Raw genomic sequence first — 57671 nt, 5'->3', positions numbered from 1 at the left:
CGGCGGTGGTGTTCCTGGTCTCGGAAGGCGCCAGCTATGTCAACGGCGCCCTGCTGGTGGTCGACGGCGGCAACAGCCTTCAGGAGCGCAAGGGCTGAAGGCTCAGTTGGCGTTTGTCGTCGGTTCAGTCGGCGGGCACGCCTCGCCCAAACTCCTCGCCCCTCAGGACGCGTTGGCGAGGAAATTCCGATAGTCCGACTTGGCCTGCAGCAGGCGCAAAACATTGTCACGCGATCCCCGCACATGGGCACGCGCCAGCGTGCCGGCACGGCTGGCATCGCCGGCACAGATGGCGTCGACGATTTCGGCATGCTCGTCGCGGGCGATCTTCCATTCGTCCAGCCAGAGCAGCTCGGTCCACACATAATGCTGGCACTTGTCGAGGATGCCGCACTGCATGCCATGCAGCATGACATTGCCGCTGATCTCAGCGATGACGCGGTGCAGGTCGATGCCGACTTCCAGCTCCTGGAATTTTTCCCTGGCGGTACGCTCCGGAATGGCGGCCAGCCGCTCGCATTCGGCCAGCATGGCGCGCAGCCGTGCCTTGTCATGGTCCGTCGCCGCCGCTGCCACCAGTTCCGTCGCATGGCCGTCGAGCAGCTCGCGGATCTCGAAGGCCTCGCGGAACATGTTGATGTCGAACTCGGTGACGACATAGCCCTGGCGCGGCCGGCCGGTGACCAGGCCGTCGCGCTCGAGGCGGTTGAAGGCCTCGCGCACCGGGGTGCTGACAGTCAGCTTCGCGGCGATGTCGTTTTCGGTGACGCGCGAGCCCGGCGGAATCTGGCCGGTCACAATCATCATCGCCTTGAGCGCGGAGTAGACCGAGTCGCGCAGCGCATTTTTGGTTTGCTTGGCCCCAGATTGGTTTCCAGGTTCGCGCTTAGCCAGTTGTCGTCCCATTTGTAGTCGTAGCCCGTCTGATTTGCCACGCCCAGGGCGGCACCATCCCAAAGACTCGCCCGGCCCGAAATAGATCGTGCCGGTGGTGCACTGCACCGGTATCGGCTTCAGAACGTGTCCCCGGGGTATTGACGATGAAATAAAATGCGGATTTGATAATACGTGGATACAAAAATACTTTTAGGTGCCCCATGTCAGCGGCCTTTCCGGCAGAGCCACAGATGTCCGCCACTGCTGAGGAAGAGGCGTACAGGCACGTTCAGAGAGCCCTTCGCCTCGGCCGCTACAAACCCGGCGACAGGCTTATTCCGGAGGAGATTGCCGCCGAGATCGGCATGAGTCGCATGCCGGTGCGGGAAGCCTTTCGGCGCCTGGCCTCCGACGGGCTGGTGGTTCTGCGGCCCAATCGTGGATGCGTGGTCGCAGGCCTGACGGTCGATGAGCTTTACGAGATTTTCGAAATTCGCTCGGTTCTGGAGGGACTGGCCGTAAGGCTCGCGATGCCCCGGACCGATGAGGAGGAGTTCGAGGACCTCGAGCGCCTGCTCGAGCGCATGGAACGCGCGGGCCAGAGCGGCAGCAGCGACTGGGTGGTCCGCCACCAGGAATTCCATGGCCGTATCTGTGCGCTAAGCCGGAGGCCCAAGCTTATTCACCAGATATCGGCGCTGCATGTGGTGATAGAGCCCTACATGCGCATCTGGTTCGACGACTGTGACAAGCCGCATTCTGCGCGCGAGGAGCATGCCGCCGTGATCGCGGCCTTGCGTTCAGGCGACGAACTTCACGCGGAAAAGGTGATGCAGGATCATATTCTCAGCACAGCACCGATGCTGGCCGAGTTCGTGAGTCCGAGCCGGTGACGAACGCCGGCCGGACAAGAATGGCCTCGAACCGGCAATGCGGCCGGACGTAGGAACAGATCGATCAGCCTATCAAAAAAGGGGAACCACATGAAAGTTTGTCGTTTGGCCGCAGTTGCGGCCGCACTCAGCATGTTCGGCTTCATGCACACCGCATTGGCCGAGGACGCGCCCAAGGCCATAACCATCGCCACGGAGGGCGCCTACGCTCCGTGGAACTTCACCAATGCAGACGGCAAGCTCGACGGACTGGAGATCGAACTCGCCAACAATCTTTGCGAGCGGATGAAGGTCAAATGCACCATCATCGCTCAGGACTGGGACGGACTTATTCCTTCGCTGAAGGTAGGCAAGTTCGATGTGATCATGGCCAGCATGTTCATCACGCCGAAACGCCTCGAGACCATCGACTTCACCCAGCCTTATGCGATCGACCCGGGCGGGTTCGCAGCCGCCAAGGATAGCGATCTGGGGAAGCTCGGCGCTTCGACCGAGAAATTCAAACTGGACGATGAGGCTGCTTCCAAGGCCGCGGTCGACAAGTTGAAGCCCTTGCTGAAGGGCAAGGTAGTCGGTGTCCAGGCGGCCACGGCCATGCTCGAATTCCTCAAGAAATACTTCGGCGACACGGTGGAGATTCGCGAATACAAGACGACCGAGCAGCACGATCTCGATCTGGCCGCGGGCCGCATCGATGCAATATTCGCTCAGAAGACAGCGCTCGCCGCGACGCTCGCAAAACCCGAATTCTCGGGCTTCACGGTTGCAGGTCCGGGCTTTGTCGGCGGCTTGTTCGGCGCCGGAACGGGTGCGGGACTCAGGAAGGAAGACGCCAAGCTCAAGGAAATGCTAAACGACGCGATCAGCGCCGCCATTGCCGACGGGACCATTAAACGCATCTCGGAAAAATGGGTGAAAACGGACGTGACACCGGTCAAGTAGCCATGTTGTGTGTTCTGTCGGGCCGGTTGGTATCAACCGATCGGCCGGGTGCCGTGCTGAAAGATCAGGTTTCACATGACGGACACACTCCATATCCTTTCCGTGGGAAAGGGCGGCTGGGGCGGAGCCCTGCTGCTGGCAGCTGGCGTGACATTTGCGCTGTCAGTCCTCGGCTTCCTGCTCGGCGCTCTCTTCGGCGCGGTTGCAGCAGGAGGCCGGCTCTCCACGAGAGCTTTGCCGTCATGGGTCGCCAAGGGCTATGGCACGGTGTTCAGGGGTGTGCCCGATCTATTGACGATCTACCTGCTTTACTATGGCGGCAGCATAGCATTGACTGAGATCGGCAAATTCTTCGGCAGCGCAGGCTTCGTCGGGCTGCCGACATTTGCGACTGGCGTCCTGGCGATCGGCATCATTTCGGGCGCCTATCAAGCCGAGGTCTATCGCGGAGCGTATCTCGCCGTCGATCTCGGCCAGTTTGAGGCTAGCAAGGCGCTCGGCTTGTCCCGGTTCCAATCGCTGCGCCTCGTCATCGTGCCTCAACTGATGCGGCACGCGCTGCCGGGTCTCGGAAATGTCTGGCAGCTTGTGCTCAAGGACTCGGCCTTGATCTCCGTGATCGGCTTGGTGGAATTGATGCGGCAATCACAGATCGGCGCAGGATCGATGCGGGAGCCCTTCGTCTTCTATATAGCAGCCGCGACGCTGTATTTCCTCATCGCTACCGTGACCGGATCGGTCTTCCGCTACGGCGAGGCACGGGCGTGGCGAGGCATGGTCCACGCATGATCGACTTCGCCTTCTTTGTAGAGATCATTCCCACCCTTCTCTCCGGCTTGCCGTTAACCTTGCAACTTGCGGGGTTGTCGATCGGAATAGGCTTTGCCTTGGCCCTGTTGCTCGCACTGGCGCAGCAGGGAAACCATCGGATGCTGGTCTGGCCCATACGCTCCTTCGTTGCCGTCTTTCGCGGCACGCCATTGCTCGTCCAGATATTCCTCATCTATTACGGCCTCGGCCAGTTCCGCCCCACACTTCAGGCAGTTGGGCTCTGGTGGCTGTTTCGCGAGCCCTATTGGTGCGCCATCATCGCGCTCAGTCTCAATACCGCCGCCTATGGCAGCGAAATCCTGCGGGGTGCGATACAGGGTGTGCCGCGCGGCCTTGTCGAGGCGGCCTCTGCCTTCGGCATGACACGGCTCCAGACCCTGCGCCTCGTCGTTCTGCCTTTGGCGCTGCGCCAAGCCATACCGAGCTACAGCAACGAGATCATCCTCATGGTAAAGGGCACGTCGCTTGCATCGATCGTCACCCTGATGGAAGTGACGGGCATCGCCCAGGGGCTCATTTCGCAGACCTATCGCGCCGTAGAGGTTTTCGTGGCCGCGGGCGCGATCTATCTCACAATCAATTTCACGATCATCTCGGCACTGAACACGCTGGAAACCTGGCTAACGCCCTATCGGGTCCGAGCCTGATACGCGTCTGGCATAACGAGTAGAATTGGCAAAATGCGCAGTGTCGAGAAGTCGAAGCGATCCGTTGCAGTATCGTGTTACGCCATGGCGGCAATGTCGCATCCATCAGACCAAGGGATACAAAGACAGAATGCGTGATTTCCAGTTTCCCGGCCGCTCGCCGGTTCGTGCCACGGAAGCGATGGCAGCCACATCGCATCCGCTTGCGACCCTTGCCGCCATCGAGATGCTGCGCTCCGGCGGCAATGCCATGGATGCAGCGGTCTGTGCCGCCGCCGTGCAGGGCGTGGTCGAACCGCAGTCGACCGGCATCGGCGGTGACTGCTTCGTGCTCTATAGCCCGGCAGGGCAAGGCAATGTGCTGGCATTCAACGGCTCGGGGCGGGCGCCGGCCAGGGCGACGGTCGACTGGTATCTGGAAAAAGGCTTCGACCGCATCCCGCTGCAGGGCCCGCATGCGGTCACCGTGCCGGGTACCGTCGACGCCTGGAGCCGACTGCTCGAAGACCATGGCCGCAAGGGCCTTGCCGAGGCGCTGGCGCCGGCCATCCATTATGCCGAAAACGGTTATGTCGTGCATGACCGCGTCGCCTTCGACTGGGCCGAACCGGAAACCGACCTGTCGGCCGACGAGCATGCCGCGCGCATCTTCCTGCCCGGCGGCAAGGCGCCGATGGCCGGTGACCTCCACCGTCAGCCGGAACTCGCCGCCACCTTGCGCATCATCGCCAAACAAGGCAGGGCCGGATTCTACGAAGGCGCTGTCGCCGACGATATCATTAGCCGGCTCAACGAACTGGGTGGGCTTCATTCGGCCGAGGATTTTGCCGCGACCAAAGGCGACTATGTGGCGCCGGTCAGCACCGCCTATGGCGGCCATGAGATCCATCAGATGCCGCCGAACAATCAGGGCCTGACGGCGCTTTTGATGCTGAACGTGCTGTCGGGCTTCAAGCTTGGCGGGCTCGACCCGAATGGCGCCGAGCGCCTGCATCTGGAGATCGAGGCCGGGCGGCTGGCTTACAGCGACCGCGACCGCTATGTCGCCGACCAGGATCATGTTCGGGTGCCGGTCAAGCAGCTCCTGTCCGGCGCCTATGCCGATCGGCTGCGCGCCGAGATCGACCGCGATCACGCCATGACGCATCTGCCGAGCGTGGACCTGCCCGGCAGCGATACGGTCTACATCTCCATCGTCGACCGCGACCGCAACGCGGTCTCCTTCATCAACTCGACCTATTATTCGTTCGGCAGCGGCGTGGTCGGCCCCAAGACCGGCGTCGTGCTCCAGAACCGCGGCTCCAGCTTCCGCCTCGACCCGGCGCACCCGAACGCGATCGCACCCGGCAAGCGGCCGATGCACACGATCATGCCCGGCATGGCGACCAGGAACGGCCGCGTCGTGATGCCGTTCGGCGTCATGGGTGGCGGCTACCAGCCGTTCGGACATGTCCATCTGCTCACCAACATGCTCGACTTCGGCATGGATCCCCAGCAGGCGCTGGATGCACCCAGGGTGTTTTACAATGACGACGCCGTGGAGGCCGAGCGTGGCATTCCCGCCGAGGCGATCGAGGGCTTGCGACGGCGCGGCCATCGCACAGCCGAGCCGCATCATCCGCTGGGCGGCGGGCAGGCAGTGCTGATCGACTGGGAGAAGGGAACGCTGACCGGCGCCTCCGATCCGCGCAAGGATGGTTTGGCCCTTGGGTATTGAGGTGACCGGCCGCAGGGGGCGGCGCCAAGGTCGACAATTGGCCTGAAGCGATTACCTTGGGACCGAAACCCCATGCTAGACTTCTGCACTTGAACATAGCCGGTGACCATGACCCAAACTGAAACCCACGCAGACCTCTCCCGCCGTCTCGCCGCCGGCGCCGACAACGCGCCTGCCATCCTGGCGCCCGACAGGGCGACGCTCACCCATGGCGGATTGCGCAGCCTGATCGCCGCCACGGCTGCCGCTTTGCATGCGCGCGGCATCGGTCGGGGCGACAGGGTGGCGATCGTGCTTCCGAACGGACCCGAGATGGCCACCGCTTTTGTCGCCGTGGCGGCCGCCGCCTCGACGGCGCCGCTCAATCCCGCCTACCGGGCCGACGAGCTCGATTTCTACCTGACCGACATCGGCGCCAAGGCGATCCTTGTCGCGGAGGGCGAGACCGGACCAGCGGTGACGGTGGCCGAGCGCCTCGGCATCGGCGTGCTCAGGCTTGTCGTGCAGCGGGACACACCCGCCGGCAGCTTCACGATCGAAGGCGCGGCGGTCGGTGCGCCGGCAGCCCCCGACATGGCGCGGGACGGTGACATCGCGCTGTTGCTGCACACCTCCGGCACGACATCGCGGCCAAAACTGGTGCCGCTCAGCCATGCCAATCTCGCCGCGTCGGCCGCCCATATCGGCGCGACGCTCGGCCTGACGGCCGATGACCGCTGCCTCAACATCATGCCGCTGTTCCACATTCACGGCCTGATCGCGGCCGTGCTGTCGTCGCTGGCATCAGGCGGCAGCATCTACTGCACGCCCGGCTTCAACGCGCTGCGCTTCTTCCAATGGCTGAGCGAGGCACGGCCAAGCTGGTACACCGCGGTGCCGACCATGCATCAGGCGATCCTGCCCAGGGCGGCGCGCAACACCGAGGCGCTGGCGGCGGCGCGCCTGCGCTTCATCCGCTCGTCTTCGGCGTCGCTGCCGGCGCAAGTGATGGCTGAACTGGAAGCGACCTTCGGCTGCCCGGTGATCGAATCCTACGGGATGACCGAGGCGGCGCACCAGATGGCATCGAACCGGCTGCCGCCGGGTCAGCGCAAGCCGGGCAGCGTCGGTGCCTCCGCCGGGCCGGACTTGGCTGTGATGGCGCCCGACGGGCGGCTGCTCGCAGCCGGCGAGACCGGCGAGATCGTCATTCGCGGACCCAACGTCACGGTGGGCTACGAGAAGAACCCGGATGCCAACGCCACGGCTTTCGCGCATGGCTGGTTCCACACCGGCGATCAGGGCGTGCTGGACGAGGACGGCTATGTCAGGGTCACCGGACGGCTCAAGGAGATCATCAATCGCGGTGGCGAAAAGATCTCGCCGCTCGAGGTCGACGAAGTGCTGATGGATCATCCGGCGGTGGCGCAGGTGGTCACCTTTGCCATGCCGCATGACAAGCTTGGCGAGGAGGTGGCGGCGGCGGTTGTGCTGCGCGAAGGCATCAGTGCCACCGAGGGCGACATCCGCACCTATGCCGCAACGCGGCTTGCCGACTTCAAGGTGCCGCGCAAGATCCTGATCCTGGACGAGATCCCCAAGGGCGCGACCGGCAAGCTGCAACGCATCGGCCTTGCCGCCAAACTCGGACTTTGACGATGAAGATCACCATCTTCGGCGCCGGTGCGATCGGCGGCTATCTTGCAGCCAAGCTCGCCATGATTGGACGGACCGATCTTTCGATCGTCGCGCGCGGCGCGCATCTGGAGGCGATCCAGGCGAACGGCCTGCGCCTGATCGAGGATGGCCAGGAAATTCCGGTCCGCGTCCGGGCTGCCGCCAAAGCCGAGGCACTTGGCGTCCAGGACTATGTCGTGCTGGCGCTGAAGGCCCATTCCCTTACCCCGGCCCTTGACCAGATCGCGCCCCTGCTCGGCGAACACACCGTCGTCGTCACCATGCAGAACGGCGTGCCGTGGTGGTATTTCCACGGCGTCGGCGGGCCGCTCGAAGGCACCAGGCTGAATGCGGTCGATCCCGGCGGCGCGATCTGGCAGCGGATCGGACCGGAGCGCGTCATCGGCTCGGTCGTCTATCCCGCCGTCGAAGTCGATGCCCCCGGCCTCATCCGCCATGTCGAGGGCAAGCGCTTCTCGCTCGGCGAACCCTCCGGCGAGCGCAGCGAACGGGTCACGCTTCTGGCCGAGGAGATGGTCAAGGCCGGCTTGCAGGCGCCGGTGCGCGACGACATCCGCAGCGAAATCTGGGTGAAGCTGTGGGGCAATCTCTCCTTCAACCCGATATCGGCGCTGACTGGCAGCACGCTTGCCGCGATCGTTGCCGACGAGGGCACCCGCACGCTTGCCCGCACCATGATGCTGGAGGCGCAGGCGATCGGCGAAAGCCTCGGCGTGCGCTTTCCCATCGCGGTCGACCGGCGCATCAAGGGCGCCGGCGATGTCGGCGAACACAAGACCTCGATGCTGCAGGACCTGGAGCGCGGCCGGCCGATGGAGATCGACGCGCTGGTGAGCGCGGTGCAGGAACTCGGCCGCCTGACGGACAAGCCGACGCCGACCGTCGATGCCGTGCTGGCGCTGGTGCGCCGGCTGGCGGTGGAGCGCGGGTGCTATGGGTGAAGTTGAGCAACGGGGTAAATCAGAGCCGTGGCATGAGCACCTTGGCCTCAAATCCCAGCTTGGCTGGAATTAGCAGCATGCTGAAAGCCATTCACCACGTCGCGCTCATCTGCACCGACTACGACCGGTCGCGACGGTTCTACGTCGAACTGCTCGGCCTCGATCTGATCCAGGAGGTCTATCGGGAGGAGCGGCAGTCATGGAAGGCGGATCTGCGAATCGGGTCGGTCCAACTGGAATTGTTCTCCTTCCCTGCACCAGCGATGCGGCCGTCCCATCCAGAGGCGACGGGCCTAAGACATCTGTCATTTGCCGTGGCGAATCTTGATCCCGTTATTATACGCCTGGAAGCCGCAGGCGTTGCCGTTGAGCCAATCCGGATCGACCCATATACAGACCAACGATTTACCTTTTTCAGAGACCCAGATGGATTGCCGCTGGGACTCTACGAAGCTCCATAAGGAACGGTTCGCTTTCGCGACGGGCGCTGTGCACTGACGGTATCGGCGGAGCCGCGAATCTGTGCTAAGCGCCGCACAACCAACCAAAGGACGATACCAATGAGCGAACTGACCGTGGCCCAGGCAACTGAAAGCATCTATGCCTCGCTCCGGGCGGACAATGCCGACATCGACGCACATATCGCGACGCTCAAGGCAGCGCTGGCACGAGAGGGGATAGAACAGGCGGTGTTCGATCCGACCAAGTTGGCGCAGAGCAACCGCTCGGGACGCAAGTTGATGCAGGCTTATTTTCGGCAGCGCGGCGTGAGCGTGAGGTTTTCGGACCAGTAGAACCGCGCACGGGCGATCTCAACCGCGCCATTGGGAGTTCTCGGCCGGTCCGTCGCCATCTGAACGTCGGGACTGCGCCGCATGTCGGACGTTCGAGGCGGCGGTAGACATTCTCAGAAGCCGACGTTCGTTCGGCTTTGCCAGGAATATCCGTCATCGTGTCGGTCGCTCGAAATAATGACTTGTCCTGGATCGCGGAGGGGACGTGACATGATGGATTCTGATCGGATCGACAAGCTGATCGCAGCGGTGCCCCCCGCCTTGGCGCTTCGCGCCGGGTTGGACCTTGGCATCTTCACCCGGCTCGGTGGCGATGCTGCGACTGCTGACAGCCTTGGGGCCGCGCTCCAAGTCGAGCCCGATCGTCTGTCGCGGCTCCTCTACGCACTCGCCAGCATCGGTCTCCTCGAAGTCGAGGATGGTCAATTTCGCAACGGAGCCGAAGCGTCGGAGTTCCTCGACGCGTCGAAGCCGAGCTATCGCGGCGGCGATCATGCGCTCCTGCGCGAGCTGTGGGGAGCTGACCTTTTGACCGCGGAGTCGCTGCGACAGAACCGGCCGGCTGCGCTGCATGACTTTTCCGAAGCGGGACCTGAGTCGGCGGCGGCCTTCAGCCGCATGCTCGCACCGGGTGGGGTGATTTTCGGCCGGAATCTGGCCCGGGAGATGGACCTCTCGGCGACCGGTTCGGTGATCGACATCGGCGGGGGCGCCGGGACCATACTCGTGGGACTTCGCGAGCGGTGGCCACGGATGACGGCGACGTTGATGGAACTGCCAACGGTCGCGGCGGTCGCGCCAGCTATCCTGTCGGAATACGGTGCCGACGACGTGGTTGTCGAAGAGGGGGACATAACGGTCGCGCCATCGACCGGCCGGCACGATCTGGCTATCCTGAAGGCCGTCGTCCAGGTGCTTCCGCCGGACCAGGCGCGCAATGCGATCCTGAACTCGGCGCGTTGCCTCACACAAGGAGGCGAGATCGCAATTGCTGGATGGGGTGTCGTCGATGACGACCGCCTCGGCCCGCCTGAAGGTGTCTTTTTGAATCTCACCTTCCTGAACCTCTATCGCCACGGCGAATCGTACACTGAAGGTCAGTATCGCGCGTGGATGACCGAGGCTGGATTCCGGGATATCTCCAGGTCGCGCCTGGCGGACGGCTGCACCTTGTTTCGTGCGCGCCTCACGGGGTGATCACGGCTGAATGGTGGTTTCGGACGCGGGTGCTTCGGCCTTCACATTTGACCGGCTCAATAACAGCTATCTGCCGCCGCAAGTGCTTCGGGACGGTGAGCTTTGTCCAGTGCGCCAATCCGTCGAACCGACGCATAGAACCTGACATAGTCGCCCGAACACAAGTCGAACAGGCGGAGAAACGCGGTCACCCGGTCGCTATAAACCGAAGTCGCGGCGAGCTTTGCGTTGTTGATTGGGGAAGCGAACCAGGCATCGTATCCCCGATATCGGCCCCAGCGCCTGTCGCGCATGTGTCGGTAGCGCATCCGCAGCCGTTCAATCGCAGCCGTCTTTGCGGCCAGCTTCTGCTCCGAGGTGCCGGAGCTGGAGTAGACTTGCGTTAATTCGTCCCGGGTCTGCGACACCAGCGCAAGAAATTCAGCTTTGCGCCTCCGGGCGGCTTCGTAACGGCGCAATGCGGCGGTATCGCCAGCCGCGCGCAGCCATTTTCTCACGCCGGTCGTCTCAACGGCGACAGCGAACGACTCGTTGAATGCGGAATCGTCGTGCACGTAGACGCGCTGGTGGGCCAGTTCATGGAAAACCAGCCCTGCAAGATAGGTTTCATCCTGGCTGAGCATGGTGCTCAGCAGCGGGTCACTTGACCAGCCAAGCGTGGAATATGCAGTGATGCCCGTCACATAGACGTCCATGCCCTGTCTTTGTAATTCGACTGCGGTTTCAGTTGCAGACTTCCTGGAGAAATATCCCCTGTAGGGTACGCAGCCGAAGACGGGAAAACACCATGTTCGTGGCGTCAGCGAGAATTCTGGCGCGGCGAAGACGGCCCATGTCACCGCATCCCGACCGATATCGACATAGCTGCGGTAGCTGTTGTTGTCGGGCAGCGCCAGTTCATCTGTTGCAAACTGCCGTATGGCGCTCGCCGATGCCATTCGGGCGCGCAATACTTTCGGCGTCGCAGGATCCTCGATCAGTTTCTCGACATCCTGACGCGCCGTCATGATCTGCAGATGACCCTTCACGGATTGCGCGTAGTAGGAAATACCGGTGCAACCGGTCACGTCGGACACCGCGATTACAACGGCAACCAATCGAAAGAATGCGCGCATCACGATTTGCCCAAAGCAGTGCTCGCCCGTTCCGATAGGGTGATCGTCGCGATTGCCCCCAGTCTCTAGCAGTCGCATTAATTGATCGAGATCTATAGCTTTCTAAAGAATCCGGACAGAATATTCGGACTCCTTAGCACAAACCGCGTCCGGTCGATCTGGAGCTGCTCAATCCTTCCCCACCCGCTTGAGAAGCCGTGCATAAAATTCGCCGACAATGCCGCGCCGGAAGATCAGCACGCACACCATGAAGATCAGCCCGGTGGCGATGGACACCGGAAAGCCGGAGGTGGCAAGCGTGTTTTCCAGTCCGATGACCAGGCTGGCGCCGATGATCGGCCCGACCATGGTGCCGATGCCGCCGAGAAGCGTCATCAGGATCACCTCGCCCGACATCTGCCAGGTGACGTCGGTGAGCGTGGCGAACTGGAACACGATCGCCTTGAGCGAGCCCGCCAGCCCGGCCAGCGCCGCCGACATGACGAAGGCGCCCAGCTTGTAGTTGGCGACGGAATAGCCGAGCGAAATGGCGCGGTTCTCGTTTTCCCGAATCGAGCGCAGGATCATGCCGAACGGCGAATTGACGATGCGCCAGATGGCGAAGACGCCGATCAGGAACACCGCCAGCACGAAATAATACATGTTCAGCGACAGGTTCAGGTCGAGGACGCCAACCAGCATGCCGCGCGGCACGCCCTGAATGCCATCCTCGCCTTCGGTGAAGGGCGACTGCACGCAGAAGAAGAAGAACATCTGCGACAGCGCCAGTGTGATCATGGCGAAATAGATGCCTTGCCGGCGAATGGCGAAAAAGCCCATGACAAGGCCGAGCAGGGCCGCACCCGCCACGCCGAGCAGGATGCCGGCTTCCGGCGGCCAGCCCCAGACCTTGACGGCATGCGCGGTGAAATAGGCGGCGCCGCCAAAGAAGGTGGCATGGCCGAACGACAATAGCCCAGTATAGCCAAGCAGAAGATTGAACGCGCAGGCAAACAGCGCGAAACACAGCATCTTCATCAGGAAGATCGGATAGACCAGGAAGGGCGCCACCAGCAGCGCCAGGATGCCGAGCCCGACCAGCGTCCATTCAAGCCGTGCCGAGGTCTTGGCTTGCGTCTCGCGAAGCGTCAGTTCGGCCATGTCAGATGTCCCTTCCGACATGTCAGGCGTCCCTCCCGAACAGGCCGGCCGGCCGGACCAAAAGCACGATGGCCATGATGACGAAGACCACCAGGTTGGAAGCCTCGGGGTAGAAGACCTTGGTCAGGCCTTCGGCAAGGCCAAGCGTGTAGCCGGTGACGATCGCGCCAAGGATCGATCCCATGCCCCCGACCACGACGACCGCGAAGACAACGATGATGAGATCCGATCCCATCAGCGGACTCACCTGATAGATCGGGGCGGCCAGAATTCCGGCAAGCCCCGCAAGGGCGGAGCCGAGACCGTAGGTCAGGGTGAGCAGCAACGGCACGTTGACGCCGAAAGCCTGTACGAGATGGGGGTTTTCGGTTGCCGCGCGCAGATAGGACCCCAGCCTGGTCTTCTCGATCAGCGCCCAGGTCCCGAAGCAGACGATCAGCGAGGCGACCACCACCCAGCCGCGATAGTTGGGCAGAAACATGAAGCCGAGATTGGTGCCGCCGGCAAGCAGCGGCGGCACGGCGTAAGGGTTTCCCGAGACGCCGTAATAATAGCGGAAGATGCCTTCGAGCACGAGCGCGAGGCCGAAGGTGAAGAGCAGGCCGTAGAGCGGATCGAGATCGTACAGTCTCGACAGCGCCAGGCGCTCGACAACGATGCCGAAGACACCGACGATCAGCGGCGCAAGGATCAAAGCGGGCCAGTAGCCGATGCCGAGATATGTGAGAAGCAGATAACCGACGAAGGCGCCGAGCATATACTGGGCGCCATGGGCGAAATTGATGACGCGCAGCAGGCCGAATATGACGGCCAGGCCCAGGCTCAGCATGGCGTAGAAAGATCCGTTGATCAGGCCGACCAGCAACTGGCCGAGGAAAGCCTGAACGGGGATTCCGAAGATCATCGTCATGACGCCATCATACACCCAGGACTTCGTGCAGCAGCGTCATGCGGTCCGGCAGTTCGCCGACCGGAAACCCTGCCACCACCTTGCCGTGCTCCATCAGATAGAAACGATCGGCGACACGACTGGCGAAGCGGAAATTCTGCTCGACCAGCAGGATCGTCATGCCGCGCTTCTTCAATGTCGCCAGCAACTCGCCGATGCGCTGCACGATGACGGGAGCGAGACCCTCCGTCGGCTCGTCGAGGAGCAGCATTTTCACGCCGGTTCTCAACATGCGTGCGATCGCCAGCATCTGCTGTTCGCCGCCCGACAGCCTCGTGCCGGGACTGTTGCGCCGCTCCTTCAGATTGGGGAAGAGATCGAATATTTCCTCGACGCTCATGCCGCCTTCCGCCACGACCGGTGGCAGCACCAGATTCTCGTCGACGGTCAGCGTCGCGAAGATGCCGCGTTCCTCCGGCACGAAGCCGATGCCTTGATGGGCGGTGCGGTGTAGCGGCAGCCGCATCAGGTCCTGGCCGTCGAAAGCGATCCGGCCGGTTCGCTTGCGGATAAGCCCCATGATGGAGCGCAGCGTCGTGGTCTTGCCGACGCCGTTGCGGCCCAGCAGCGTGACCGTCTCGCCGGCAAACACCTCCAGATCGACGCCGTGCAGCGCATGGCTCTCGCCATACCAGGCGTTGAGACCACCGACCGCAAGGAGAGGTGCGGCACTACTCATCGGCGGTGCCCATGTAGGCGACCTTCACGCGTTCGTCGCGGCTAACCGTGGCGTAGTCGCCGGCGGCAAGGACCTCGCCGCGCTGCATGACCGTTATCCAGTCGCAAAGATCGGCCACGACCGTCAGATTGTGCTCGACCATCAGCACGGCGCGATCCTTGGCCACCGAGCGGATGAGGTCGGAAACGGTGGCCACATCCTCGTACCCCATGCCGGCCATCGGCTCGTCCAGCAGCAGCACTTTCGGATCGAGCGCCAGGGTCGTGGCGATCTCGAGCACGCGTTTCCTGCCATAGGAAAGATCGCCGGCAAGCCTGTTCCTGGCATCGTCGAGACCGACCGACCGCAGCAGTTCCTCGGCGCGCGGCGTCAGCCGATCGAGCGCCGCCAGGGAACGCCAGAATTGAACGGCAAGACCACTCGGCCGCTGCAGCGCGACGCGCACATTGTCGAGCACGCTGAGGTGCGGAAAAATCGCCGATATCTGGAACGAGCGCACCAGACCCATCCGCGCGACCCTGGCCGGTGACGTTCGGGTGATGTCGTGGCCAAGCAGCTCGATCCTGCCGCTGGTCGGCGCCAGGAACTTGGTGAGCAGATTGAAGACGGTCGTCTTGCCGGCGCCGTTGGGTCCGATCAGGGCGTGGATGTTGCCATGGCGGACATCGAGATCGACACTTTTGACGGCGACGAAGCCGGCAAAGTCGCGCCGCAACCCGCGAGCGGAAAGCACCACCCGCGGCTCGTTCTTGTCCAGGTCAGTCGGCGCCATCGGCCGCGCCGATCACTGGCCGGCCGTCGGACAGCCGCTTTCCTTCTCGCTGAGGAATGCCTCGTTGCCGGGAATGGTGGCGAGGTATTTGTAGTAGTCCCACTCCTTGGTGCTCTCGGCTGGCGATTTGACCTGATAAAGATACATGTCGTGGACCATGTTGCCGTCCGCCTGCACCTTGCCGTTGGCCGTAAAGACGTCGTTCACCGGCATCGAATGCAATTGCTTGGCGACGGCTTCGGTCTCGTCGGTGCCAGCCTTGTCGATCGCTTTCAGGTATTGCGTGACCGCCGAGTAGGTGGCGACCTGGATCATGTTCGGCATGCGGTTGGTGCGCTTGAAGAAGCGCTGGCCGAATTCGCGGCTCTTGTCATCGCGATCCCAGTAAAAGCCCTCGGTCAGCACGACGCCCTGCGCCGCCTGAAGGCCCAGTCCATGCACCTCGGCCAGCGTGAAGAGAAGCGCTGCAAGACGCTGGCCGCCCTGGACAATGCCGAATTCGGCCGCCTGTTTGATGGAGTTGGAGGTATCGAGGCCGGCATTCGCCAGGCCGATGACCTTGGCGCCGGACGATTGCGCCTGCAGCAGGAAGGACGAATAATCGGTCGCTCCCAAGGGATAACGCACTTCGCCCAGTACCTTGCCGCCGTGGCTCTCGACGAACTTGGCGGTCTGCTCCTTCAGCGAATAGCCGAATGCATAGTCGACGGTGACAAAGAACCAGCTGTCACCGCCCTGCTGCACGAGAGAGCCGCCGGTTCCCACCGCCTGCGAGTGGGTGTCATAGGCCCAGTGGAAGCCATAGGGCGAGCACTGTTTGCCGGTCAGCTCCGTGGTCGCCGCACCGGTAACGATATCGATCTTCTTCTTTTCCTTGGAAATCCCCTGGACGGCGAGCGCCACCGAAGAGGTGGTCAGCTCCATGATGGCATCGACCTGTTCGGTGTCGTACCACTGCCGGGCAATGTTGGAGGCAATGTCCGGCTTGTTCTGGTGGTCGGCGCTGATGACCTCGATCGGCGCTCCCTGCACCTTGCCGCCGAAATCCTCGACCGCCATCTTGGCCGCCTCGACCGACCACTTGCCGCCGAAATCGGCATAGACGCCCGACTGGTCATTGAGGATGCCGATCTTGACCTTGGCATCGGAAATTTCTGCGGCTGAGGCGGGAACTGCAGCCGCGGCAAGAAAAGCGGCCGAAACGAAATAAGATAGCTTCATTGTCTAACTTCCTCCCATCACGATGAAGCCGACCGGCCCTCCACGATCGATCATCGGCAAGACGAACATGCGGAAGATGAGGATGAACGGCAAGAGGCCATTACGGATTCATATTCGAAGCGACGCGCTTTGGCGGCATAGCGCCCGCCCTGATGGAACACAAACATGTGAACCGCTCCAGCGGCACGGCGGTCGTCTTGAGCTGCCGGAGTCCCGGCGCGGCTGCGGTGTGCTCTCCGCCGGGTCAATAAGCGCCTCAACCCTCGGCGGCGACGAGATGGCCGTTGCGGACATCGACTTCTCCCCGTCGTGTGCTTTGTTTCACATACATCTGCCTCGAATCCTCGGCTTACTAAGGATGAGCTAGAAACAGTGGAGTGGTGGCCATGTCTCAAATGCGTTCGAGATGCGGTAGGAGGGAAGAGCTATGACAGCGATTCAACCATTTGAGGCGGCCCAGCAAAACCTGTGCGCTTTTGATATCGACCCTGATAGTCCCCCCGCTTTCATGGCGGCGGATATTGAGATCGCGATTATCGATGATCGATCACTGATGTGCGACTGCCTGGCAAGAGGTCTCGCGGTCATCGAGCCAGCATTTCGTCTCCAGCATTTCTCGAGCATCGAAGCCTTCGACGCGGCAGATCTGGAGGAGACGCAAAATATCTCGACTGTCTTGATGTGCGCTATGTGGTCAAACGCCGATGCAGACCACCATCTCGCCCGGATCGCCCATCTCAAAGCGACCAAACCTTGGGTGAGTGCCATCATCCTGGCCGATATCGAAAATTTTGACGATGTTCACAAGGCGATCGAAAACGGCGCACGCGGTTATGTTCCGACGAGCGTCAGCTTGCAAGTTGCAGCCAAGGCCATTCATCTCGTCGCGGCAGGGGGAATTTTCATCCCACCGAGTATCCTTTTCCAATCAGCGCAAAACGCCAAGGACGGCCATCAAACGATTAAGGCGCAGGACGACAATGTTTTTACGTCACGCCAGATCTCGGTCATCGAAGCGCTGCGTCGAGGGAAAGCGAACAAGATCATCGCCTACGAGCTCAATATGTGCGAGAGCACGGTCAAGGTGCATGTTCGCAATATCATGAAAAAACTTCGCGCCCGGAATCGGACCGAGGTGGCTTACATCTTGAATACACCGCCGTATGAGGGACTCATCAGGAATTGATCGACGACAGCCGCTTCCCTCACCGATCTCAGCTTCCACCAGCAACAAGATGTCCGCCACCGACGTCGCTCAGCGCCAGTTTCAACGGCGCCTCGCCGATCCTGCGGGTGGCGCTTGGGATCTCCTGGTCGAGGCGGGCGAAGCGGCTTCTTCGCTTGCCCGGATCGGGCACCGGCACGGCTTCGATCAGCCGTTTGGTGTAGGGGTGGCGCGGGTTGGAAAAGACCTGGTCGCGGGTGCCCATCTCGACGATCTGGCCGAGATACATGACGGCCACGCGGTCGGAGATGTTCTCGACCACGGCCATGTCGTGCGAGATGAAGAGATAGGCGACGCCGAATTCGCGCTGCAACTCCTTCAACAGATCGAGCACGCGCGCCTGAACCGAGACATCGAGCGCCGAGACGCTTTCGTCGGCGATGATCAGCTTCGGCCGCAGCGCAAGAGCGCGCGCGATGCAGACGCGCTGGCGCTGGCCGCCCGAGAATTCATGCGGATAGAGCTCCATCTGGTCGGCCGACAGGCCGACGCGCTCGAACAGTGCGGCCACACGCTCGCTGCGCTCTTCCTTCGAGGCGATGCCGTGGATGACGAGCGGCTCGGCGACGAGATCGCCGACGCGCATGCGTGGATCGAGCGAGGCGAAGGGGTCCTGAAAAATCATCTGCACGTCGCGGCGCACCGCCTTGCGCTCGTCGCGGCCGAGGCCGGACAGATTGCGCCCGCCAATGACGATGTCGCCGCTGTAGGGCACCAGCCCGGCGAGCGCCTTGGCGGTGGTCGACTTGCCGCAGCCGGACTCGCCGACCAGCGCCAGCGTCTCGTTGGGTGCTATCGAGAAGCTGACGCCTTCGACGGCGTGAACACGACGGGTGACCCGACCGAAGAAGCCGCCATGCAGGTCGAAGCGGACATGCAGGCCTTTGACCTCGGCGACATTGGCCGGCGTTGCCGTCTCGGCATCCCTGGATTTCTGGCGGCCGACACCGCTGCCGATGCGCGGCACCGCGGCAAGCAGCTCGCGCGTGTAGTCCGCTTGGGGCGCGGCAAAAATGTCTGATGTTCTCCCCTCTTCGACCATGCGGCCGTGCCGCATGATGATGACGCGGTCGGCCATTTCGGCGACGACGCCCATATCGTGCGTGATGAGGATGACGCTGGTACCATGCTGGCGCTGCAGGTCGCGCAGCAACTCCAGCACCTCGCCTTGCACGGTGACGTCGAGCGCCGTCGTCGGCTCGTCGGCAATCAGCACGTCGGGCTCGAGCGCCAACGCCATGGCGATCATGACCCGCTGGCGCATGCCGCCGGACAGCTCGTGCGGAAACTGTTTTAGCCGGCTTTCAGCTTCGGAAATGCGCACCGCCTTCAACGCTTCGATGGCGCGCTGGCGGGCCTCGCCCTGTGACAGGCTGGTATGCGCCTCGATGGATTCGGTCAGCTGCCGGCCGATCGACAGCACCGGGTTGAGCGAGGTCATCGGCTCCTGGAAGATCATGGCGATGCGGTCGCCGCGAATGCGGCGCATCCGGCGCTCGTCGAGACCAGCCAGATCAGTATCGCCGAGACGAATCGAGCCAGATGAAATCCGGGCTGCAGGCTGCGGCAAAAGCTGCATGATCGCTAGCGCCGTCATCGACTTGCCGGAGCCGGATTCGCCGGCGATGCAGAGCGTTTCGCCACGCGAAAGCGTCAGCGACAGGTTAGAGACGACCTCGCGCTCACCGTCCTCGCCGCGCACGCTGACGGAGAGGTTGGCGATGTCGAGGATTGTTTCGAGGGGTGAGGTCATCGCAAAGGCAGAGTTCTGAGGGGTTTATTCCGGCGCGCCCCCCTCTGTCCTGCCGGACATCTCCCCCTCAAGGGGGGAGATTGGCTGTCACGCGGGCCGGCGCTTCTACGTGCAACATCGAAGATTGGCGAAAGCCGAAGTGACATCTGATCTCCCCCCTTGAGGGGGAGATGGTCGGCAGACCAGAGGGGGGTGTGACGGAGCGCTGCGTTCATTCAAACACGCAGCGCGGGAAGTAGAACGACACCACCCAGTTCGGCATGTCGACGATCTCGCTGATGCGGAGATCGCCGCACACCGAGGCCAGCATATAGGCCTCGACCGGATCGATCTTGTAACGGCCGGCGAGCAGGTCGACCATCTGGGCGACCGCTTCCCTAGCGCCGGCCATCAGGTCCGGACCGATGCCGGTCGTCACCTCATAGCCCTTGGCGTCGAGATGGCGCGTCACCGGGCCTGACGTGGTGAAGCGCGGTGTCTTCAGCCTGGCATCCTTGACCAGGTCGAGCTTGAGCACGACATCCATCGGGCTTTCGATCGCCGTGCCGCAGACCTCGCCGTCACCTTGCGCGGCATGGGTGTCGCCGACCGAAAACAGCGCGCCGGCCACTTCCACCGGCAGATAGAGCGTGGTGCCGGCGGCGAGATCGCGGATGTCGAGGTTGCCGCCGACCCGCCGTGGCGGCACCACCGAATGGTGACCTTTCTCCGCCGGCGCATTGCCGATGGTGCCGGCAAACGGCTTTAGCGGCACGCGGGCGTTCTTGCCAAACAGCGCCGGCTCGAGCGAGGCGGCGTCGTATTTCCAGATGTTCAGCGCCGGCTCCTTGAAGTCGTCGGCGAGCAGGCCGAAACCCGGAATGTTCGCCGTCCAGCCGAAGCCGGACGGTTTGAACATCTCGATCGTCACCTTCAGCGCGTCGCCCGGCTCCGCACCCTCGACGAAGATCGGCCCGGTCACCGGGTTGATCTGGCCGAAATCGAGCTTGGCGATGTCAGCAACGGTGCTGTCGGGCTTCAACTGGCCGCCGCCGGCATCGAGGCACTGGAACTCGATGGTCGAGCCGGGCGCCACCCGCTCGGCCGGGGCAAACGAATTGTCCCAGCCGAAATGATGATGGCGCCCGTGGATGGTGTAGTCGCAGTTATTGCACATCTTTTACGTACACATTGTCATAGTTGATCGGGATATGGACCGGGTCGACATAGAGGTTGTCGGCGCCGCCCATGCGCGCCGATTTCATGGTGAAACGCTGCTCGTTGAAGACCGGCGCCCAGGGCGCGTCTTCCATCACCTTGTCGTAGATAGCGCTCCACATCTTGTTGCGTTCGCCTGCCTTGGCCGGATCGACCACCGAGTCTGCCTCGGCCGCCTTGGCGTCGAGATCCTTGTTGCAATACCACGACCAGTTCCAGCCGCCCGGCACCGCTCCGGCGCAGCCGAGGATCGGGCCGTAGAAGTTCGACGGATCGGGGAAATCGGCGATCCAGGCCATGCCCCCGGACCAGATCATCGGTGCGCCGGCCTTGTCGCCGCCGGCGGCGATGACATTGGCCTGGGCGAGCGACTGAATGCCGGCCTTGATGCCGATCGCCGCCAGATCCTGCTGGATCGCCTGGGCGATGCGCGGGTTGGGATCGGTGTTCATGGCGAACAATTGCGTGTCGAAGCCATCGGGATGGCCGGCCTCGGCGAGCAGCGCCTTGGCCTTGGCGACGTCATAGGGGTAGCCCTTGTATTCCTTGTCATAGCCCGGCATCGATGGCGGCAGCGGCTGGTTGGCCGGCACGGCGCGGCCGTTGATGATCTGGATGATGCGCGCCTTGTTGATCGCCATGTTGACGGCTTGCCTGACCTTCACATTGTCGAAGGGCGCCATGGTGGTGTTCATGGTGACGTAGCCGGTGTGCAGCTGGCCGCCTTCGACGACGCGCGCCTTCTGCTCGGGATCGGCCATCACCTCCTGGAATTTTGCCGGCGGGATGCCGTCGCCGGGCACATCAATCTCACCCTTCTGCAGGCGCAACAGCGCCACGATCGGCTCCTGGCCGATCTCGAAGGTGATCTTGTCCAAATGCGGCAGGCCCTTGTGCCAGTATTCCGTGTTGCGCTCGAAGACGATGCGCTGGCCGAGCGTCCACTCAGTGAGCTTGAAGGCGCCGGTGCCGACCGGATGCTTGCCGAAATCGGCGCCGTATTTCTCGACCTCTTCCTTCGGCACGACATGCGAGAAGTTGATGGCCATGACATGCAGGAAGGTGGCGTCGGGCCGGGTCAACTCGAACTTGACGGTGTAGGGGTCGACGACGGTGACGCCGGAGAGGCTTTCCGCCTTGCCGGCGGCGACATCGTCATAGCCCTTGATCGAACCGAAGAAGCCGGCGCCGGGGCTTTGGGTCTTCGGATTGGTGACGCGGTCGAGCGAATATTTCACGTCGTCGGCGGTCATCTCGCGGCCATTGTGGAATTTTACGCCATGGCGCAGCTTGAACGTGAAGGTCTTGCCGTCGGGCGAGATTTCGTAGCTTTCGGCGAGGTCGGGCTTCAGGTTTGTGGTGCCCGGCTCGTAGTCCATCAGCCCGTCGAACAGGCTCTTGATCATCGACCAGTTCTGCCAGTCATAGCCGATCGCCGGATCGAGGGTGGCGACATCGTCCTTGTAGGTGATGGTGATGGCGCCGCCCTGCTTGGCGTTCGGATCGACGGCCTCCTCGGCGCGAACGCTTGTCATGCCGAGCATCAGCGCCAGCGCCGATGCCGCCACCGTGGATGTGAGAAACTTTTTCATTTTTATGTTCCCTTTCTCTGTTTGGTTTCAGTCATTTCACGTTGTTCTTCGCTCAGGTCCGGGTTGTCATCTGAGCTTGATGCGGGGGTCGATGAAGGGCGCGATGATGTCGGCAAGCAGATTGCCCAGCACGATGGCGAAGGCCGACACCAGCGTGACCCCCATGATGATCGGAATGTCGACGCGCTGGATGGCCTGCCAGGCGAGCTGGCCGATGCCGGGCCAGCCGAACACGCTTTCGACGACGACGATGCCGCCCATGAAGATGCCGATGTCGATGCCGATCATGGCGATGACCGGCAGGATGGCGTTGGGCAAGGCATGGCGGAAGATGATGGCGCGGCGTGCCAGGCCTTTGGCACGGGCGGTGCGCACGTAATCCTGGCGCAGCACGTCGATCATCGACGAGCGCATCATGCGGGCGTACCAGCCTGCGCCGAGGATGCCCATGGTCAGCGACGGCAGCACGAGATGGCGCCAGGTGCCGTAGCCGCCGATCGGAAACCAGCCGAGCCGCACGGCAAAGACGTAGAGCAGCAGCAGGCCGACGACGAATTGCGGTGCCGAGACGCCGACGAAGGAGGCGACCATCAATGTCTGGTCGGTGGCCGTGCCGCGCCTGACCGCGGCGATCAGGCCCATGCTGAGGCCGAGCAACAGCTCGCACAGGATGGCGCCGACCATCAAAAGCAGGCTGGCGGGCAACCGCGAGACGATCAGCTCGGTGACCTCGGAGCGCTGGATGTAGGAGCGGCCGAGATCGCCGCTGATGAGCTTCACCAGATAGCGCCAGTACTGGACGGCGAAGGGCTGGTCGAGGCCGAGCTGCTGGCGGATGTTCTCGACCGTCTGCGGCGTGGCGCTGCGGCCAGCGATCTGGCGCACCGGGTCGGCCGGCAAGAGATAGAGCAGCGCGAAGGTGATCAGCGAGACGCCGAGCAGGATCAGCAGCGACTGGATGAGGCGGCGGCCGAGATAGGCGATCATGCCCGGCCTCTTTGCGTCGGATCGAGGATGTCGCGCAACGCGTCGCCGATCAGGTTGAAGGCCAGTGCCAGCGCCAGGATCGCCGCCCCGGGGAAGAACACCAGCCAGGGTGCGGCCTGGAAGTAGGTCTGGTTCTCGAAGATGATGTTGCCCCAGGACGCCGTCGGCGGCTGCACGCCGATGCCGAGGAAGGAGAGCGTCGCCTCGAGCAGCACCGTGGTGGAAATGCCGAGCGTGCCCCAGACGATGATGGTCGGCAGCAGATGCGGCAGGATGTGGCGAAACAGGATGCGCGGTGCGCTGGCGCCAATGGTGCGCTCGGCATCGATGAACTCGCGTTCGGCCAATGAGCTGGTCTCGGTGTAGATGACGCGCGCGGTCTGCACCCAGTTGACCAGCGCGATGACCATGGCAACGATCCACAGGCTGGGCTCGAATACCGCCGCCAGGCAAATGGCGAGCAGCAATGCCGGAAACGCCATCATCAGGTCGGTGAAGCGCATCAACGCGCTTCCGACCCAGCCGCGGAAATAGCCGGCAACAACGCCAACCAGCGTGCCGATCAAAAGGGCCACGCCATTGGCGACGATGCCAATGATCAGCGAGGTGCGGGCGCCGTAGAGGATGCGGGTCAACAGATCACGGCCAAGCAGGTCGGTGCCCAGCCAGAATTTTGCATCCGGCGGCAAGGGCGAGCCCTCGATGGTCAGGCCGTCGAACATCTGCTCGTTGGGGTCGTAGCCGGTCAGCCATGGCGCCAATACAGCGCCGGCAACGACAATGGCGACGATCACCAGGCCGAGCAATGCCAGACGGCGCTTGATCAGCCGGCGCCAGACGCCGGCGCGCGGTTTGACCGGCATACGCCCTGGCGCGGTGAGATCAGGCGCGATGGGACTGGTCATCGCCGCCTTCTTCCCCCGTTACTTCCTCGCTTGTCATCGCCACGATCCGGCGTGCGGCATCCTCGACGCTGATCTGCCAGCTCATCGCCAGCGAGCGCAGCTGCGCATAGGCGCGGTCGTCGTCAGTGCCCTTCGACAATGCCGCCACCGCACGCACGATGGTCTGGCGCTCGGCGACGCGCTGACGAAGCGAGGCGATCTCGCTGGCCAGGTGTTTGCGTGCCTCGAAACTCTGCCGCGCGATCAGCAGCGCGCTGTAGACGCCGGCATTGCCGACCGGCTTCAGCAGCTGCGCGTCGGCCTTGTGCGACAGCGCCCATTCAATGCGGCCCGGCGCCTCCGAACCGATCAGCGCCACCAGCGGCATCGGCGCTTCGCCCGGCTCCCAGGGGAACTGCTCGTCAAAGCCGAGATCGGCGTCGAAGAAGACGAAATCGGCCGCCAGCGCCTCGGGCGGCAGTTCGGGCCAGCAGTCTAGGGTGATCAGGCCGATCGCCGACAATTGCCTGGTGATCGCCTGCACCGTCGGATGCGGCCGATGCAGGATGAAGGCCTTGGCGCCACCGAGGTTTGGGATGCGCGGTGTTCTGGTCACGACACCACCCTCAGGCGCGGCCGGCCGAATGCTTTTGCAGGGTCATAGCGCGACAGATACGGGTCCGGCGCGACCTCGTCCTCGCGGCTGACGACCTCGAAGAAACCGTCCGCGATGCGCCCGATGATCACCGGCAGCGTCGCGTGCTGGGAGCGGGCGTCGATGGCGATCGGCCCGAGCCGGGTGGAGAAGCGCCGCTCGGCGAAGGCTTTGGAAAATTCCGCCGGACCGGCGTCGGCATCGCGCGAGAGCACGTCGGCCATCACTTGCACGGAGGCATAGGCGGAGGCCTCGAAGGACGAGGCGAAGGCGGCCGGGCGCGGTGCGAAATACGGCCCCACCGACAAATGCCCTTTCCCGGATTCACCGATCGCCGGCAACTCGCCCTCGGTGAGGTTGCAGGAGATGACGGGACAGATTTCAGGGCTGAAGGCCGGATCCTCGTCGCCCAAGTCGCGATAGGCCGCCAGGAAGGCGTAGGACGAGGTGCCGATCAGATTGTTGAGGATGAAGTTCGGCCGCGTGGCCCGGATCTCCCCGATCAGACGCGACACGTCGGTTTCGCCGATGCGTAGATAGCGTTCGCCCAGAACCTTGCCGCCGGCATCGGCGATCAGGTCGCGGGCGACGCGGTTCATCTCCCAGCCCCAGATGTAGTTCGAGCCGAGCAGGAAGCCGTTGGCACCGAAGCGCGGCACGACATGGGCCATCAGCGGCACCAGATGCTGGTTGGGGCAAGCGTGCATGTAGACGACGTGCTCGTTGGCCTCGAAGCCCTCATAGGGGCAGGCGTACCAGAGCATGCCGCCGGCTTTCTCCAAAACCGGGATCGTCTCCTTGCGGCTCCAGGAGGTGACGCAGCCGACGACATGGCGCGCGCTGCTGGTCTTGAAGATGTCCTCGCAAAGCGTCGCGTAGCGGTCCGCATTGCTTTGCGGATCGCGCTCGACCGGCACCAGCTCGATGCCTGAGCTGCGGTCGGCGTTGATGTCGGCGATCGCGCGCATGGCGCCCATGCGGCACGCATCGGACACGAGCTGATAGCTCCCCGAGCGGGAATACAGGATGCCGATCTCGATGCGCCGTTTCAAACAGATCTCCAAAATGACAATGCCCCGCAGCCAGCGCCGGAGAGGCGAGGCATACGAGGCATTCTTGCCGCCCGGCGATCAGAGCCGGTATTTTGCGCTAGCGTATTCGGTCCGGCGGGTCAGTCAAGCGGGAAAGTGCAGCTCAACCTTGCTGCAACTGCTTCCAAGCTCTCCAGGAGATCGAGCAACTGCTGAAGCTTCTCGTGGCCAAGGCGCTGTTCGATGTCGTCATAAATGACGCGACGCTCTGGCGAAAGCGCATCGATCAAAGCGGAGCCGGCCGGGGCGAGGGTCAGCACGACGCGGCGGCCGTCGCCTTTCGCCTTGTTGCGGGTGATGAATTTGCGTCTCTCGAGCGCCTTGATGATGCGCGTCAGGCTGGGCGGCAGCACCGAGGCGCGATCGGCAAGCTCCGTCGCTTCGACCGGGCCGGCTTCGCTGAGCACACGCAGCACGCGCCATTGCTGCTCGGTTACGTCATGCGCGGCGAGCATGGGACGAAACCGCACCATCACGGCCTCGCGGGCATGAAGCAGCGCCATTGGCAGGGAACGACGGGTGTTTTCAGGCAGCACGTGAGAGGTCCTCCAACGCTCGCTTGCGATCGAAACAGGTTTTGACCTCGGCCTGACCTGCTTGCCGAAATCTGTTCTTGATACCACGGTGTCGTCGGGCCGGGTTCAATGCCAGAATCGACGTCATTGCTAAATTAACTCGTTAACTACAGTAAGACAATACTTGCGAACGAGCCGCGAACTTGCCTTTCCCGTGAGTCCTCGGCAGACCTCGGTGCCAACAAATCTGACCTCCCTCCCGAGGCGCGCGGGATCGCCGCTCAGCCTCGCTGCCGTCGACCGCCGTCGTCCTGTTCTCTCCCGAATGACAATTTTGAGAGAATATTCCCGGTTTTGACGACAATTGCGAAACGCGTTCTTTGATATAATCGATAGAATTTCTGAGGATGTGACCAAGGCTGGGCAATCCGCCTGGCTGCCATGACTTCACAACCGCAGAGATCAATCATGTCCGACTTCAAGAACACTTTGCCATCTTCCCTTTCGTCAACCGTCAACCGGCGCAGCGGCTTGGCTCTGCTGTTCGCATCGGCCGTCGCGATCGGCAGCCTGATGGCGCCCAGCGCGTCGTTCGCCGAAGACAAGAAGGCGATCAAGGTCGGTATCATCAGCGGCGAGGACGAGGATGTCTGGCGGGTCGTCGTCGCCCAGGCGGCCGAGAAGGGCCTCGCCATCGAGACCGTCGTGTTCAACGACTATACCCAGCCCAACGAGGCGCTGGAGCGCGGCGAGATCGACGCCAACGCCTTCCAGCACCAGCCCTATCTCGACAACCAGATCAAGACGCAAGGCTACCACATCGTGCGCGTCGGCTATACCGGCGTCTGGCCGATCGGCCTCTACTCGAAGAAGTACACCAAGGTTGCCGACCTGCCCGAGGGCGCGGTCATCGGCGTGCCGAACGACCCTTCCAACGAAGGCCGGGCGCTGCGCGTGCTGCAGAACGAGGGTGTGATCAAGCTGAAGGACGGCACCGGCATTCTGGCCACCACCGCCGACATCGCCGAGAACGCGAAGAAGGTGGTGATCAAGGAGCTCGACGCCGGCATTGTCGGCCGCTCGGTCGAGGATCTCGATGCGGCCGTGGTCAACACCGACTGGGCGCTGAAAAGCGGCCTGTCGCCGGAAAACCGCATCGCGCAGGAACCCATTGCCGACAATCCGTACCGCAACTTCATCGCGGTGAAGGTCGGCAATGAAAACGAGGCCTGGGTGAAGACGTTGGTCGCCTCCTATCAGAACGAGGCGGTGAAGGCTGAGTTCGACAAGGTCTACAAGGGCACCGGCCTCAGCGCCTATTGATCCGACCGGAAGCCCGGTTCGAGAGCAACAGCGGTCCGCGCTCAGGCGTGGGCCGCGATTGCGTTTTCGGGAACAGGAACATTCATGAACCAGCATATCACGGCACCCGGGGACATCGCCGATCCGACCCACGCCCGGCCCGAGGCGTCTCAGGATGTCGTGCGCCTTGTCGACCTGAAGCGCCGCTTCGGTGTGACGGCGGCGCTCGACGGTGTGTCGTTGACGGTGCGCAAGGGCGAGATTCTTGGCATCATCGGCCGCAGCGGCGCCGGCAAGTCGACGCTGATCCGCTGCCTGAACGGTTTGGAACGGCCTGACTCCGGTGAGGTGTTCATCGAAGGCCGCGAGATCAGCCGGCTTGGCGAGCGCGACCTGCAGCCGCTGCGGCGGCGCATCGGCATGATCTTCCAGCATTTCAACCTGCTGTCGGCCAAGACCGTCGAAGACAATGTGGCGCTGCCGCTGAAGATCGAGGGCCGCCCTAAAGCCAAGCGACTGAAGCGCGCCGCCGAACTGCTGGATCTCGTCGGCCTGTCGGAGAAAGCCAAGGCCTATCCAGCGTCGCTGTCGGGCGGCCAGAAGCAGCGCGTCGGCATCGCCAGGGCGCTTGCCGCACGGCCAGCGCTGCTTTTGTCGGACGAAGCCACCTCGGCGCTCGATCCGGAGACGACGCGCTCCATCCTTGCCTTGCTGAAAGACATCAACCGGCAGCTTGGCCTGACCATCCTTTTGATCACCCATGAGATGGAGGTGATCCGTTCGATCGCCGACCGCGTGGCGGTGATCGACGCCGGGCGCATCGTCGAGCAAGGGCCGGTCTGGTCGGTGTTTGCCGACCCGCGCTCGGACATCACAAGAAGCCTGCTCGGCGCCATCCGGCCGCAGCTGCCGGCCGAACTGACGGCCCGGCTGCTGCCGGCGGCCGGCGCGGAGACGATCCTGCGCGTCGACGTGGCCGGCGAGGCGGCAAGCGGCCCGCTGTTGTCCGACCTTGCCATCGCTGTTCCAGGCGCCTTCCGCCTTGTCCATGGCGGCATCGACCATATCCAGCAGCAGCCCGTCGGCACGCTGTTCCTCTCTGTTCCTGGCAGCGATGCAAATCATCTCGCTGATGTCATCACATTCCTGAAGGCCCGCCAGGCGCGGGTGGAGGTGCTTGGCCATGTCGCCAATCCTGTTTGAGCTTCTGCTGCGTTCGATCTGGGAGACGGTGCTGATGACGGCCGCGTCCGGCCTGATCTCGCTGGTGTTCGGCCTGCCGCTCGGCTTGGCATTGATTGCCACCGAACGCGGCGGCATTGCCGAAAGCCTGTGGGTGAACCGCGTGCTTGGCGCCGTCATCAACGGCTTCCGCTCGGTGCCCTTCATCATCCTTCTGGTGGCGCTGATCCCAGTGACGCGACTGATCGTCGGCACCTCGATCGGCACATGGGCGGCCATCGTGCCGCTGTCGATCGCCGCCACGCCCTATTATGCGCGCATCGCCGAAGTGTCGCTGCGCGAGGTCGACCGCGGCTTGATCGAAGCAGCGCGCGCCATGGGCGGCAACCGCTGGACGATCATCCGCGAAGTGCTGGTGCCCGAAGCGCTGCCCGGTATCGTCGCCGGTTTCACCGTAACGCTGGTGACGCTGATCGGCGCCTCGGCGATGGCCGGCGCCATCGGCGCGGGCGGGCTCGGCGACCTCGCCATCCGCTATGGCTATCAGCGGTTTGAGACATCCGTGATGATCGCCGTGGTGATCGTGCTGATCATCCTGGTCTGCGGCATCCAATGGGTGGGGGACGGGCTAGTGGCGAGGTTGGATCGGCGGGGGCGATAAGCCGGCTGAACATTTGGGATTGGCCGAGGTTTCCTCAACTTCGTCATCCACGGGCGGAGCAGCCGCGATGCGGCGTCGCGGAGACCCGAGGATCCATGCCGCGACCTTAGTCGTGGCGTGCAGCGGAGCAGAATTCGGCACCGTCGTGACGCGTTGGAGTCGCGGCATGGATCCTCGGGTCTGCGCTGCGTCGCTTCGCTCCTGGCTCCGCCCGGATGACGAAGCGGTGGGCGTTTCCGCTACGCCTTGCCCCTCAGATCGTCCGGCGAAGTGCCTGATATGGTCGAATCCTTCGGCATCGCGATGGCCGGCGGCGTCTGGTAGTATTTGTGGGTGAACTCGACCTTCTCGGCCCGCTCGGGCGTGATGGTGATGTTGATGATCGCGTCGAACTTGCCGGCCTGCAGCGCCGGTATGGAACCATCGAAATCCTGCACGCTGAACTCGCACTCGGCCTTCATCTGCGCGCACAGCGCCTTGCCGAGGTCGATGTCGAAGCCGCCCAACGTGCCGTCGGCACTGGCGTATTTGAAGGGCGGATAGGCGCCTTCGGTGCCGATCCTGAGCTTCTTGTCATGGGCGGAGGCACCCGTGGCCAGTGTAAGGGCGACGGAAGCGGCAAGCACGAAACGACCGAAAAGACGCATGTTCGAGATCTCCGTTGAGCGCGAGAAGTCTACGGGCTTCCAGGCGCGCGGCGGAGACGGAAACGACATGCCCTGAGGCGATCGTGGCGCGGTGCGCTATCCGCGCCGTGGCGGTCGGCGGTGCGTCAGCCGGCGCGCTGCTTGTCTGTCGCCGTCCGGTCGACGGCTAACTCCGTTGCCGACAGGACAACGCCAAATTTTTCACTGGCTTCTTCAGCCGTATAGTAACCTAGGGCCACGTCGCGCAGCACCAGTTCGACATCGCGCTCACGCGGATCGCCATAGCCGCCGCCGCCCGGTGTGCCGACGCGCACGCGGTCGCCGGTCTTGAGCGCGATATCCTGCTCCTTGGAGAGGTGCGGCGGCACATGCTCCTCACCGTTGCGGAAGACAGTCACGGTGTTGACCGCGCCATCCCTGCCGCCGAGTGCGCCTTGCGGCCCGAAACGGCCGTGATCCATGACGAAGGAGGCACGGGCGTCGCCACGCAGGATCTCGACCTCATAGGCGAGGCCAAAGCCGCCGCGATGCTTGCCGGCGCCGCCCGAGCCTTCGCGCAAGGCATAGTGGCGGTAGAGCACCGGGAATGCCTGCTCCATGATCTCGACCGGCGGCGATTTGGAAATGCCGATGGTCGAGCAGCCATTGGTCAGGCCGTCATGACCTGAATTGCCGCCATAGCCGCCGCCGGAGATCTGGTACATGACGTAATCGCGGCCGCGCGCCGGATCGTTGCCTCCGAGCGCGAAATTGCCGCTGGAGCCTGCGGGCGCCGCCGTCACCTTGTCCGGCAGCGCCTGCACCATCGCCGCGAACACCGCCTCGGCGATGCGCTGCGAAACCTCGGCGGCGCAACCCGATACGGGGCGCGGATATTTGGCGTCGAGGAAGGTGCCTTCCGGCCGCTTGATGATCAATGGCTCGAACGCGCCGGCGCTGATCGGCACGTCGGGGAAAATGTGGCGCATGGCGAGATAGACCGAGGACAGGGTCGTCGCCAGCACGCTGTTCATCGGTCCGGCGCAGGGTTTGGACGAACCGGTAAAATCGAAGGTCAGCGTGTCGCCCTGTTTCTCGACGGCAAGGGCTATGGTCAGCGGCTCGTTGACCACCCCGTCGGAATCGACGAAGGCCTTGGAGCGGTAGGTGCCGTCGGGGATGGCCGCTATGTTGGCGCGCATCTGTTCGGCGGCGCGGCGGCGCAGTTCGGCGATTGCCTCGACAACAGTTTCGTCGCCGTAACGATCCAGGATTCCGTTAAGCCGGTCCTGGCCGATCAGCAGCGCCGCTGCCTGGGCCCTGATGTCGCCGATGCGCTGGTCGGCGACGCGGATGTTGGAGCAGATGATGGCGTAGATCTCTGGATCGAGCACGCCCTTCTTGAACAGTTTGACCGGCGGCAGCCGCAGGCCTTCCTGCTCGACGGCAGTCGCCGAGGCTGAAAAACCGCCAGGCACCGAACCGCCAATGTCGGGCCAGTGGCCGGTGTTGGACAGCCAGCAGAAAATCCTGCCGTCCCGGTAGACCGGCATGGCAAAGCGCACATCCATCAGATGGGTGCCACCGAGATAGGGATCGTTGACGATGTAGATGTCGCCCGGCTCTGGGGCCAGGCAGCGGCCATCGGCGATCATTTCGATCACCGTCCTGGTCGAATACTGCATGACGCCGACGAACACCGGCAGGCCCTGGCTGCCTTGCGCGATCAGCGAACCGTCGAGCGCCGAATAGATGCCGTCGGAGCGGTCGTTGGCCTCGGCGATCACAGGCGAGAAGGCGGCGCGCGAAAAAGTCAGGTCCATCTCGTCGCAGACCTGCTGCAACGCCGCCTGGAGGACCGAGAGGGTGATGGCGTCGAGCTTCATATCAGACCTCGCCAATGTCGATGATGATGTTGCCGTCGGCGTCGCAGCGTGCGCGGTCGTCGGGTTCGAGCACGGTGGTGGCATCCATCTGTTCGAGGATCGCCGGCCCTTCGATGACCGCGTCGAGCGGCAGTTTTTCGCGTGCGTATACTGGCGTGTCGTGCCAGAGTCCGCTGTACCAGACCGGCCGAATTTCGCGCCTCGCCTCGTCGAGCGTTGTTGCGCGCCCCGCCGGGTCGATCAGCCGGGAAAGATCGATCGCGGGACGCACGCCGGTGACCGAAGTGTTGAGATTGACGAGGTTGGCGCGGATTTCCGGCAGCTCGACCTTGAAGCGGGCGAAATAGGCCTTTTCGAACAGCTGCTGCAGCGTTGCCCGCGTCACCGATGAGGACGGCAGCGCCACGTTGATGATGTGGGTCTGGCCGACGAACTGCATGTCGGCGGAGTGGGTGACGCGGATCGTCTCCGGCTTCACCGCTTCCTTGCCGATCAGCTCCTCGCCTTCGTTTCGGTGCCGTTCCAATACCGCGTGAAGCTGTGTTTCGTCGAGCACCGACACCGGCTGGTTGATGGTGTTGACGAAGTCGTGGCGCAGGTCGGCGACGACGCAGCCGAGCGCGTTGGTGATGCCCGGCCGCGCCGGCACCAGCACCTTGGGCAGGCCGAGTTCGCGCGCCAGCGCGGTCGCATGCAGCGGTCCGGCGCCGCCAAAGGCAAACAGCGCGAAATCGCGCGGGTCATGGCCACGTGAGACCGAGACCATGCGGATGGCGCCCGCCATCTTCATGTTGCCCAGCCGCAGCACCGCACCCGCGGCCTCGACACCGGACAGGCCGGTCGCCTTGCCGATCTTCTCCTCGAAGATGCCGGTGACGCGCTCTGTTGTGACCGGGTTTTCGACCGCCAGCAGCTTCTTGGGCGCCAGCCGGCCGAGCACCAGATTGGCGTCGGTGATGGTCGGCTCCACGCCGCCGCGCCCGTAGCAGATCGGGCCGGGATTGGCGCCGGCACTTTCCGGGCCGATCTGGATCAGGCCGGCCGCATCGACACGCGCGATCGAGCCGCCGCCGGCGCCGACCGTGTGCACCGCCACCATCGGCACATGGATCGGCATGGCATATTCGATCTCGATCTCGTTCGAAACAGCCGGCTCGGCATTGCGGATCAGCGCCACGTCGGTCGAGGTGCCGCCCATGTCGTAGGTGACGAGGTTTTCAAAGCCTGCGCGCTTTCCGGTGTAGGCGGCGGCGATGACGCCCGAGGCCGGACCGGACATGACAGTCTTGGCCGATTCACGTGTGACGAAGCGGGCCGAGATCATGCCGCCATTGCCGTTCATGATCAGAAAGTCGCGGGCATAGCCTTTTGCAGCCAGCTCCTTGCGCAGCCGCTCGACATAGCGCTCGAGGATCGGCTGCACGGAGGCATTGACCGAAGCGGTGACACCGCGCTCGAACTCGCGCGCTTCCGACAGCAGTGCGTGGCCTGCCGTGACGTAGCCGTTCGGCCAGAACTCGGCGGCGATTTCGGCGGCGCGCCGCTCATGCGCCGGGTTGGCGTAGGAATGCAGGAAATGGATGACGAGGGATTCGCAACCGGCCGCGATCAGCGTCTTCACCGCCTCGCGCATTTCGGCTTCATCGAGCGGCGTGCGTATCGCGCCCGACGCCTCGACGCGCTCCGACACTTCGAGCCTCAGATTGCGCGGGATGATCGGCACGAAGCTGCCGGTCATGCCATAGGCCTGCGGCCGCGTGCGCCGGCCAAGCTCGATCACGTCGCGAAAGCCGCGCGTGGTGATCATGCCGGTTTTCGCCAGCCGCCGTTCGAGCACCGCATTGGTGGTGGTGGTCGTGCCATGCACGATCAGGTCGATGCCGTCGATCGGAAATCCGGTCGCACCAAGTGCCGAAACGACGCCGAAAGCCTGGTTGTCGACCGTGGTCGGAGTCTTGGCGATATGCACCTGGCCGCCGTCGCGTCCGTCGATCAGGAGCAGGTCGGTGAAGGTGCCGCCGACATCGATACCGGCGACGACATTTCCCCGGGAATCGCGCGCTTGCGCCGAAATATTCTCTTTCATCGTCGAAACCCGAAATGCCCGGACTACGGATATGTGTCAGTTTGGAAAGGTGTTTTACGGCAGCACCTTGACGCAAATATCGTTTGTATACTAATAAATTCCCTACACAAGAGCTACCGCTTTGGAGTGTGCGAACAGCACGCCGGAACCTGAATGGTTCGGTCGTGCAGGTGAAGGTTTGGCGCCCGCGTCCGCAGTTGGCCCAGAAGGTTGGATTTGATGAACACCACATCCGCTCTCAACACCGCCGGCGCCCGCCCGCTGCAATTCCCGATTCCGGCCAACGTCTATGCCGAGACCGTCGTCTCGGTGAAGCACTATACCGACCGGCTGTTCTCGTTCCGCATCACCCGTCCGCAGTCGCTGCGCTTCCGCTCCGGCGAGTTCGTCATGATCGGCCTGCCCAATGCCGAGAAGCCGGTGTACCGCGCCTATTCGGTGGCGAGCCCGGCTTGGGACGAGGAGCTGGAATTCTTCTCGATCAAGGTGCCGGATGGCCCGCTGACCTCGGAGCTGCAGAAGATTCAGGTCGGCGACACGGTCATCATGCGCCAGAAGTCTACCGGCACCCTGGTGGTCGACGCGCTGACGCCGGCCAAGCGGCTGTTCATGATCTCGACCGGCACCGGCATCGCGCCCTTCGCCAGCCTGTTGCGCGACCCCGACACCTACGAAAAATTCGATCAGCTGATCCTGACCCATACCTGCCGCGACAATGCCGAGTTGACCTACGGCCAGGAACTGGTGGCGGCGCTGGAAAGCGACCCGCTGATCGGCGAACTGACCGCCGGCCGCGTCACGCTCTACAATTCGACGACCCGCGAAGAGTCGGCCTGCATGGGCCGCATCACCGCGCTGATCGGCTCCGGCAAGTTCTACAGCGATCTCGGCATCGACAAGCTCAACCCGGAAACCGACCGCATCATGATCTGCGGCTCGATGCATATGCTGAAGGACGTCAAGGAACTGGCCGAAAGCCTCGGTTTCGTGGAAGGCTCGCTGAGCCATCCGGCGACTTTCGTGGTCGAGCGCGCCTTCGTCGGCTAGAGCCGGGCGTCAACACTCTCATATCCGCATTTTGACCTTTCGATCAAAATCTAGCTGCTTTCGCAGCCTTTTTTCAGCTATGAGCGCCCTAAGGACTCGTGAAGCGTTAATTCACGGTCTATCTTCGTGCGTGTCGCCCAAAAGTGTCGTGCGGTTTTGGGAAGACGATGCGCACCAAGACATAGGCGCACGTCGCTGAATGAAAGGGCAGGAGATGAGCAGCACAATCCGCGAAGCCGATGTCGGCTCGTCCAAGGTGACGCCGCTGCCCGCGCGTGCCGCCGCCAACACAGCTGTTCCGCACGACCATCGTATCGCGCAATCCAGGCATGAAGCTCGACCTCGGCTTCATGGAATCGGTGCGCAGCGTCAATCGCTCGGCGCTGGAACGGCGCGTCGCCAGCCTGACCAAGCGGCGCTCGATTAAGGCCGACAACCAGGCGGCCTGGCTGCTGCGCGCCGTCGCCTGCATGGATCTGACGACGCTGAATTCCAACGACACCGAGGAGCGCGTGCGCCGGCTCTGCGCCAAGGCGATCAATCCGTTCCGCCGCGACATTGTCGAGGGCCTCGGCATATCGGGCGAAACCATCCGCCCAGCCGCGGTCTGCGTCTACCATCCCTTCGTCGCCACCGCCGTCGATGCCGTGCGCGGCACCGGCATTCATGTCGCCGCCGTCTCCACCGCCTTCCCGCATGGCCTTGCGCCGCTGTCGACCCGCCTGCAGGAAATCGAGGCCTCGGTTCGCGACGGTGCCGACGAGATCGACGTCGTCATTCCGCGCGGCCTGGTGTTCGGCGCCAAGTGGCGGGAGCTTTACAACGAGATCGTCTCGATGCGCGCCGCCTGTGGTGACGCGCATCTGAAGGTCATCCTCGGCACCGGCGACCTCGCCACGCTGCGCAATGTCGTGCTGGCCTCGATGGTGGCGATGATGGCCGGCGCCGACTTCATCAAGACGTCGACCGGCAAGGAAAGCGTCAACGCGACGCTGCCCGTCGGCCTCGCCATGGTGCGCGCCATCAGGGCCTATTTCGAGGAAACCGGCTATCTCATCGGCTTCAAGCCGGCCGGCGGCATTTCGACGGCAAAGGCCTCGCTCGACTGGCTGGTGCTGATGAAGGAAGAACTCGGCCGGCCATGGCTGGAGCCCGAGCTGTTCCGCTTCGGCGCCTCGAGCCTGCTGACCGACATCGAGCGCCAGCTCGAGCACCATCTGACCGGACACTATTCGGCCAATCATCGCCACGCGATGGCTTGAACGCACCACCCCGATCGGCTTTGCCGATCGACCCTCCCAGGCGGGAGGGTGAAGGAGGCACCTGATGAATATCCTCGATCGCTATCACGCCATGGAGTACGGCCCGGCGCCGGAAGCCCGCAACGAGGCCGACGCATGGCTTGCCGCACGCGACTTTTCCAAGGCGCTGTTCATCGGCGGCGACTGGAAAGCCGCTTCCGGCGGCAAGACTTTCGAGACCAGCGAGCCGTCATCCGGCAAGCTGCTGGCGAAAGTGTCCGACGCCAGTGCCGCCGATATCGATGCGGCGGTTGCGGCCGCCACCAAGGCGCTGCCGAAGTGGTCGGCAGCCTCAGGCTATCAGCGCGCCAAGGTACTTTATGCCATCGGCCGCGCCATGCAGCGGCACCAGCGCCTGTTCGCGGTGCTGGAGACCATCGACAATGGCAAACCGATCCGCGAAAGTCGCGACATCGACGTGCCGCTGGCGATCCGCCATTTCATCCACCATGCCGGCTGGGCGCAGGCGCTGGACAGGGATTTTCCCGGCCACAAAGGCGTCGGTGTCGTCGGCCAGATCATCCCGTGGAATTTTCCGCTGTTGATGCTGGCATGGAAGATCGCGCCGGCGCTCGCCGCTGGCTGCACCGTGGTGCTGAAGCCAGCCGAATTCACACCGCTGACCGCCATTCTGTTCGCCGAGATATGCGAGCGCGCAGGCGTGCCGAAAGGCGTCGTCAACATCGTCCAGGGCGGGCCTGAGGCGGGCGTGGCCATCGTCAACCATCCCGGCATCCAGAAGATCGCCTTCACCGGCTCTTCCGAGGTTGGCAAGATCATCAGGAAAGCCACTGCCGGCTCGGGCAAGAAGCTGTCGCTGGAGCTTGGCGGCAAATCTGCCTTCATCGTCTTCGAAGACGCCGATCTCGACAGCGCCGTCGAGGGACTGGTCGACGGCATCTGGTTCAACCAGGGCCAGGTCTGCTGCGCCGGCTCGCGGCTTCTGGTGCAGGAAGGCATCGCCGACGCTTTGATCGCCAAGGTCAAGACACGAATGAGCCGGCTGCGCGTCGGCAGCCCGCTGGACAAGAACACCGACATCGGCCCGCTGGTGGACTTGACACAACTCGACCGCGTCAAGGATCTGGTCGCCGAAGGCGCCAGGCAAGGCGCTGTCTGCTGGCAGCCGGATGCGGCGCTGCCTGCCTCCGGTTACTACCATCTGCCGACGCTCGCCACTGGTGTTTCGCCGGCTAATATCTTGGCGCAGGAAGAGGTGTTCGGCCCGGTTCTGGCCACCATGACTTTCCGCAACACCGAGGAAGCGATCGAGCTTGCCAACAACACGCGCTACGGGCTCGCCGCCTCGGTGTGGAGCGAGAACGTTAACCTTGCCCTGCATGTCGCGCCGCAGCTGAAGGCCGGCGTCGTCTGGGTCAACGGTACCAACATGTTCGACGCCGCCTGCGGCTTCGGCGGTTACCGTGAAAGCGGATTCGGCCGCGAAGGCGGGCGTGAAGGCATGTTCGAATATCTCACGGCGAAACTGCCGCTCGGCCCGGTCATCAAGCCGGCGACGATCTCGGCGAAGCCTGCCGAGCAGCCGGACGGCGACACGATCGACCGCACGGCAAAGCTGTTCATCGGCGGCAAACAGGTGCGGCCGGACGGCAATTATTCGCTGACCATCGCCACCGCCAAAGGCAAGCTTGCCGGCGAGGTCGGGCTCGGCAGCCGCAAGGATATCCGCGATGCCGTCTCCGCAGCCCGCGCCTGCAAGAGCTGGCCCGAGGCGACCGCCTATAACAGGTCCCAGGTGCTTTACTATCTTGCGGAGAACCTTTCCGGCCGCGCCGGCGAGTTTGCCGCTCGCCTCATCGAGCTAACCGGCGCTACGCCCAAGGCCGCGCGGGAAGAAGTTGACCAAACTATCGAGCGGCTGTTCCTCTATGCCGGCCTTGCCGACAAGTTCGAGGGCCGCGTGCACCAGCCGCCGGCGCGAGCCGTGACGCTGGCCCTGCATGAACCGGTCGGGGTCGTCGGCATCGTCGCGCCGGATAGCTCGCCGCTGCTTGGCCTGATCTCGCTGATTGCACCCGCACTCGCGATGGGCAACACGGTGGTCGCCGTGCCGTCCGAGCGCTATCCGCTGCTGGCCACCGATCTCTATCAGGTCATCGAGTATTCCGACGTTCCGGCCGGCGCCATCAACATCGTCACCGGCCGCACCGCGGAACTTGCAGGCGTTCTGGCCAAGCACGACGATGTCGACGGGCTCTGGCTGTTTGCCGATGCCGACACCTGCGCCAAGGCGGAGGCCGACTCCGTCGGCAATCTCAAGCGCGTCTGGACCGGCAATGGCCGCAGCCTCGACTGGGCATCCGACGAGGTTGCCGGCGATGCCCTGCTGCGCCGTGCCGTCGAGGTCAAGAACGTCTGGGTGCCTTACGGCGACTGAACGTCGCTAAGGCGCGTTGCGATTGGACGAACCAAGGCAGCGCAACAAGTTGCCCGGTTGTCATACAAGCCGTTGCATCAGGGCTGGCGATGTGCATTACATCTGCCGTCGCGAAGGTCACGCGTTCGGGCTTGACGCCCGGACGCATGTTCTTTAACCAGAAAAAACATCTTTATCTGTGGGCTGACAGGCGCGCAGGCCGCATAGTGGCGTCCGACTGGCCCATGACGCCGTGGCCGACTGCCGATAGACCCGGACGATCCCAGAAGGAGAACAGCATGGCGGATCTGGCAGGCAAGATCGTTGTCGTCACGGCGGCGGCGCAAGGCATCGGCAAGGCGAGCGCGCTGGCCTTCGCAAAAGCTGGCGCCACCGTCTACGCCACCGACATCAACGAGGCGCTGCTGGCGGAGTTCGCCAAGACGCCAGGGATCAAGACCCGCAAGCTGGACGTGCTCAACGACGAGGCGGTCAACGCCGCGTTTGCCGAGATCGGTGTCGTCGACGTGCTGTTCAACTGCGCCGGCTTCGTCCATTCCGGCTCGATCCTCGAGATGAAGGACGCCGATCTCGATTTCGCCTTCAACCTCAATGTCCGCGCCATGATCCGCACGGTGCGGGCGGTGCTGCCCGGCATGCTGGAACGCGGCGACGGGTCGATCATCAACATGTCGTCGGTTGCCGGCGCCGGCAAGGGCGTGCCGAACCGCTTCGCCTATGGCGTCACCAAGGCGGCCGTCATCGGCCTGACCAAGGCCATTGCCGCCGACTATGTCGGCAAGGGCATACGCTGCAACGCCATCTGCCCCGGCACGGTCGAGAGCCCGTCGCTGCAGGACCGCATGCACGCGCAAGGCGACTACGATGCCGCCCGCGCTGCCTTCATCGCCCGCCAGCCAATGGGCCGGCTCGGCACGCCGGAGGAAATCGCCGATCTCGCCGTCTACCTGGCCGGCGCCACCTATACGTCCGGACAGGCCTACAATATCGACGGCGGCTGGTCGATCTGAACCAATCTGACTGAGGAGAGCATGACATGAAGCTGCTGCGCTATGGCGAGGTCGGGAGCGAACGCCCCGGCCTGCTCGATGCGGATGGAACGATCCGCGATCTCACTGGCCACGTCGCCGACATCGGTGGCAAGGCACTCGATCCGGCATCGCTGGCGGCATTGGCCAAGCTCGATCCGAAATCGCTGCCGGCGGTTTCCGGCAGCCCGCGCCTCGGCGCCTGCGTTGCGGGCACCGGCAAGTTCATCTGCATCGGCCTCAACTATTCCGACCATGCCGCCGAAACCGGCGCCACCGTGCCGCCGGAGCCGATCATCTTCATGAAGGCAAGTTCGGCCATTGTCGGGCCGAATGACGACGTGCTGATCCCGCGCGGGTCGGTGAAGACCGACTGGGAAGTCGAACTGGCCGTGGTCATCGGCAAGACGGCGAAATATGTCAACGAAGCCGACGCGCTCGACTACGTCGCCGGCTACTGCGTTGCCCACGATGTCTCCGAACGCGCCTTCCAGGCCGAGCGGCAAGGCCAATGGACCAAAGGCAAGAGCTGCGACACGTTCGGTCCGACCGGCCCGTGGCTGGTGACCAAGGACGAGGTCGCCGATCCGCAGAACATCAAGATGTGGCTGACGGTCAACGGCAAGACGATGCAGAACGGCTCGACCAAGACCATGGTCTATGGCGTCAAGTATCTGGTGTCCTATCTCAGCCAGTTCATGTCGCTGCACCCCGGCGACATCATCTCCACCGGCACGCCGCCCGGCGTTGGCCTCGGCATGAAGCCTCCGGTGTTCTTGAAGGCGGGTGATGTGGTGGAGCTGGGCATTGAAGGACTCGGCCAGCAGAAGCAGACGTTCAAGGCTGACGTGTAGGCGCAGCTCTTCCCTTCTCTCATTGTGGGAGAAGGGAAGAAGCGTCGGCGCACCAGATTACTTCAACACCTTCCCATCCGCTCCAAACCGATAGGTCTTCGCCGGATCCGGCGTCGCGTACAGCGTCGCGCCCGGTTCGGCATCGTAGACGCCGAAAATGCGCACGGTGATCAGCCCGGCCTTCTCGCAGTCGAGATAGAGATTGGTGTCGGCGCCGAGGTGCTCGGCGTGCACCACCGTTCCCTTCCAGGCGCCGGATGTCGGATCGACGGTCAGGTGTTCCGGCCGCACGCCGATGGTCTTGGCCGTTTCGCCGAGGCGAGCGCCGTCCACGAAATTCATCTTCGGTGAGCCGATGAAGCCGGCGACGAACTCATTTGCCGGCGAATTGTAGAGTTCCATTGGGCCGCCGATCTGCTCGATACGGCCGGCATTGAGCACGACGATCTTGTCGGCCAGCGTCATCGCCTCGACCTGGTCGTGGGTGACGTAGATCATCGTTGCCTTCAACCGGCGGTGCAGCTGCGCGATTTCCAGACGCGTGTTGACGCGCAGCGCCGCGTCGAGGTTCGACAACGGTTCGTCGAACAGAAAAAGCTTGGGCTCGCGCACCACGGCGCGGCCGATGGCGACGCGCTGGCGCTGGCCGCCGGAGAGTTCGGCCGGCCGCCGCTCGAGATAGGGTTCCAGGGACAGCATCGACGAGGCGATGCCGATGCGGCGCTCGATCTCGGCCGCGGGCGTGCCGGCCTGCTTGAGGCCGAGGCCCATATTGTTCTTCACCGTCAGATGCGGGTAGAGCGCGTAGGTCTGGAACACCATGGCGATGCCGCGCTTGGCCGGCGGCGTGGCCGAGACATCCTCGCCGTCGATGACGACGCGGCCCGAGGTCGAATCCTCCAGTCCGGCAATGACCCTGAGCAAGGTCGACTTGCCGCAGCCGGACGGGCCGACGAAGACGACGAATTCGCCATCATTCACTTCGAGGTTGATGCCCTTCAGCACCTCGACCGGCCCGAAGGCCTTCTTCACGTTCTCGATGTTCAGCGAGCCCACGGCTTCGTCCCTGTTCTAGAGTTTCACGGCGGCGCCGCTGCGCACGCTCTCGTCGGCGGCAAGGCAGACGGCGAGCGATTTGACCGCGTCGTCCATGTGTTTGGTGAGATCGAGATCCTCGCGGATCGCCTTCAGCACGAAGGCCTGTTCGAGGTCGCAGAGGTCCTGGTGGCCGGGTTCGCCTTCCATCGACAGCATTTCGTCGGCTTTGACGAATCTGCCGTCCGCGCCGGTCGCGGCACTGTGCAGGCGGATGGTCGAGGTCTTGGTGTGGGTGTCGATGTCATCGGACTTGACGCCCTCCTTCATGACGATCGACACGCAGCCATTCGGCGAAATGACGTCCTTCACGAAGAACGCCGTTTCCGAGATCATCGGCCCCCAGCCGGCTTCATACCAGCCGACGGAACCGTCATCGAACAGGACCTGCAGGTGGCCATAATTGTACATCGAGGGCGCCACCTCCTCGGTCAGCCGCACCCCCATGCCGCGCACCTCGATCGGCTTCGCATCGGTGATCTGCAGCATGACGTCGAGATAGTGCACGCCGCAGTCGACGATCGGCGACGTCGTCTGCATCAACTGCTTGTGCGTCTCCCAGGTATGGCCCGAGGATTGCTGGTTGAGGTTCATGCGGAAGACGTAGGGGCCGCCGAGCTTGCGCGCCTCGGCGATCAGCCTGATCCAGGACGGGTGATGGCGCAGGATGTAGCCGATCACCAGTTTTCTGCCGTTGGCCTTGGCCGCCGCGACGACACGCTTGGCATCGGCCACGGTCGTTGCCAGCGGCTTTTCGACGAAGACATGGCAGCCGGCCTCGAAGGCCTTCACCGCATAGTCGGCATGGCTGTCGGAATAGGTGGCGATGCAGGCGACATCCGGCTTTTCCTCGCGCAGCGCCTCGTCGAAGGAGCGCCTGATGCCATAGCCCGACAGTCCTTCCGGCAGCGGCACGTCGGAGCGGTTGATCAGTGCGGCGATCTGGAAGCCAGGATTGGTGTGAAAGGCCAGCGCATGGCTGCGGCCCATATTGCCGAGGCCGGCGACAACGACGCGCAGGGGTGTTTGCGAACTCACTTGACGGCTCCGGAGGTAATGCCGCGGATCAGCTGCCGCGAGAAGATGACGTAGAGGATCAGCACCGGCATGATCGCCAGCGACAGCGCGGCCAGGATGGCGTTCCAGTTGGTGACGAACTGGCCGAGGAAGAGCTGAGCGCCGAGCGTCACCGTCTTGGTTTCTTCCGACGGCGCCAGGATCAGCGGGAACCACAGATCGTTCCAGATCGGGATCATGGTGAAGACGGCGACCGTCGCCATCGACGGCCTGACCAGTGGCAGCACCAGCCGGAAGAAGATGGTGTATTCGGACAGGCCGTCGATGCGGCCGGCATTCTTCAGATCGTCGGACACCTGCTTCATGAATTCCGACAGGATGAAGACGGCAAGCGGCAGGCCTTGCGCGGTGTAGACCAGGATCAGCGCCGTCAGCGTGTTGACCAGTCCGCTCGCCACCATCAATTGCAGGATGGCGACAGTGCCGAGGCGGATCGGGATCATGATGCCGAGCGCCAGATAGAGGCCCATCAGCGAATTGCCGCGAAAGCGGTATTCCGACAGCGCAAACGCAGCCATGGCGCCGAACAGAAGCACGAAGAACAGCGATGCGACGGTGACAACGAGGCTGTTCTGGAAATAGTGGATGAAGTCGCCCTGGCCGATAACGGTGGTGTAGCCGATCAGGTCGAAGGTCTTTGGCGTCGGCGGCGTCAGCGGCGCGCCAAAGATGCCGGCACGCGACTTGAACGAGTTCATCATGACGAGGATCACCGGAAACAGCGCGATCACCGTGTAGGTCAACAGGATCGCGTGGGCGCCGATGGTGCGGGGCAGCGAACGGGTGGCGGTGCTCATCTCTTGCCCCTCAGAACTGGTAGCGACGCAGGCGCGTCTGCACGAGGAAGAGGTAGACGCAGACGCCGCCAAGGATGATCAGGAACATCATCGTGGCGATCGCCGCACCCATGTTGGGGTCGCCGGTTTGCAGCTGGAAGCCGAAGAAGGCGCGGTAGAGGAAGGTGCCGAGAATGTCGGTGGAATAGTTCGGTCCGGCCAGCGCCCCTTGCGCGGTGTAGATCAGGTCGAAGGCGTTGAAATTGCCGACGAAGGTCAGGATCGAGATGATGCCGATCGACGGCAGGATCAGCGGCAGCTTGATCTTCCAGAACTGCGACAGGCCGGTGATGCCGTCGCATTCAGCCGCCTCGATCACCTCTTCGGGAATCGACAGCAGGGCGGCGTAGATCAGCATCATCGGAATGCCGACGAACTGCCACACCGAGATCAGGCTGAGCGCGGTCAGCGCATATTGTTCCTTGCCCAGCCATGGCGTGAACAGGCTTTTCAGCCCGACAAGATCCATCAGATGCGGCGCCACGCCCCATAGCGGCGACAGGATCAGCTTCCAGGCGAAGCCGACGATGACGAAGGACAGGATGGTCGGCACGAAGATCGCCGTGCGGTAGAAGGCCGCAAATCTCAGTCTTGGGCTGGACAGCAGGGCCGCCAGCATGACGCCGATCGGATTCTGCACGACCATGTGGATGATGAAGAACCAGGTGTTGTTCCTGAGCGCGTTCCAGAAACCCACCGACCAGTTGGGATCGCCGAACAGCATGCGGAAGTTTTGCAGCCCGACGAAGACCTGGTGCTGCTCGATGTTGCGGAACAGCGAGAGCTGCAGCGTACCGGCCAAAGGCAGGATCATGATCGCCGTGTAGACAAGCACGGCCGGCGCCAGGAAGATGCCGATGTGCCAGCGGAACGGTCTTTTCGGTCTGATATCTGCGGCCATGAGTTCGGTCCCCGTCGTCTCTCGGTTCCAAAGGGTATCGATGCTAGTTGATGCCTCGATGCACGGCCCGAACATTCTTGCCCGATGCGGCAAGAACAAAGGCCTGCGACTGATCAGCTAGCCTTTCCCCACAAAGGGAGGGTAAGGCCGAGAGGCGGTGCCAACAATCGCATTCTGAATGGACGCACTCTGAATGATCAGGATGGTCCGAAACCGGCCAGGCATGCGCCCGGCCGGTCCCGTTGCCTGAGCCCTTACTTGGCCGGCTTGTACCAGCTGTCGAGACCGGTCTGCAGCTTCTTGGCCGCAGCTTCCGGGGTGTCGGTGCCGTTTATTACGTTGGCCGATTCAACCCACGTCTCGTTCTCGAGGTTCGGCGTGCCGCGCGACAGGATCTGATAGGTCGAGCGGATCGTCGACTTGCACTTGCCGCGCCAGGAGACGAATTCCTGCGCAAGCGGGTCTTCCATCTTCACCGGCGCGGAGTTCAGGCTGAAGAAGCCCGGCAGCGCGTTGGCGTAGATGGTGGCGAAATCCGGCGAGGCCACCCAGGACAGGAAGGTCTTGGCCGCGTCGGCGTTCTTCGAAGCCGCATTCAGGCCCATGCCGATATCGGTATGGTCGGAGATGTAGCAGGTGTCGCCGGCCTTCTCGACCGGCGGCGGGAACGCGCCCATCTTGAACTGGGCCTGGGTGTTGAACAGGCCGATTTCCCACGATCCGGCCGGGTAGATGGCGGCGCGACCGAGCGTGAACAGGTTCTGGCTGTCCGGATAGGTCTGGGCCTCGAAGCCGTCGCCAAGATAAGGCTTCCACTTGGCCAGTTCCTCATACGGCGCGACCCAGTCCTTGTCGGTCAGCTTCTGATCGCCCTTGATCAGCGCCGCGCGGCCGTCCTCGCCCTTCCAGTAGTTGGGGCCGATGTTCTGGTAGCCCATGGTCGCGGCTTCCCAGAGATCCTTGGTGCCCATCGCCATCGGGATGTAGGTGCCGTCGGCCTTGATCTTGTCGAGCGCGGCGAAGAACTCGTCGCGGGTCTCCGGCACCTTGATGCCGAGCTTGTCGAAGGCGTCCTTGTTGTAGATGAAGCCGTGGATGACCGAGGCCATCGGCACGCAGAAGCTCGCCTTGCCGTCGTCGGTCTGCCAGGCGGACTTGGCCACCGGCGAGAAATTTTCCATGCCGGGCAGCGCCGAAAGGTCGGCAAGGTTGCCCTTCTTGAACAGTTCAAGCGACTTGTCGAACGGGCGGCAGGTGATCAGGTCGCCCGCTGAGCCGGCGGCGAGCTTGGCGCCCAGCGCCGCGTCATATTCGGTTGGAGCCGACGGCGCGAACACCACCTTGATGCCCGGGTTCTTGGCTTCGAAAGCCGGGATCAGCTTGTCCTTCCAGATGGCAAGGTCGTCACCGCGCCAGCTTTCGATGTTGAGCGTTACGTCTGCGGCATAGGCAACCCCGGCCGAGCCGAGAATGCTGGTGCCCAGAAGCAGTGCCGTCAGTAGTTTCGTTGTCATGCTCAGTCTCCCTGTTGACCTTTTTCAGGTTCGGTTTTGATGAGAACAGAGGCTTTTGACGCCTTGCTCCCCTCGATCGCGGAAAGGGCCGGCCGCAGCTTCTGGCCGGCCTCTTCCAGTATCTTCTGCGCCGCATCGGCGCTGTCGGCGCCGGCGGCAAGCAGAATGGCGGTCTTGACCGCGCCGCCGCTTTTCTCCAGCAAGCGAGCCGCTTCGTCCGTGCCGCGCCCGCTGACCGCGGCGACGATGCGCGCCGCGCGGTCGCGCAGCTTGATGTTGTCGGCCATCAGATTGACCATGTAGCCGTCATGGACATGGCCGAGATGGACCGCGGTCAGCGTCGACAGCATGTTGAGCGCGATCTTCTGGGCGGTGCCGGCACCCATGCGCGTCGAGCCGGCGATCAGCTCCGGCGGCGTTTCGAGCAGGATGGCGGTTTGCGCCTGGCGGAGCAGGACTGAGTCCCTGTTGTTGGCGATGCCGATGGTGGCCGCACCGCGGCTAGCCGCTTCCTCGATGGCCCGCACCGCATAGGGTGTCGTGCCGCTGGCGGAAATGGCGATCAGGCAGTCGCCCTTGCCGAGGCCGGCCGTGGCGACCGCTGCCGCGGCCTCCTCGGTATCATCTTCCGGCCCGCCGGCTAGTGTCCGGAAGGCATCGTCGCCGCCGGCGATCAGGATGGCGATGCGGTCACGATGGATGCCGAAGGTTCCCGGCAACTCAAGCGCGTCAGCCAGCGCCATCAGGCCGGAGCTGCCGGCCGCGGCGTAGGCAAGCTTGCCGCCGCTGTTCAGCCTGCCCGCGATGATCTCGGCCGCCCTGGCGATGGATGGAATGGCTTGGCGCACGACCGTTGCGGCTTCGATCTGCGCATCGGCCAAATAGGAAAGGATGGCGTCCGGGGCCTGGATATCCAGCCCCTCGGCATTCTGGTGAAGCGCTTCGGTGCGCGTTTCGGCCATCCCGGGTCCTCCAATACCGGAACAATACCAAAAAAATACCACTTGTCCACACGCATTAACGAATTCGCTGGTCGGAAATCGCTGAGCCGACGAAATGCCTTGGTTTTTCAATAAAATACACCTTAATCTTTTTGAAACGGAAATTAACCCTTGGCTATTGGTATTTTATTGGTATTATCCGCCCGGAGGAGAATTCACGTGAATTTCGTACTCGGAATCGATGGCGGCGGCACCAGCTGCAGGGCCGCCCTGGCAACAGCGGATGGTGCAGTCATTGGCCGCGCCAAGAGCGGCGCCGCCAACATCCGCACCGATCTGACCGGCGCCCGCTCGAACATCGTCGATGCCGCCAGGCAGGCGTTCATCGCCGCCGGGCAGGATCCGGAACTGATCCCGCAGACACCCGCAATTCTCGGCCTTGCCGGCGCCAATGTCGGCACCTACCGGCAGCAGCTCGAAGCGATCCTGCCGTTCAGCATCAGCCGCGTCGAGACCGACGCCGAAATCGCGCTGGAAGGCGCTGTCGGCTCGGGTGACGGCGCCATGGCGATCCTCGGCACCGGCACCGCCTATATGGCGCGCAAGAACGGCAAATCGCGCGCCATCGGCGGCTGGGGCTTCCAGGTCGGCGACCAGGGCAGCGGCGCCCGCATCGGCCGGGACCTGCTCGAACAGACACTGCTTGCCTATGACGGCGTCCGCGCCGGCTCGCCGCTGACGCAGAGCATGCTGGCCGTTTTTCGCAACAATCCGGAGGATGTGGTCGAATTCACCACCAATGCCAAGCCGGGCGATTTCGGCGGCTTCGCGCCCAAGGTGTTCGAGCATGCAGAGAAAGGCGACAGCGTCGCCAACTGGATCCTCGACAGGGTGGTCGCCGATGTCGAGGCCTCGCTCGGCGCGCTCGATCTCGCGGACGATGCGCCGCTTTGCCTGCTCGGTGGGCTGGCGCCGCTTTACGCGCCGCGGCTGTCTGCCCGCTACCGGGCTCTGCTGAAGCCGCCGCTCGACGACGCACTGGGCGGCGCGGTGCAGATGGCGGTCCGCCTTTTTGCCGGACACGCGGAGGCGGCGCGATGAGCGAGGCCGCCGACCAGATTTTCGCCACGCTGAAACATCAGGCGCAGAGCGGCGCGCCGCTCTATCTGCAGCTTCGCAAGAGCATCGAGGACGCGGTCAATCGCGGCCTGATCGGACCGGGCGACGCGCTGCCCTCCGAGCGCGACATCGCCACCAAGGCCGACATTTCGCGCGTCACCGTGCGCAAGGCGGTGCAGGACCTGGTCAAGGGCGGCATCCTGGTGCAGCGCCACGGCTCCGGCACCTTCGTGGCGCCGCGCATGGAGCGTGTCGAACAGTCGCTGTCACGCCTGACCTCGTTCACCGAGGACATGGCGCGGCGCGGCATGGCGGTGCGTTCGGCCTGGCTCGATCGCGGCCTTTACGCGCCCTCGCCCGACGAGATGATGGTGCTCGGCCTGTCGTCGAGCGAACTGGTGGCACGCGTGGCGCGCCTGCGCATTGCCAACGACACGCCGCTGGCGATCGAACGCGCCTCGCTGTCGGCCAGCGTGCTGCCCGATCCCGCCGATATAGGCTCCTCGCTCTATGCGGCGCTGGAATTGACCGGCAACCGGCCGGTGCGCGCGGTGCAGCGCATTTCCGCCGCCAATCTCGGCGATAGCGACGCGCGCCTGCTCGAAGTGCCGCCAGGCATCGCCGGCCTGCACATCGAACGCATTTCCTATCTGGCGAGCGGCAAGGTGATCGAATTCACCCGCTCCATCTACCGGGGCGACGCCTATGATTTCGTCGCCGAACTGCGGCTGACAGGGCCGAGCGAAGAGGCCCGACCATGACGACAGAGCCGACCAGGTCTACAGAAATGACCCATATGCGGCGCGAGATCGAGGAGATCCCGCAAGCCGTCGCCCGCCTGCTCGACGGCTCCGGCACCGTGCTGGCCGAAGCCGGGCGCGGCATCCGTGAACGCGACCCGCAGTTTATCGTCACCGTGGCGCGCGGCTCGTCCGACCATGCCGCCACCTTCATGAAATATGCCGTAGAGCTGACCGCTGGACTGGCCGTGGCGTCGGTCGGACCGTCCATCGCCTCGATCTACGGCCGCAAGCTCAGGCTGGCCGGCTCGGCCTGCCTGGCGATCTCGCAGTCGGGCAGGAGCCCCGACATCGTCGCCATGGCCGAAACCGCGCGGGCCGGCGGCGCGCTGACCGTCGCCATCACCAACACCGCCGATTCGCCGCTGGCGCGCGCCTCGGACTATGCGATCGATATCCTGGCCGGGCCCGAGCGCAGCGTGGCGGCCACCAAGACCTTCATCAATTCCGCTGTCGCCGGTCTCGCTTTGATGGCGCATGCCACCGGCGACGATGCGCTGCTGGCGGCACTCGCCCAATTGCCCGGGCATTTCCGCCAGGCGATCGCCTGCGACTGGATGAGCGTGCTGTCCGAAACGATCGAGAAGCAGAAGTCGCTGTTCATCCTCGGCCGCGGCCCGTCGGCGGCGATGGCCAACGAGGCGGCGCTGAAATTCAAGGAGACCTGCGGCATGCATGCCGAGGCCTACAGCGCCGCCGAGGTCATGCATGGCCCGCTGGCGCTGATCGGACCCGATTTTCCGGTGCTGGCGCTGGCTGCGCGCGACGCGTCCGAACCGTCCATCGCCGAAGCCGCCGACAGCCTGGCAGCCAAGGGCGCGCCGGTGTTCGTCACCTCGGCACTTGCCCAGCGCGCCGTGCGCCTGCCGCATGTCGCCACCGGCCATCCGCTGACCGATCCGCTGACGCTGATCGTTTCCTTCTACATGTTCGTCGAGGCCTTCGCTCGCCATCGCGGCCTCGATCCGGACACGCCGCGCAACCTTCGCAAGGTGACGGAGACCGTATGAGCGACCGTTTTGCCCTGACCGGCGCCCGGATTTTCGACGGCGATGACTGGCATGAAGGCCACGCGCTCGTCGTGCGCGACGGCCTCGTCGAGGCTATTTTGCCCACGGGTGCCATCCCCTCGGATATCCGCGTCGTCGACACCGGCGGCGGCGTTCTGGCCCCGGGCTTCGTTGACCTGCAGGTCAATGGCGGTGGCGGCGTCATGCTCAACGACCACCCCGATGTCGCCTCTATCGAAACCATCTGCAAGGCGCATGCGCCCTTCGGCACCACGGCGCTGCTTGTGACGCTGATCACCGACACGCCCGGTATCACCGCCGCCGCCGTCGCCTCTGGCGAAGCAGCGGCGCTGCGGAAGGTGCCGGGCTTCCTCGGCCTGCATCTCGAAGGCCCGCATCTTTCGATCGCCCGCAAGGGCGCGCATGATCCGGCACTGATCCGGCCGATGCTCGATGCCGACCAGGCGATGCTGATCGCGGCGCGGCAAAAGCTGCCGGTGCTGCTCACCACCGTAGCGCCGGAATCCGTCGAGCCGGCGCGCGTCGCGGCGCTCGCCAAGGCCGGCGTCATCGTCAGTCTTGGCCATTCCGACACCGGCTACGCCACCGCCAGCGCCTTCGCCGAAGCCGGCGCGAGCCTGGTCACCCATCTGTTCAACGCGATGAGCCAGATCGGCAATCGCGAGCCAGGTCTGGCCGGCGCGGCCATCGACATCGGCACCTTGTCCGCCGGTCTTATCGCCGACGGCATCCATGTCGATCCCGCCACCATCAAGATCGCGCTGCGCGCCAAGCAAGGTCCCGGCAAGATCGTGCTGGTCAGCGACGCCATGGCGACAATCGGCACCGACATGACTTCGTTCACGCTGAACGGGCGCACCATCTACCGCCGGGATGGCAGCCTGCGGCTTGCCGACGGAACGCTGGCGGGTGCCGATCTCGACATGATCTCGGCAGTTCGATACGTCCACCGGGTTGTCGGGCTGGACTTGTCGGAAGCGTTGCGCATGGCCTCGCTCTATGCGGCGCAGGCGATAGGGCAATCGCATCGGCTCGGGCGATTCGCCAACGGCACGGTGGCGGATATCGTTTTGCTGTCGGACGATCTCGACATGAAGAGCGTCTGGATCGGCGGCGCCGAGGTTTTTGCAGCCGGCTCCGACTCCGCCCGATGATATCAGGCCATGCATGATTTCGATTGTGTCATTGCGGGAGCCGGTGTCGTCGGGCTCGCCATTGCCAGGGCGATCGCTTTGTCGGGACGCGAGGTGCTGGTGGTCGAGAAGGCCGGCACGATTGGCACGGTCACCAGCTCGCGCAATTCCGAAGTCATCCATGCCGGCATCTACTATGCGCCGGGCAGTCTGAAGGCCCGGCTGTGCGCCGAAGGCCGTGAACGGCTCTACGCCTATTGCCGCGAGCACAACATCGGCCATGACCGCACCGGCAAGCTGATCGTCGCCGTCGAACCGGATCAGCTGGACAGGCTGAGCGCGATCAGGGCCAATGCCCAGAGTTGCGGGGTTGGCGATCTCGGTCTGCTTACGCAGGCACAAGCCGAAAGTCTCGAACCCGCGCTGAGATGCGCCGGCGCGCTGCTGTCGCCGTCGACCGGCATCGTCGACAGCCAGGCGCTGATGCTGTCACTGCGCGGCGATGCGGAGGCTGCCGGCGCATCGTTTGCCTTCCTCACCACTGTCGCCGGAGCGGCTGTTGAAACCGATGGAATCCGGATCGATACGCGCGATGTCATGGGCGATATCTTCGCGTTGAAAACCGACGCCTTCGTCAATGCCACAGGTCTCGATGCCCAAGCCCTGGCCAACCGGATCGAGGGATTTCCTCAAGACCTCGTTCCACCGCTGTGGCTGGCGCGAGGCAATTATTTTTCGCTTTCGGGTCGGTCGCCCTTCTCGCGGCTGATCTATCCGGTGCCGGTCAATGGCGGCCTCGGCGTGCATCTAGCCCTCGACCTTGCCGGCAGCGCGCGCTTTGGTCCGGATGTCGAATGGATCGACCACCTCGACTATACGGTCGATCCCCGCCGAAGCGCTGTCTTCTACGAGGCGATCCGGCACTACTGGCCCGAGCTTGCCGACGGCGCCCTGCAGCCGGCCTATGCCGGCGTCAGACCGAAACTGTCCGGCCCCGGCCAGCCGGCTGCCGACTTCACGATCCAGGGTCCGGCCGACCATGGCGCCGGCCGCATCGTCAATTTGTTCGGCATCGAAAGCCCCGGCCTGACGGCCAGCCTGGCGATCGCCGAGCATGTCGCCGAGCTGTTGTATCCAGGCTGACCCGACTGCCGACGCGGTTCCAGGGCGGTCCATCGTTCCACGGAACCGCCGAACCGCGCTATTTTGCTGGTATTACCCTAGGAGGCATAGAGGTCCTTGTAGGTGTCGCGCAGCAGATTCTTCTGCACCTTGCCCATGGTGTTGCGCGGCAGTTCGTCGACGAAGATCACCCGCTTCGGGTGCTTGTATTTCGCCACGCGTTCAGCGATGGCACCGAGAATTTCGGCCCCGGTGATCTGCGATGACGGCGCCCGCACGACGACAGCGGTGACGCCTTCGCCGAAATCCGGATGGGCAACGCCGATGACGGCGCTTTCGCTAACCCCGTCAAGCGCGTCGATCTCGCTTTCGAGTTCCTTCGGATAGATGTTGTAACCGCCGGAAATGATCAGGTCCTTGCCGCGCCCGACGATCTGGACATAGCCGTCGGCGTCGACGATGCCGAGATCGCCGGTGATGAAGAAGCCGTCGGCGCGGAATTCCGCTTTGGTCTTCTCCGGCATGCGCCAATAGCCGCCGAAAACATTTGGGCCCTTCACCTCGATCATGCCGACCTCGCCCTGCGCAAGCGCCGCGCCGCTGTCGGGATCGGCGATGCGAAGCGTGACGCCAGGCAAGGGGAAACCGACCGTACCGGCGCGCCGCTCGCCCTCATAGGGGTTCGAGGTGTTCATGTTGGTCTCGGTCATGCCGTAGCGTTCGAGGATCGCGTGGCCGGTGCGCTCGCGCCAGGCGTTGTGCGTCTCGGCCAGCAGCGGCGCCGAACCGGAAATGAACACACGGATGTTCTTCGCCGCCTCGCGGTCCAGACCATCCTGCTGCAACAGGCGCACATAGAAGGTCGGCACGCCCATCAGCGCCGTGGCCCGCGGCAGCAGCGAGACGATGCGGGCCGGATCGAACTTCTGCTCGAACAGCATCGAGGCGCCAGCCATCAGGATGACGTTGGTGGCGACGAACAGGCCATGGGTGTGGAAGATCGGCAATGCGTGGATCAGCACGTCGTCTCCGGTGAAACGCCAGTGCTCGACCAGCACGCGGGCGTTGGAGGCGAGGTTCTCGTGGCTGAGCATAGCGCCTTTCGAGCGGCCGGTGGTTCCCGACGTGTAGAGGATCGCCGCGAGATCATCCGGCCCGCGCGCCACGTCATGAAAATCCGCCGGTAGCCGCGAGGCCTGATCGGTCAGCGATCCCTCACCGTCGCGGCCGAGTGTGACGGTGGTGGCGCCCGATTTTCCGGCCAACGCCGCGATGTCGGCTGCCCTTGCCGGATCGCAGACGACCAGGCGTGGTTTGGCATCGCCGAAGAAATACTCCAGCTCGGCCAGTGTGTAGGCGGTGTTGAGGGGCAGGAAGACGGCGCCGGCACGCAGGCAAGCGAGATAGAGCAGGACCGCTTCCGGGCTCTTCTCGACCTGCACGGCAACGCGGTCGCCGGGTTCGACATCCAGTTGCAAAAGCGCATGCGCCAGCTGCGCCGAGCGCGCCAGCATGTCGCCATAGGTGAGCGAGCCGCCGTCTTCGGTTTCCATCAGCAGGCGTCCTGGCTCCGGCATCCGGGACCGGAACTCATCGAACAGATAATTGCTCATAAAGACTTCCCTGGGGTGGCTGAAACGGCGGCGCCGAGCATGCTTTTCGAGCGGCATGTATTGGCGGCGAAGAGTTCGCGATTCCCAGCTGCGCCGTCAAGACCGCGGAGAGCGCCACGTCCGTCGTGTCAACGCCAGAGGTTGCGGGTAATGGGCCGCAAAAGGTCCGCCGGGAAAACCACCGCTATCGCCGTGCGCGCTCGGCTCTGCCGGCGACCGCCTGTGACCCTTCGCCTTGACTGAAGCGTTTCATGCACATCGCGGCGGTCAGTTGGTAGTGATTGATCAATGCTTCGACCGCACCGTCGGCGTTGCCGTCCAGGGCACATTCGGCGATCAGGCGATGCTCGCCGAAACCGTCGCGCTGGACGCGGTCGCCGTCATTGGCCATTTGCCGGTAGCGATAGGCGTGATCGGAAAGCTGATCGCAGAACCCCACCAGCCATTGCGACCGGCAGGCCGATATCAGGACCCGGTGGAAGATGCGGTGCAGCCGCTCCCAATCCGGATTGAGCGAGACGAGATTCTGCGGCGAAAGACGTGACGCGCGCCCCAGGCGATGCAGTGCCAGGACGAGCTGTTCTTCCCATTCGGCGGTGCGGTGGGCAATGGATTCGCGAAGCGCCCGCTCCTCCAGCCAGCAGCGGGTACGCGTCAGCTCCTCGAGTTCCGAGGCGCTGACCGGCATGATGAAGAAGCCACGCTGGTCGTGCCGGCCGAGAAGCCCTTCCGAGGCGAGGCGATTGAGAGCCTCGCGGACAGGAGAAGCGCCAGCCCCATATTTGGAGACCACCCATTCGACCCGCAGCTTGCTCTCGGCTTCAAGAACACCATCGAGAAGGTCGTCACGCAATTGCTGATAGACCGTGCTGGCAAGCGTGCTCTTGGGTCCTGCGGCGTCGTCGTTCAGATTGGCAGCTCCGTATGTCACAGCGACTCCTTCTCCCCAAACCTGGGCAATTCGAGTCCGGCAGAATTCGCCTTTTCGTACTTGTACCATATGACGCGCGCCGTCGCGTGCTCAAGCAAAAGATCACGCTATTGTACTTTAGCACAAAGGAATATGCGGCATTCCGGAGATCAATGGAGTAACTCCGCGCATTCCCACAACCTGCGGAAACTTAACATGTTTTGTATGCACGCAGGCGGATCTGATCTTCCTGTTCTTTTGTATGTGCGTGAGACCACCTGTTCTGTTGCGCCCACAGGCGGCGAACAGTGAAGCCGAATCCGGCTGTCGCTGCTTCCGGGGCGCAGTGCCATAGAGGATCGAGGCCCAGAATACGCGTTGCGCCGTGAGTTAGCCGGCTGCGTTGTCGGCTGCCGTCCTGATCGCCTGGATGTTTTGCCGGTAGGCTTCGACACTGCCGCCTTTGAAAATGGCGGCGCCCGCCACCAGCACGTCGGCGCCGGCGGCGGTGACCAGCGGCGCGGTTTCGGCTGAAACACCGCCGTCGATCTCGATGCGGATCGGCCGGTCGCCGATCAGCGCCTTGACCCGCTTCACCTTGTCGACAACAGCCGGAATGAAGGCCTGGCCGCCGAAGCCCGGATTGACGGTCATGATCAGGATCAGGTCGAGCCGGTCGAGCACATATTCGACCACGCTTTCAGCCGTTGCCGGATTGAGCGACACTCCGGCCTTCTTGCCAAGGTTCCTGATGGTTTGAAGCGAGCGGTCGAGATGCGGCCCGGCCTCGGCATGCACGGTCAAGCCGTCGCAGCCGGCCTCGGCGAAAGCGGCCAGATAGGGGTCGGCCGGGGCAATCATCAGATGGCAGTCGAAGAAGGCCTTGGTGCGGTTGCGGATCGCCTTGATCACCGGCGGGCCAAAGGTGATGTTGGGGACAAAGTGCCCGTCCATCACATCCAGATGGATCCAGTCGGCGCCGGCCGCCGCCACCGCTTCGACCTCATCGCCGAGCCTGGAAAAATCCGATGCCAGTACCGACGGTGCGATCAAGGTCTTTCTGCTCATGGGTGCGGCCTTTCCGAGCGCCCTTTTCATCCGGCCACTCTGGATCGACTGCCTAATGCGCTCCAGCCGACTTGTCGAGTGCGCGGGCGCTGCACGGCCCGGGTGGCGTTGTGGCGTCTCCGATCGTGGTGCGGCCAATTTCCGCTTGCCCCGGAGCCATAAGAAAAACCCGCCGGATTGCTCCGGCGGGTTTCCAGACTGCTGACAAACCCCTGGCATTTGCCGGGGGTTTTTGATTCACTGGGTCATGTTGAAGCGACCCGCCCCTGAACAGACCGCGCTCGAGATGGTAACGCTCGATCAGCTGGTTCCCGCCGATCACCTGTTGCGCAAGATCGACCGTGTGATCGATTTCTCCTTCATCCACGAACTGACCGCGCCGCTCTANCCCGCCCCTGAACAGACCGCGCTCGAGATGGTAACGCTCGATCAGCTGGTTCCCGCCGATCACCTGTTGCGCAAGATCGACCGTGTGATCGATTTCTCCTTCATCCACGAACTGACCGCGCCGCTCTATTGCCCCGACAATGGCCGCCCGCCGCTCGACCCGACCTTGATGTTCAAGGCGCTGTTCATCGGCTACCTGTTTGGAGTTCGCTCGGAACGGCAGTTGGTGCGCGAGATCGAGGTCAATGTCGCCTATCGCTGGTTCCTGCGGCTGAAGCTGACGGACAAGGTGTTCGACGCCTCGACACTGTCGCAGAACCGGCGGCGGCGTTACGACGACACCAGCGTGTCGCAAGCGATCTTCGACCGCATCGTCGAGCAGGCGATCCGGGCGGGCCTGGTCGACGGCACGGTGCTTTACACCGACTCCACCCATCTGAAGGCCAACGCCAACAAGACCCGCTTCGATCTGGCGGTGGTCGCCAAGTCGCGTGCTGATTACTGGAAGGCACTGGACGCGGCGATCGATGAAGAGCGTGCCGCCCATGGCCAGAAACGGCTGAAGGAGAAGGAGCGCAAACCACCCGAGAAGGAGACCAAGGTCTCGCGCACCGATCCCGACAGCGGCTACATGGTGCGCGAGGGCAAGCCGAAAGGCTTTTTCTACCTTGACCATCGCACGGTGGATGCGGCCCACGCCATCATTACCGACACCCACACGACAGCGATCGTCCATGATTCGACCGTCTACCTGTCGAGGCTCGACCGGCAGGTGCAACGCTTCGGATTTGATGTCGGCGCCGTCGGGCTGGACGCCGGCTATGCCACGGCCGGCATTGCCAAAGGACTGGAGGACCGGGCTATACGCGCTGTCACCGGCTATCGCCGCCTCACACCACCCAAGCCCGGCATGATGGCACCGTCATCCTTCACCCATGAGCCGGCGGCTGACGGCTATCGCTGCCCACAGGGCCAGGTGCTGGCCTACGCGACCACCGACCGCAATGGCTACCGCCACTACAAGAGCGACCCGGCTATCTGCCGCGACTGCCCGTTGCTTGCCTCCTGCACGACCAATGCCAAGGCCCAGCGCACCATCATCCGCCATGTCTGGGCCGATGCAAAGGAGCGCACCGACGCCAACCGGCTCACCGCATGGGGCAAGGCCGTCTACCGTCGCCGCAAGGAAACCGTTGAGCGCTCTTTCGCCGACGCCAAACAACTGCACGGTCACCGCTATGCACGATTTCGAAGTCTCTCCAGGGTCGCCTGCCAGTGCCTGATCGCCGCCGCCGCCCAGAACATCAAAAAAATCGCCCTTTGCCTGTGGCCAAAGCCCAAACCGGCCCGCGCATGAGGCTCAATGCCTCCTGCCAAAATCTCCTGACACAAACTGTCCAAGACACTTCAATCACATAACAAAAAACCCCGCCGAAAATCGACGGGGTTTGTCAGCAGTCTGA

The 57671-nt window shown here is 63.6% G+C and carries 51 protein-coding genes and 2 pseudogenes (1 of these 53 running past the window's edge); 26 read left to right on the top strand and 27 right to left on the bottom strand.

The window, feature by feature from the left end; all coding sequences use genetic code 11:
* A protein-coding gene (locus ASD99_RS00265; RefSeq protein WP_244497563.1) for an SDR family NAD(P)-dependent oxidoreductase crosses the window boundary here: on the top strand, positions 1-98 show its 3' end. It extends 667 nt beyond the left edge of the window; the window shows 98 of its 765 coding nt (coding positions 668-765); the start codon falls outside the window, past its left edge; it ends in the stop codon at positions 96-98.
* A gap of 64 nt (positions 99-162) precedes the next feature.
* Here the strand turns inward: ASD99_RS00265 and ASD99_RS00260 are convergent, their stop codons facing one another.
* Positions 163-804, bottom strand: coding sequence for a GntR family transcriptional regulator (locus tag ASD99_RS00260; RefSeq protein ID WP_244497596.1), 642 nt, complete (start codon positions 802-804; stop codon positions 163-165).
* A gap of 323 nt (positions 805-1127) precedes the next feature.
* On the opposite strand from ASD99_RS00260, the gene ASD99_RS00255 reads away from it, so the two are divergent.
* The 10 genes from ASD99_RS00255 (at position 1128) to ASD99_RS00210 (ending at position 10515) form a co-directional block, all read left to right on the top strand.
* Positions 1128-1769 carry a GntR family transcriptional regulator gene (locus ASD99_RS00255; protein WP_244482967.1) on the top strand — a complete coding sequence of 214 codons (642 nt, stop codon included), beginning with the start codon at positions 1128-1130 and terminating at the stop codon, positions 1767-1769.
* A gap of 90 nt (positions 1770-1859) precedes the next feature.
* Complete coding sequence (locus ASD99_RS00250) at positions 1860-2711, top strand: transporter substrate-binding domain-containing protein (protein WP_056592765.1); 852 nt, start codon at positions 1860-1862, stop codon at positions 2709-2711.
* 75 nt (positions 2712-2786) lie between these two features.
* Complete coding sequence (locus ASD99_RS00245) at positions 2787-3500, top strand: ABC transporter permease (protein ID WP_056592763.1); 714 nt, start codon at positions 2787-2789, stop codon at positions 3498-3500.
* Positions 3497-4189: an ABC transporter permease gene (locus ASD99_RS00240; protein WP_056592760.1), complete on the top strand. Its 693-nt coding sequence runs from the start codon at positions 3497-3499 to the stop codon at positions 4187-4189. The genes ASD99_RS00245 and ASD99_RS00240 overlap by 4 nt, the downstream gene beginning before the upstream one ends.
* Before the next feature lie 130 nt (positions 4190-4319).
* A complete protein-coding gene (ggt, locus tag ASD99_RS00235; RefSeq protein WP_057142391.1) occupies positions 4320-5906 on the top strand; it encodes a gamma-glutamyltransferase in 1587 nt (528 codons plus the stop codon).
* A 108-nt stretch (positions 5907-6014) separates the two neighbouring features.
* Positions 6015-7541 (top strand): acyl--CoA ligase, encoded by a 1527-nt coding sequence (locus ASD99_RS00230; protein ID WP_057142390.1) that lies wholly within the window; start codon positions 6015-6017, stop codon positions 7539-7541.
* 2 nt (positions 7542-7543) lie between these two features.
* Complete coding sequence (locus tag ASD99_RS00225) at positions 7544-8524, top strand: 2-dehydropantoate 2-reductase (protein WP_057142389.1); 981 nt, start codon at positions 7544-7546, stop codon at positions 8522-8524.
* Between the two features lie 77 nt (positions 8525-8601).
* Positions 8602-8985: a VOC family protein gene (locus ASD99_RS00220; RefSeq protein ID WP_082583098.1), complete on the top strand. Its 384-nt coding sequence runs from the start codon at positions 8602-8604 to the stop codon at positions 8983-8985.
* A gap of 99 nt (positions 8986-9084) precedes the next feature.
* Complete coding sequence (locus ASD99_RS00215) at positions 9085-9318, top strand: hypothetical protein (RefSeq protein ID WP_057142388.1); 234 nt, start codon at positions 9085-9087, stop codon at positions 9316-9318.
* A 210-nt stretch (positions 9319-9528) separates the two neighbouring features.
* Complete coding sequence (locus ASD99_RS00210) at positions 9529-10515, top strand: methyltransferase (RefSeq protein WP_057142387.1); 987 nt, start codon at positions 9529-9531, stop codon at positions 10513-10515.
* Positions 10516-10571: 56 nt separating this feature from the next.
* Here ASD99_RS00210 and ASD99_RS00205 read toward each other — a convergent pair whose 3' ends face one another.
* The 6 genes from ASD99_RS00205 to ASD99_RS00180 all read right to left on the bottom strand — a co-directional run bounded on the left by ASD99_RS00205 (position 10572) and on the right by ASD99_RS00180 (position 16391).
* Positions 10572-11630, bottom strand: coding sequence for an aminopeptidase (locus tag ASD99_RS00205; RefSeq protein ID WP_057142386.1), 1059 nt, complete (start codon positions 11628-11630; stop codon positions 10572-10574).
* Positions 11631-11798: 168 nt separating this feature from the next.
* Positions 11799-12770 carry a branched-chain amino acid ABC transporter permease gene (locus tag ASD99_RS00200; protein WP_057142385.1) on the bottom strand — a complete coding sequence of 324 codons (972 nt, stop codon included), beginning with the start codon at positions 12768-12770 and terminating at the stop codon, positions 11799-11801.
* Between the two features lie 22 nt (positions 12771-12792).
* A complete protein-coding gene (locus tag ASD99_RS00195; protein ID WP_056593393.1) occupies positions 12793-13680 on the bottom strand; it encodes a branched-chain amino acid ABC transporter permease in 888 nt (295 codons plus the stop codon).
* Positions 13681-13687: 7 nt separating this feature from the next.
* Positions 13688-14398 carry an ABC transporter ATP-binding protein gene (locus ASD99_RS00190; RefSeq protein ID WP_056592739.1) on the bottom strand — a complete coding sequence of 237 codons (711 nt, stop codon included), beginning with the start codon at positions 14396-14398 and terminating at the stop codon, positions 13688-13690.
* Positions 14391-15170 carry an ABC transporter ATP-binding protein gene (locus tag ASD99_RS00185; RefSeq protein WP_057142384.1) on the bottom strand — a complete coding sequence of 260 codons (780 nt, stop codon included), beginning with the start codon at positions 15168-15170 and terminating at the stop codon, positions 14391-14393. Before ASD99_RS00185 ends, ASD99_RS00190 begins: the two co-directional genes overlap by 8 nt.
* Before the next feature lie 12 nt (positions 15171-15182).
* Positions 15183-16391 (bottom strand): ABC transporter substrate-binding protein, encoded by a 1209-nt coding sequence (locus ASD99_RS00180; protein ID WP_057142383.1) that lies wholly within the window; start codon positions 16389-16391, stop codon positions 15183-15185.
* Positions 16392-16818: 427 nt separating this feature from the next.
* Between ASD99_RS00180 and ASD99_RS00175 the strand changes: the two genes are divergently transcribed.
* The gene (locus ASD99_RS00175) at positions 16819-17577 is read left to right on the top strand and encodes a LuxR C-terminal-related transcriptional regulator (RefSeq protein ID WP_082583097.1); all 759 of its coding nucleotides are present in this window, start codon (positions 16819-16821) and stop codon (positions 17575-17577) included.
* 28 nt (positions 17578-17605) lie between these two features.
* Here ASD99_RS00175 and ASD99_RS00170 read toward each other — a convergent pair whose 3' ends face one another.
* The 8 genes from ASD99_RS00170 to hpaR all read right to left on the bottom strand — a co-directional run bounded on the left by ASD99_RS00170 (position 17606) and on the right by hpaR (position 26278).
* Positions 17606-19369 carry an ABC transporter ATP-binding protein gene (locus ASD99_RS00170; protein ID WP_057142381.1) on the bottom strand — a complete coding sequence of 588 codons (1764 nt, stop codon included), beginning with the start codon at positions 19367-19369 and terminating at the stop codon, positions 17606-17608.
* A 211-nt stretch (positions 19370-19580) separates the two neighbouring features.
* Positions 19581-20525 carry an acetamidase/formamidase family protein gene (locus tag ASD99_RS00165; protein WP_057142380.1) on the bottom strand — a complete coding sequence of 315 codons (945 nt, stop codon included), beginning with the start codon at positions 20523-20525 and terminating at the stop codon, positions 19581-19583.
* A complete protein-coding gene (locus ASD99_RS00160; RefSeq protein WP_057142379.1) occupies positions 20515-22158 on the bottom strand; it encodes an ABC transporter substrate-binding protein in 1644 nt (547 codons plus the stop codon). The genes ASD99_RS00165 and ASD99_RS00160 overlap by 11 nt, the downstream gene beginning before the upstream one ends.
* Before the next feature lie 66 nt (positions 22159-22224).
* Positions 22225-23145: an ABC transporter permease gene (locus tag ASD99_RS00155; RefSeq protein ID WP_056592721.1), complete on the bottom strand. Its 921-nt coding sequence runs from the start codon at positions 23143-23145 to the stop codon at positions 22225-22227.
* On the bottom strand, positions 23142-24008 hold the full coding sequence (locus tag ASD99_RS00150; protein ID WP_200950961.1) for an ABC transporter permease: 867 nt from the start codon (positions 24006-24008) through the stop codon (positions 23142-23144). Before ASD99_RS00150 ends, ASD99_RS00155 begins: the two co-directional genes overlap by 4 nt.
* Positions 24009-24027: 19 nt before the next feature.
* Entirely contained in the window at positions 24028-24645 is a 618-nt protein-coding gene (locus tag ASD99_RS00145; protein ID WP_057142377.1) for an ANTAR domain-containing response regulator, read from the bottom strand.
* A complete protein-coding gene (locus ASD99_RS00140) occupies positions 24642-25736 on the bottom strand; it encodes a transporter substrate-binding protein (RefSeq protein ID WP_056592711.1) in 1095 nt (364 codons plus the stop codon). The genes ASD99_RS00145 and ASD99_RS00140 overlap by 4 nt, the downstream gene beginning before the upstream one ends.
* Before the next feature lie 119 nt (positions 25737-25855).
* Complete coding sequence (gene hpaR / locus ASD99_RS00135) at positions 25856-26278, bottom strand: homoprotocatechuate degradation operon regulator HpaR (protein ID WP_244497594.1); 423 nt, start codon at positions 26276-26278, stop codon at positions 25856-25858.
* 480 nt (positions 26279-26758) lie between these two features.
* Here hpaR and ASD99_RS00130 point away from each other — a divergent pair, with 480 nt between their 5' ends.
* The 3 genes from ASD99_RS00130 (at position 26759) to ASD99_RS00120 (ending at position 29435) form a co-directional block, all read left to right on the top strand.
* Positions 26759-27613 (top strand): MetQ/NlpA family lipoprotein, encoded by an 855-nt coding sequence (locus ASD99_RS00130; RefSeq protein ID WP_057142375.1) that lies wholly within the window; start codon positions 26759-26761, stop codon positions 27611-27613.
* Positions 27614-27697: 84 nt separating this feature from the next.
* On the top strand, positions 27698-28795 hold the full coding sequence (locus ASD99_RS00125) for a methionine ABC transporter ATP-binding protein (RefSeq protein ID WP_057142374.1): 1098 nt from the start codon (positions 27698-27700) through the stop codon (positions 28793-28795).
* Positions 28776-29435, top strand: coding sequence for a methionine ABC transporter permease (locus ASD99_RS00120; protein ID WP_057142652.1), 660 nt, complete (start codon positions 28776-28778; stop codon positions 29433-29435). Before ASD99_RS00125 ends, ASD99_RS00120 begins: the two co-directional genes overlap by 20 nt.
* 245 nt (positions 29436-29680) lie before the next feature.
* Here the strand turns inward: ASD99_RS00120 and ASD99_RS00115 are convergent.
* The 3 genes and pseudogenes from ASD99_RS00115 to ASD99_RS00105 all read right to left on the bottom strand — a co-directional run.
* Positions 29681-30082 (bottom strand): annotated as a pseudogene (locus ASD99_RS00115) (transporter substrate-binding domain-containing protein); the annotation flags it as partial.
* A 125-nt stretch (positions 30083-30207) separates the two neighbouring features.
* Positions 30208-31947 carry a hydantoinase B/oxoprolinase family protein gene (locus ASD99_RS00110; protein ID WP_057142373.1) on the bottom strand — a complete coding sequence of 580 codons (1740 nt, stop codon included), beginning with the start codon at positions 31945-31947 and terminating at the stop codon, positions 30208-30210.
* 1 nt (position 31948) lies between these two features.
* A complete protein-coding gene (locus ASD99_RS00105) occupies positions 31949-34033 on the bottom strand; it encodes a hydantoinase/oxoprolinase family protein (RefSeq protein WP_057142372.1) in 2085 nt (694 codons plus the stop codon).
* Positions 34034-34252: 219 nt separating this feature from the next.
* Here ASD99_RS00105 and ASD99_RS00100 point away from each other — a divergent pair, with 219 nt between their 5' ends.
* The 5 genes and pseudogenes from ASD99_RS00100 to ASD99_RS00080 all read left to right on the top strand — a co-directional run bounded on the left by ASD99_RS00100 (position 34253) and on the right by ASD99_RS00080 (position 40661).
* Positions 34253-35080, top strand: a complete 828-nt coding sequence (locus tag ASD99_RS00100) for a ferredoxin--NADP reductase (protein WP_057142371.1) — start codon at positions 34253-34255, stop codon at positions 35078-35080.
* A 214-nt stretch (positions 35081-35294) separates the two neighbouring features.
* Positions 35295-36342: pseudogene (gene deoC, locus ASD99_RS00095) on the top strand (deoxyribose-phosphate aldolase).
* A 64-nt stretch (positions 36343-36406) separates the two neighbouring features.
* On the top strand, positions 36407-38779 hold the full coding sequence (locus ASD99_RS00090) for an aldehyde dehydrogenase family protein (protein ID WP_057142370.1): 2373 nt from the start codon (positions 36407-36409) through the stop codon (positions 38777-38779).
* Between the two features lie 278 nt (positions 38780-39057).
* Positions 39058-39789, top strand: a complete 732-nt coding sequence (locus ASD99_RS00085; RefSeq protein WP_056592681.1) for an SDR family oxidoreductase — start codon at positions 39058-39060, stop codon at positions 39787-39789.
* Positions 39790-39815: 26 nt separating this feature from the next.
* Entirely contained in the window at positions 39816-40661 is an 846-nt protein-coding gene (locus ASD99_RS00080; RefSeq protein ID WP_056592678.1) for a fumarylacetoacetate hydrolase family protein, read from the top strand.
* Between the two features lie 57 nt (positions 40662-40718).
* Here the strand turns inward: ASD99_RS00080 and ASD99_RS00075 are convergent, their stop codons facing one another.
* From ASD99_RS00075 to ASD99_RS00050, 6 genes are all read right to left on the bottom strand, one after another.
* The gene (locus tag ASD99_RS00075) at positions 40719-41717 is read right to left on the bottom strand and encodes an ABC transporter ATP-binding protein (RefSeq protein ID WP_056592675.1); all 999 of its coding nucleotides are present in this window, start codon (positions 41715-41717) and stop codon (positions 40719-40721) included.
* A gap of 15 nt (positions 41718-41732) precedes the next feature.
* Positions 41733-42794, bottom strand: coding sequence for a Gfo/Idh/MocA family protein (locus tag ASD99_RS00070; protein ID WP_057142369.1), 1062 nt, complete (start codon positions 42792-42794; stop codon positions 41733-41735).
* The gene (locus ASD99_RS00065) at positions 42791-43630 is read right to left on the bottom strand and encodes a carbohydrate ABC transporter permease (protein WP_057142368.1); all 840 of its coding nucleotides are present in this window, start codon (positions 43628-43630) and stop codon (positions 42791-42793) included. Before ASD99_RS00065 ends, ASD99_RS00070 begins: the two co-directional genes overlap by 4 nt.
* Positions 43631-43640: 10 nt before the next feature.
* Complete coding sequence (locus tag ASD99_RS00060; RefSeq protein WP_056592666.1) at positions 43641-44570, bottom strand: carbohydrate ABC transporter permease; 930 nt, start codon at positions 44568-44570, stop codon at positions 43641-43643.
* 254 nt (positions 44571-44824) lie between these two features.
* Positions 44825-46084 (bottom strand): ABC transporter substrate-binding protein, encoded by a 1260-nt coding sequence (locus ASD99_RS00055; RefSeq protein WP_057142367.1) that lies wholly within the window; start codon positions 46082-46084, stop codon positions 44825-44827.
* A gap of 2 nt (positions 46085-46086) precedes the next feature.
* Positions 46087-47046 (bottom strand): N-acetylmuramic acid 6-phosphate etherase, encoded by a 960-nt coding sequence (locus ASD99_RS00050; protein ID WP_057142366.1) that lies wholly within the window; start codon positions 47044-47046, stop codon positions 46087-46089.
* A 198-nt stretch (positions 47047-47244) separates the two neighbouring features.
* On the opposite strand from ASD99_RS00050, the gene ASD99_RS00045 reads away from it, so the two are divergent.
* From ASD99_RS00045 to ASD99_RS00025, 5 genes are read left to right on the top strand one after another with little or no spacing between them, the layout of a single operon-like run.
* Positions 47245-48126, top strand: coding sequence for an N-acetylglucosamine kinase (locus tag ASD99_RS00045; protein ID WP_057142365.1), 882 nt, complete (start codon positions 47245-47247; stop codon positions 48124-48126).
* Positions 48123-48905, top strand: coding sequence for a GntR family transcriptional regulator (locus tag ASD99_RS00040; protein ID WP_056592653.1), 783 nt, complete (start codon positions 48123-48125; stop codon positions 48903-48905). Before ASD99_RS00045 ends, ASD99_RS00040 begins: the two co-directional genes overlap by 4 nt.
* A gap of 35 nt (positions 48906-48940) precedes the next feature.
* Complete coding sequence (locus ASD99_RS00035; RefSeq protein ID WP_200950960.1) at positions 48941-49954, top strand: SIS domain-containing protein; 1014 nt, start codon at positions 48941-48943, stop codon at positions 49952-49954.
* A complete protein-coding gene (gene nagA / locus ASD99_RS00030; protein WP_057142363.1) occupies positions 49951-51129 on the top strand; it encodes an N-acetylglucosamine-6-phosphate deacetylase in 1179 nt (392 codons plus the stop codon). Before ASD99_RS00035 ends, nagA begins: the two co-directional genes overlap by 4 nt.
* A 9-nt stretch (positions 51130-51138) precedes the next feature.
* Positions 51139-52251, top strand: coding sequence for an NAD(P)/FAD-dependent oxidoreductase (locus ASD99_RS00025; protein WP_057142362.1), 1113 nt, complete (start codon positions 51139-51141; stop codon positions 52249-52251).
* Between the two features lie 77 nt (positions 52252-52328).
* Here the strand turns inward: ASD99_RS00025 and ASD99_RS00020 are convergent, their stop codons facing one another.
* The 3 genes from ASD99_RS00020 to rpe form a co-directional block, all read right to left on the bottom strand.
* Complete coding sequence (locus ASD99_RS00020; protein WP_057142651.1) at positions 52329-53843, bottom strand: malonate--CoA ligase; 1515 nt, start codon at positions 53841-53843, stop codon at positions 52329-52331.
* A gap of 184 nt (positions 53844-54027) precedes the next feature.
* Positions 54028-54774 carry a GntR family transcriptional regulator gene (locus ASD99_RS00015; RefSeq protein WP_057142361.1) on the bottom strand — a complete coding sequence of 249 codons (747 nt, stop codon included), beginning with the start codon at positions 54772-54774 and terminating at the stop codon, positions 54028-54030.
* 369 nt (positions 54775-55143) lie between these two features.
* Positions 55144-55821: a ribulose-phosphate 3-epimerase gene (gene rpe, locus ASD99_RS00010; RefSeq protein WP_056592634.1), complete on the bottom strand. Its 678-nt coding sequence runs from the start codon at positions 55819-55821 to the stop codon at positions 55144-55146.
* A 388-nt stretch (positions 55822-56209) separates the two neighbouring features.
* Between rpe and ASD99_RS00005 the strand changes: the two genes are divergently transcribed.
* Positions 56210-57565: IS1182 family transposase (locus ASD99_RS00005; RefSeq protein WP_156388912.1), on the top strand; the 1356-nt coding region annotated here is incomplete at its 5' end.
* Positions 57566-57671 lie beyond the last annotated feature (106 nt).

The organism is Mesorhizobium sp. Root695 (assembly GCF_001428185.1).
GTDB lineage: Bacteria > Pseudomonadota > Alphaproteobacteria > Rhizobiales > Rhizobiaceae > Mesorhizobium.
This window is presented reverse-complemented; position numbering and strand designations above follow the sequence as displayed.

Bases quoted from the DNA above. Each gene is read 5' to 3' on its own strand.
- ASD99_RS00260 (WP_244497596.1), bottom strand. From the start codon at position 804: ATGATTGTGACCGGCCAGATTCCGCCGGGCTCGCGCGTCACCGAAAAC.
- ASD99_RS00255 (WP_244482967.1), top strand. From the start codon at position 1,128: ATGTCCGCCACTGCTGAGGAAGAGGCGTACAGGCACGTTCAGAGAGCC.
- ASD99_RS00250 (WP_056592765.1), top strand. From the start codon at position 1,860: ATGAAAGTTTGTCGTTTGGCCGCAGTTGCGGCCGCACTCAGCATGTTC.
- ASD99_RS00245 (WP_056592763.1), top strand. From the start codon at position 2,787: ATGACGGACACACTCCATATCCTTTCCGTGGGAAAGGGCGGCTGGGGC.
- ASD99_RS00240 (WP_056592760.1), top strand. From the start codon at position 3,497: ATGATCGACTTCGCCTTCTTTGTAGAGATCATTCCCACCCTTCTCTCC.
- ggt (WP_057142391.1), top strand. From the start codon at position 4,320: ATGCGTGATTTCCAGTTTCCCGGCCGCTCGCCGGTTCGTGCCACGGAA.
- ASD99_RS00230 (WP_057142390.1), top strand. From the start codon at position 6,015: ATGACCCAAACTGAAACCCACGCAGACCTCTCCCGCCGTCTCGCCGCC.
- ASD99_RS00225 (WP_057142389.1), top strand. From the start codon at position 7,544: ATGAAGATCACCATCTTCGGCGCCGGTGCGATCGGCGGCTATCTTGCA.
- ASD99_RS00220 (WP_082583098.1), top strand. From the start codon at position 8,602: ATGCTGAAAGCCATTCACCACGTCGCGCTCATCTGCACCGACTACGAC.
- ASD99_RS00215 (WP_057142388.1), top strand. From the start codon at position 9,085: ATGAGCGAACTGACCGTGGCCCAGGCAACTGAAAGCATCTATGCCTCG.
- ASD99_RS00210 (WP_057142387.1), top strand. From the start codon at position 9,529: ATGATGGATTCTGATCGGATCGACAAGCTGATCGCAGCGGTGCCCCCC.
- ASD99_RS00205 (WP_057142386.1), bottom strand. From the start codon at position 11,630: ATGCGCGCATTCTTTCGATTGGTTGCCGTTGTAATCGCGGTGTCCGAC.
- ASD99_RS00200 (WP_057142385.1), bottom strand. From the start codon at position 12,770: ATGGCCGAACTGACGCTTCGCGAGACGCAAGCCAAGACCTCGGCACGG.
- ASD99_RS00195 (WP_056593393.1), bottom strand. From the start codon at position 13,680: ATGACGATGATCTTCGGAATCCCCGTTCAGGCTTTCCTCGGCCAGTTG.
- ASD99_RS00190 (WP_056592739.1), bottom strand. From the start codon at position 14,398: ATGAGTAGTGCCGCACCTCTCCTTGCGGTCGGTGGTCTCAACGCCTGG.
- ASD99_RS00185 (WP_057142384.1), bottom strand. From the start codon at position 15,170: ATGGCGCCGACTGACCTGGACAAGAACGAGCCGCGGGTGGTGCTTTCC.
- ASD99_RS00180 (WP_057142383.1), bottom strand. From the start codon at position 16,391: ATGAAGCTATCTTATTTCGTTTCGGCCGCTTTTCTTGCCGCGGCTGCA.
- ASD99_RS00175 (WP_082583097.1), top strand. From the start codon at position 16,819: ATGACAGCGATTCAACCATTTGAGGCGGCCCAGCAAAACCTGTGCGCT.
- ASD99_RS00170 (WP_057142381.1), bottom strand. From the start codon at position 19,369: ATGACCTCACCCCTCGAAACAATCCTCGACATCGCCAACCTCTCCGTC.
- ASD99_RS00165 (WP_057142380.1), bottom strand. From the start codon at position 20,525: ATGTGCAATAACTGCGACTACACCATCCACGGGCGCCATCATCATTTC.
- ASD99_RS00160 (WP_057142379.1), bottom strand. From the start codon at position 22,158: ATGAAAAAGTTTCTCACATCCACGGTGGCGGCATCGGCGCTGGCGCTG.
- ASD99_RS00155 (WP_056592721.1), bottom strand. From the start codon at position 23,145: ATGATCGCCTATCTCGGCCGCCGCCTCATCCAGTCGCTGCTGATCCTG.
- ASD99_RS00150 (WP_200950961.1), bottom strand. From the start codon at position 24,008: ATGCCGGTCAAACCGCGCGCCGGCGTCTGGCGCCGGCTGATCAAGCGC.
- hpaR (WP_244497594.1), bottom strand. From the start codon at position 26,278: ATGGCGCTGCTTCATGCCCGCGAGGCCGTGATGGTGCGGTTTCGTCCC.
- ASD99_RS00130 (WP_057142375.1), top strand. From the start codon at position 26,759: ATGTCCGACTTCAAGAACACTTTGCCATCTTCCCTTTCGTCAACCGTC.
- ASD99_RS00125 (WP_057142374.1), top strand. From the start codon at position 27,698: ATGAACCAGCATATCACGGCACCCGGGGACATCGCCGATCCGACCCAC.
- ASD99_RS00120 (WP_057142652.1), top strand. From the start codon at position 28,776: ATGTCGCCAATCCTGTTTGAGCTTCTGCTGCGTTCGATCTGGGAGACG.
- ASD99_RS00110 (WP_057142373.1), bottom strand. From the start codon at position 31,947: ATGAAGCTCGACGCCATCACCCTCTCGGTCCTCCAGGCGGCGTTGCAG.
- ASD99_RS00105 (WP_057142372.1), bottom strand. From the start codon at position 34,033: ATGAAAGAGAATATTTCGGCGCAAGCGCGCGATTCCCGGGGAAATGTC.
- ASD99_RS00100 (WP_057142371.1), top strand. From the start codon at position 34,253: ATGAACACCACATCCGCTCTCAACACCGCCGGCGCCCGCCCGCTGCAA.
- ASD99_RS00090 (WP_057142370.1), top strand. From the start codon at position 36,407: ATGAATATCCTCGATCGCTATCACGCCATGGAGTACGGCCCGGCGCCG.
- ASD99_RS00085 (WP_056592681.1), top strand. From the start codon at position 39,058: ATGGCGGATCTGGCAGGCAAGATCGTTGTCGTCACGGCGGCGGCGCAA.
- ASD99_RS00080 (WP_056592678.1), top strand. From the start codon at position 39,816: ATGAAGCTGCTGCGCTATGGCGAGGTCGGGAGCGAACGCCCCGGCCTG.
- ASD99_RS00065 (WP_057142368.1), bottom strand. From the start codon at position 43,630: ATGAGCACCGCCACCCGTTCGCTGCCCCGCACCATCGGCGCCCACGCG.
- ASD99_RS00060 (WP_056592666.1), bottom strand. From the start codon at position 44,570: ATGGCCGCAGATATCAGACCGAAAAGACCGTTCCGCTGGCACATCGGC.
- ASD99_RS00055 (WP_057142367.1), bottom strand. From the start codon at position 46,084: ATGACAACGAAACTACTGACGGCACTGCTTCTGGGCACCAGCATTCTC.
- ASD99_RS00050 (WP_057142366.1), bottom strand. From the start codon at position 47,046: ATGGCCGAAACGCGCACCGAAGCGCTTCACCAGAATGCCGAGGGGCTG.
- ASD99_RS00040 (WP_056592653.1), top strand. From the start codon at position 48,123: ATGAGCGAGGCCGCCGACCAGATTTTCGCCACGCTGAAACATCAGGCG.
- ASD99_RS00035 (WP_200950960.1), top strand. From the start codon at position 48,941: ATGCGGCGCGAGATCGAGGAGATCCCGCAAGCCGTCGCCCGCCTGCTC.
- nagA (WP_057142363.1), top strand. From the start codon at position 49,951: ATGAGCGACCGTTTTGCCCTGACCGGCGCCCGGATTTTCGACGGCGAT.
- ASD99_RS00025 (WP_057142362.1), top strand. From the start codon at position 51,139: ATGCATGATTTCGATTGTGTCATTGCGGGAGCCGGTGTCGTCGGGCTC.
- ASD99_RS00020 (WP_057142651.1), bottom strand. From the start codon at position 53,843: ATGAGCAATTATCTGTTCGATGAGTTCCGGTCCCGGATGCCGGAGCCA.
- rpe (WP_056592634.1), bottom strand. From the start codon at position 55,821: ATGAGCAGAAAGACCTTGATCGCACCGTCGGTACTGGCATCGGATTTT.